The 56818-nt window shown below is 67.9% G+C and carries 49 protein-coding genes, 5 tRNA genes and 4 pseudogenes (2 of these 58 only partly in view); 28 read left to right on the top strand and 30 right to left on the bottom strand.

Annotation, left to right across the window (positions count from 1 at the left end; all coding sequences use genetic code 11):
- A protein-coding gene (locus ABD223_RS24075) for a pyridoxamine 5'-phosphate oxidase family protein (protein WP_344038690.1) crosses the window boundary here: on the bottom strand, positions 1–98 show its 5' end (the start). It extends 418 nt beyond the left edge of the window; 98 of the gene's 516 nt are visible here — the first part of the coding sequence; the start codon lies at positions 96–98; the stop codon falls past the left edge of the window.
- A 1022-nt stretch (positions 99–1120) separates the two neighbouring features.
- Between ABD223_RS24075 and ABD223_RS24070 the strand changes: the two genes are divergently transcribed.
- The 3 genes from ABD223_RS24070 (at position 1121) to ABD223_RS24060 (ending at position 3433) form a co-directional block, all read left to right on the top strand.
- Entirely contained in the window at positions 1121–2053 is a 933-nt protein-coding gene (locus ABD223_RS24070; RefSeq protein ID WP_344038689.1) for an alpha/beta hydrolase, read from the top strand.
- Positions 2054–2067: 14 nt separating this feature from the next.
- Positions 2068–2904 (top strand): alpha/beta hydrolase, encoded by an 837-nt coding sequence (locus tag ABD223_RS24065; RefSeq protein WP_344038688.1) that lies wholly within the window; start codon positions 2068–2070, stop codon positions 2902–2904.
- Positions 2905–2965: 61 nt separating this feature from the next.
- A complete protein-coding gene (locus ABD223_RS24060; protein WP_344038687.1) occupies positions 2966–3433 on the top strand; it encodes a DUF4396 domain-containing protein in 468 nt (155 codons plus the stop codon).
- A 5-nt stretch (positions 3434–3438) separates the two neighbouring features.
- On the opposite strand, the gene ABD223_RS24055 is transcribed toward ABD223_RS24060, so the two are convergent.
- The gene (locus ABD223_RS24055; RefSeq protein ID WP_344038686.1) at positions 3439–4386 is read right to left on the bottom strand and encodes a helix-turn-helix domain-containing protein; all 948 of its coding nucleotides are present in this window, start codon (positions 4384–4386) and stop codon (positions 3439–3441) included.
- A gap of 296 nt (positions 4387–4682) precedes the next feature.
- Here ABD223_RS24055 and ABD223_RS24050 point away from each other — a divergent pair, with 296 nt between their 5' ends.
- Together ABD223_RS24050 and ABD223_RS24045 are read left to right on the top strand one after the other, a co-directional pair.
- Positions 4683–4886 (top strand): hypothetical protein, encoded by a 204-nt coding sequence (locus tag ABD223_RS24050; protein WP_344038685.1) that lies wholly within the window; start codon positions 4683–4685, stop codon positions 4884–4886.
- Between the two features lie 802 nt (positions 4887–5688).
- Entirely contained in the window at positions 5689–6270 is a 582-nt protein-coding gene (locus ABD223_RS24045) for a site-specific integrase (protein WP_344038684.1), read from the top strand.
- Positions 6271–6387: 117 nt separating this feature from the next.
- Here ABD223_RS24045 and ABD223_RS24040 read toward each other — a convergent pair.
- Positions 6388–6470 (bottom strand) — tRNA-Val (locus tag ABD223_RS24040).
- Positions 6471–6728: 258 nt separating this feature from the next.
- On the opposite strand from ABD223_RS24040, the gene ABD223_RS24035 reads away from it, so the two are divergent.
- Complete coding sequence (locus tag ABD223_RS24035; RefSeq protein WP_344038683.1) at positions 6729–7343, top strand: hypothetical protein; 615 nt, start codon at positions 6729–6731, stop codon at positions 7341–7343.
- Positions 7344–8117: 774 nt separating this feature from the next.
- Complete coding sequence (locus ABD223_RS24030; protein ID WP_344038682.1) at positions 8118–10844, top strand: tetratricopeptide repeat protein; 2727 nt, start codon at positions 8118–8120, stop codon at positions 10842–10844.
- Here the strand turns inward: ABD223_RS24030 and ABD223_RS24025 are convergent.
- Positions 10729–11628, bottom strand: a complete 900-nt coding sequence (locus ABD223_RS24025) for a serine/threonine protein kinase (protein WP_344038681.1) — start codon at positions 11626–11628, stop codon at positions 10729–10731. The genes ABD223_RS24030 and ABD223_RS24025 overlap by 116 nt on opposite strands.
- 170 nt (positions 11629–11798) lie before the next feature.
- On the opposite strand from ABD223_RS24025, the gene ABD223_RS24020 reads away from it, so the two are divergent.
- From ABD223_RS24020 to ABD223_RS24005, 4 genes are read left to right on the top strand one after another with little or no spacing between them, the layout of a single operon-like run.
- A complete protein-coding gene (locus ABD223_RS24020; protein WP_344038679.1) occupies positions 11799–13280 on the top strand; it encodes a PD-(D/E)XK nuclease family protein in 1482 nt (493 codons plus the stop codon).
- Entirely contained in the window at positions 13273–14313 is a 1041-nt protein-coding gene (locus ABD223_RS24015) for a pPIWI_RE_Y domain-containing protein (protein ID WP_344038677.1), read from the top strand. The genes ABD223_RS24020 and ABD223_RS24015 overlap by 8 nt, the downstream gene beginning before the upstream one ends.
- A 16-nt stretch (positions 14314–14329) precedes the next feature.
- Positions 14330–17722: a pPIWI_RE_Z domain-containing protein gene (locus ABD223_RS24010; RefSeq protein ID WP_344038676.1), complete on the top strand. Its 3393-nt coding sequence runs from the start codon at positions 14330–14332 to the stop codon at positions 17720–17722.
- Positions 17723–17730: 8 nt separating this feature from the next.
- Entirely contained in the window at positions 17731–20367 is a 2637-nt protein-coding gene (locus ABD223_RS24005; protein WP_344038675.1) for a pPIWI_RE module domain-containing protein, read from the top strand.
- Between the two features lie 464 nt (positions 20368–20831).
- On the opposite strand, the gene ABD223_RS24000 is transcribed toward ABD223_RS24005, so the two are convergent.
- On the bottom strand, positions 20832–20963 hold the full coding sequence (locus tag ABD223_RS24000) for an AAA family ATPase (RefSeq protein ID WP_344038674.1): 132 nt from the start codon (positions 20961–20963) through the stop codon (positions 20832–20834).
- Between the two features lie 274 nt (positions 20964–21237).
- Between ABD223_RS24000 and ABD223_RS23995 the strand changes: the two genes are divergently transcribed.
- Positions 21238–22068 (top strand): hypothetical protein, encoded by an 831-nt coding sequence (locus tag ABD223_RS23995; RefSeq protein WP_344038673.1) that lies wholly within the window; start codon positions 21238–21240, stop codon positions 22066–22068.
- Here the strand turns inward: ABD223_RS23995 and ABD223_RS23990 are convergent.
- The 6 genes from ABD223_RS23990 to ABD223_RS23965 all read right to left on the bottom strand — a co-directional run bounded on the left by ABD223_RS23990 (position 22065) and on the right by ABD223_RS23965 (position 26670).
- A complete protein-coding gene (locus tag ABD223_RS23990; protein ID WP_344038672.1) occupies positions 22065–22490 on the bottom strand; it encodes a DUF488 domain-containing protein in 426 nt (141 codons plus the stop codon). The genes ABD223_RS23995 and ABD223_RS23990 overlap by 4 nt on opposite strands.
- A 221-nt stretch (positions 22491–22711) precedes the next feature.
- Positions 22712–23200 carry an Imm1 family immunity protein gene (locus tag ABD223_RS23985; protein ID WP_344038671.1) on the bottom strand — a complete coding sequence of 163 codons (489 nt, stop codon included), beginning with the start codon at positions 23198–23200 and terminating at the stop codon, positions 22712–22714.
- Positions 23197–23916: a DddA-like double-stranded DNA deaminase toxin gene (locus ABD223_RS23980; protein WP_344038743.1), complete on the bottom strand. Its 720-nt coding sequence runs from the start codon at positions 23914–23916 to the stop codon at positions 23197–23199. Before ABD223_RS23980 ends, ABD223_RS23985 begins: the two co-directional genes overlap by 4 nt.
- A gap of 800 nt (positions 23917–24716) precedes the next feature.
- Positions 24717–25526: a tetratricopeptide repeat protein gene (locus ABD223_RS23975; RefSeq protein WP_344038670.1), complete on the bottom strand. Its 810-nt coding sequence runs from the start codon at positions 25524–25526 to the stop codon at positions 24717–24719.
- Positions 25523–25768: a transcriptional regulator gene (locus tag ABD223_RS23970; protein ID WP_344038669.1), complete on the bottom strand. Its 246-nt coding sequence runs from the start codon at positions 25766–25768 to the stop codon at positions 25523–25525. Before ABD223_RS23970 ends, ABD223_RS23975 begins: the two co-directional genes overlap by 4 nt.
- 20 nt (positions 25769–25788) lie before the next feature.
- Positions 25789–26670, bottom strand: coding sequence for a helix-turn-helix domain-containing protein (locus ABD223_RS23965; RefSeq protein ID WP_344038668.1), 882 nt, complete (start codon positions 26668–26670; stop codon positions 25789–25791).
- 358 nt (positions 26671–27028) lie between these two features.
- Between ABD223_RS23965 and ABD223_RS23960 the strand changes: the two genes are divergently transcribed.
- Both ABD223_RS23960 and ABD223_RS23955 read left to right on the top strand, forming a co-directional pair.
- Complete coding sequence (locus tag ABD223_RS23960; protein WP_344038667.1) at positions 27029–28384, top strand: NsdA family TPR-like regulatory protein; 1356 nt, start codon at positions 27029–27031, stop codon at positions 28382–28384.
- Complete coding sequence (locus ABD223_RS23955; protein WP_344038666.1) at positions 28384–28863, top strand: hypothetical protein; 480 nt, start codon at positions 28384–28386, stop codon at positions 28861–28863. Before ABD223_RS23960 ends, ABD223_RS23955 begins: the two co-directional genes overlap by 1 nt.
- A 28-nt stretch (positions 28864–28891) precedes the next feature.
- Here ABD223_RS23955 and ABD223_RS23950 read toward each other — a convergent pair whose 3' ends face one another.
- The 4 genes and pseudogenes from ABD223_RS23950 to ABD223_RS23935 all read right to left on the bottom strand — a co-directional run bounded on the left by ABD223_RS23950 (position 28892) and on the right by ABD223_RS23935 (position 32354).
- Positions 28892–29779, bottom strand: coding sequence for a phosphotransferase (locus ABD223_RS23950; RefSeq protein ID WP_344038665.1), 888 nt, complete (start codon positions 29777–29779; stop codon positions 28892–28894).
- A 13-nt stretch (positions 29780–29792) separates the two neighbouring features.
- Positions 29793–31025, bottom strand: a complete 1233-nt coding sequence (locus tag ABD223_RS23945; protein WP_344038664.1) for an NsdA family TPR-like regulatory protein — start codon at positions 31023–31025, stop codon at positions 29793–29795.
- Between the two features lie 200 nt (positions 31026–31225).
- Positions 31226–31417 carry a hypothetical protein gene (locus tag ABD223_RS23940; protein ID WP_344038663.1) on the bottom strand — a complete coding sequence of 64 codons (192 nt, stop codon included), beginning with the start codon at positions 31415–31417 and terminating at the stop codon, positions 31226–31228.
- A 320-nt stretch (positions 31418–31737) separates the two neighbouring features.
- Positions 31738–32354, bottom strand: a pseudogene (locus ABD223_RS23935) (nucleoside hydrolase).
- Positions 32355–32428: 74 nt separating this feature from the next.
- Here ABD223_RS23935 and ABD223_RS23930 point away from each other — a divergent pair.
- Positions 32429–33022, top strand: a complete 594-nt coding sequence (locus ABD223_RS23930) for an LOG family protein (protein WP_344038662.1) — start codon at positions 32429–32431, stop codon at positions 33020–33022.
- Positions 33023–33232: 210 nt separating this feature from the next.
- Here ABD223_RS23930 and ABD223_RS43635 read toward each other — a convergent pair.
- Positions 33233–33427, bottom strand: a pseudogene (locus ABD223_RS43635) (tetratricopeptide repeat protein); the annotation flags it as partial.
- Positions 33428–33687: 260 nt separating this feature from the next.
- On the opposite strand from ABD223_RS43635, the gene ABD223_RS23925 reads away from it, so the two are divergent.
- The gene (locus tag ABD223_RS23925; RefSeq protein WP_344038660.1) at positions 33688–34074 is read left to right on the top strand and encodes a tyrosine-type recombinase/integrase; all 387 of its coding nucleotides are present in this window, start codon (positions 33688–33690) and stop codon (positions 34072–34074) included.
- 116 nt (positions 34075–34190) lie between these two features.
- Here ABD223_RS23925 and ABD223_RS23920 read toward each other — a convergent pair.
- From ABD223_RS23920 to ABD223_RS23905, 4 genes are all read right to left on the bottom strand, one after another.
- Positions 34191–34262 (bottom strand) — tRNA-Val (locus tag ABD223_RS23920).
- A gap of 50 nt (positions 34263–34312) precedes the next feature.
- On the bottom strand, positions 34313–34741 hold the full coding sequence (locus ABD223_RS23915; RefSeq protein ID WP_344038659.1) for a TIGR02611 family protein: 429 nt from the start codon (positions 34739–34741) through the stop codon (positions 34313–34315).
- Between the two features lie 25 nt (positions 34742–34766).
- A complete protein-coding gene (locus ABD223_RS23910) occupies positions 34767–35555 on the bottom strand; it encodes an anti-sigma factor (RefSeq protein ID WP_344038658.1) in 789 nt (262 codons plus the stop codon).
- Positions 35552–36223 carry an RNA polymerase sigma factor gene (locus ABD223_RS23905; RefSeq protein ID WP_344038657.1) on the bottom strand — a complete coding sequence of 224 codons (672 nt, stop codon included), beginning with the start codon at positions 36221–36223 and terminating at the stop codon, positions 35552–35554. The genes ABD223_RS23910 and ABD223_RS23905 overlap by 4 nt, the downstream gene beginning before the upstream one ends.
- Positions 36224–36444: 221 nt before the next feature.
- Here ABD223_RS23905 and ABD223_RS23900 point away from each other — a divergent pair, with 221 nt between their 5' ends.
- The 4 genes from ABD223_RS23900 (at position 36445) to ABD223_RS23885 (ending at position 37293) form a co-directional block, all read left to right on the top strand.
- Positions 36445–36870: an SsgA family sporulation/cell division regulator gene (locus ABD223_RS23900; protein ID WP_073893954.1), complete on the top strand. Its 426-nt coding sequence runs from the start codon at positions 36445–36447 to the stop codon at positions 36868–36870.
- A gap of 144 nt (positions 36871–37014) precedes the next feature.
- Positions 37015–37087 (top strand) — tRNA-Gly (locus ABD223_RS23895).
- A gap of 58 nt (positions 37088–37145) precedes the next feature.
- Positions 37146–37217 (top strand) — tRNA-Cys (locus ABD223_RS23890).
- 1 nt (position 37218) lies between these two features.
- Positions 37219–37293: transfer RNA gene (locus ABD223_RS23885), tRNA-Val, on the top strand.
- A 14-nt stretch (positions 37294–37307) separates the two neighbouring features.
- Here ABD223_RS23885 and ABD223_RS23880 read toward each other — a convergent pair.
- The 3 genes and pseudogenes from ABD223_RS23880 to ABD223_RS43630 all read right to left on the bottom strand — a co-directional run bounded on the left by ABD223_RS23880 (position 37308) and on the right by ABD223_RS43630 (position 41559).
- Positions 37308–38531 (bottom strand): tyrosine-type recombinase/integrase, encoded by a 1224-nt coding sequence (locus ABD223_RS23880; protein WP_344038656.1) that lies wholly within the window; start codon positions 38529–38531, stop codon positions 37308–37310.
- Positions 38532–39372: 841 nt separating this feature from the next.
- Complete coding sequence (locus tag ABD223_RS23875; RefSeq protein ID WP_344038654.1) at positions 39373–39564, bottom strand: transposase; 192 nt, start codon at positions 39562–39564, stop codon at positions 39373–39375.
- Positions 39565–40480: 916 nt separating this feature from the next.
- A pseudogene (locus ABD223_RS43630) lies at positions 40481–41559 on the bottom strand (IS630 family transposase).
- Positions 41560–41675: 116 nt separating this feature from the next.
- On the opposite strand from ABD223_RS43630, the gene ABD223_RS23860 reads away from it, so the two are divergent.
- The 3 genes from ABD223_RS23860 to ABD223_RS23850 all read left to right on the top strand — a co-directional run bounded on the left by ABD223_RS23860 (position 41676) and on the right by ABD223_RS23850 (position 44830).
- Complete coding sequence (locus ABD223_RS23860) at positions 41676–42998, top strand: helix-turn-helix domain-containing protein (protein WP_486374873.1); 1323 nt, start codon at positions 41676–41678, stop codon at positions 42996–42998.
- On the top strand, positions 42998–43372 hold the full coding sequence (locus ABD223_RS23855) for a hypothetical protein (RefSeq protein ID WP_344038741.1): 375 nt from the start codon (positions 42998–43000) through the stop codon (positions 43370–43372). Before ABD223_RS23860 ends, ABD223_RS23855 begins: the two co-directional genes overlap by 1 nt.
- A 75-nt stretch (positions 43373–43447) precedes the next feature.
- The gene (locus tag ABD223_RS23850; RefSeq protein WP_344038651.1) at positions 43448–44830 is read left to right on the top strand and encodes a helix-turn-helix domain-containing protein; all 1383 of its coding nucleotides are present in this window, start codon (positions 43448–43450) and stop codon (positions 44828–44830) included.
- A 643-nt stretch (positions 44831–45473) separates the two neighbouring features.
- On the opposite strand, the pseudogene ABD223_RS23845 reads toward ABD223_RS23850, so the two are convergent.
- Positions 45474–46280 (bottom strand): annotated as a pseudogene (locus tag ABD223_RS23845) (IS5 family transposase).
- 144 nt (positions 46281–46424) lie between these two features.
- Here ABD223_RS23845 and ABD223_RS23840 point away from each other — a divergent pair.
- Positions 46425–46898 (top strand): helix-turn-helix domain-containing protein, encoded by a 474-nt coding sequence (locus ABD223_RS23840; RefSeq protein WP_344038650.1) that lies wholly within the window; start codon positions 46425–46427, stop codon positions 46896–46898.
- Entirely contained in the window at positions 46787–47551 is a 765-nt protein-coding gene (locus ABD223_RS23835; RefSeq protein ID WP_344038649.1) for an IS630 family transposase, read from the top strand. The genes ABD223_RS23840 and ABD223_RS23835 overlap by 112 nt, the downstream gene beginning before the upstream one ends.
- A 174-nt stretch (positions 47552–47725) precedes the next feature.
- Here ABD223_RS23835 and ABD223_RS23830 read toward each other — a convergent pair whose 3' ends face one another.
- Positions 47726–47899 (bottom strand): hypothetical protein, encoded by a 174-nt coding sequence (locus tag ABD223_RS23830; protein WP_344038648.1) that lies wholly within the window; start codon positions 47897–47899, stop codon positions 47726–47728.
- A 265-nt stretch (positions 47900–48164) separates the two neighbouring features.
- Between ABD223_RS23830 and ABD223_RS23825 the strand changes: the two genes are divergently transcribed.
- Together ABD223_RS23825 and ABD223_RS23820 are read left to right on the top strand one after the other, a co-directional pair.
- On the top strand, positions 48165–49016 hold the full coding sequence (locus ABD223_RS23825) for a hypothetical protein (RefSeq protein ID WP_344038647.1): 852 nt from the start codon (positions 48165–48167) through the stop codon (positions 49014–49016).
- A 107-nt stretch (positions 49017–49123) separates the two neighbouring features.
- Complete coding sequence (locus tag ABD223_RS23820) at positions 49124–51277, top strand: ATP-binding protein (RefSeq protein WP_344038646.1); 2154 nt, start codon at positions 49124–49126, stop codon at positions 51275–51277.
- A 504-nt stretch (positions 51278–51781) separates the two neighbouring features.
- On the opposite strand, the gene ABD223_RS23815 is transcribed toward ABD223_RS23820, so the two are convergent.
- The 5 genes from ABD223_RS23815 to ABD223_RS23795 all read right to left on the bottom strand — a co-directional run bounded on the left by ABD223_RS23815 (position 51782) and on the right by ABD223_RS23795 (position 55896).
- Positions 51782–51907 (bottom strand): hypothetical protein, encoded by a 126-nt coding sequence (locus ABD223_RS23815; RefSeq protein WP_344038645.1) that lies wholly within the window; start codon positions 51905–51907, stop codon positions 51782–51784.
- A 124-nt stretch (positions 51908–52031) separates the two neighbouring features.
- A complete protein-coding gene (locus tag ABD223_RS23810) occupies positions 52032–52520 on the bottom strand; it encodes an ASCH domain-containing protein (RefSeq protein WP_344038643.1) in 489 nt (162 codons plus the stop codon).
- A 74-nt stretch (positions 52521–52594) separates the two neighbouring features.
- Entirely contained in the window at positions 52595–54682 is a 2088-nt protein-coding gene (locus tag ABD223_RS23805; protein ID WP_344038642.1) for a GNAT family N-acetyltransferase, read from the bottom strand.
- An 89-nt stretch (positions 54683–54771) separates the two neighbouring features.
- Complete coding sequence (locus ABD223_RS23800) at positions 54772–55530, bottom strand: NYN domain-containing protein (protein WP_344038641.1); 759 nt, start codon at positions 55528–55530, stop codon at positions 54772–54774.
- Between the two features lie 144 nt (positions 55531–55674).
- Complete coding sequence (locus ABD223_RS23795) at positions 55675–55896, bottom strand: phosphoribosyltransferase family protein (RefSeq protein WP_344038640.1); 222 nt, start codon at positions 55894–55896, stop codon at positions 55675–55677.
- A gap of 259 nt (positions 55897–56155) precedes the next feature.
- Here ABD223_RS23795 and ABD223_RS23790 point away from each other — a divergent pair, with 259 nt between their 5' ends.
- Positions 56156–56818, top strand: the 5' portion of a protein-coding gene (locus tag ABD223_RS23790; RefSeq protein ID WP_344038639.1) for a hypothetical protein. The gene runs 582 nt beyond the window's last position; the window shows 663 of its 1245 coding nt (coding positions 1–663); the start codon lies at positions 56156–56158; its stop codon lies off the right edge, out of view.

The raw sequence follows: 56818 nt of genomic DNA, 5'->3' as shown, positions 1-56818 counted from the left end.
TGCTCGGTGACGATCGAACGGAGGTGATCGGTGGAGCGGGACAGGGAGGCGTCGAGCAGGGCCTGGAGCTCATCGAGTTCTTCGGGTGTTTCACGCATCAGTCCAAGATAGCCACCGCTGGACCATCCTCAGCTTCGCGCGGCGACCAGACGAAGACGGCGCCGCAGAGTCACACCACCTCACCGAACTCGACACGCCGGCACCTGGCCGTCGTCGACACCTTTCATCATCTAATGTCGCCTCATACAGCGCCAACAGAGTCCGACCGCTGGTCGCAACGCGACACGCTCGCAACAGGACATGGCCACTGCCGCGACAACCGCCGCCAGGCCGACGTTCCGGCCGGCCTCCGGCAGTCGACCCGCCCACCAGAATCCGAGGCGTCGGCGGGGAGTTGCCGCATGAACGGCACATCGCGCCTGCCTCGGTGCCCGCATTCCCCGGACACCACCCCGTCCAGGACCGGCTCTCCGGAATCAGCGCACCGCGCGGCCGTCGGCGACCGGACGAAGCGGCTCCGGCGGGTGGTTGCTCCGGCATGTCCGAGCGTGATTCGACGCCTACGAGGACGTGGGAACTCCGAGGGGCCGGCACCCGTCCTTCACCGTCCTCGCCGTGTTTTCCGCGGCGGCGGGGGAGCGCTTGAGGCCTTCGAGCGCCAGCTGGGAGCACAGGGCGTCCAGGACCAGGTCGGGTCCCGGTGCCCGGTTCGCGTCGTGCGGTCAGCTCGTCGATGAGCGGCAGCAGTTCAGGAGCGGCTTTCATCCGCGGCTCGTCGACTGGGGTGGTGCGCAGGCCGAGCCGGTGGGGGTACCAGGCGTCGACGGCGTGGAATCGGCGGGTGGTCCCCGGTTCGGTGCGGCGGCGCAGGTGGAGCAGCAGTTCGGCGGGGCGGTCGACCAGTTCGCTGGTGATGGCGGCGATGCCGGACAGGTCTTCCAGGCTGACCGCTCGTTGACGTCCTGTTCTGCCCGATTGCCTGCGTGCGCGAACTCGTCTTGACCCGGCCGGGCGAACATCCGCTGCGCTGTGGGTTCAGGAGTATGCGCGTTCGGTTCACTTCTCACCCGTTCGGGCTGACACCGTCTGCGGTGTTCCACAGCCCGAAGGAGTAACGCGCATGACCAAGCCAGTGCTGGAACCCGCAGCGCGGGCGTTCGCCGACGCCACCGCCAACCCGCCCTACCTGTTCGACCTCGGCCCGACCAAGGGGCGCGCCGCCGTGGACGGGGTGCAGAGCCCCGAGGCCGCCGTGCCGGGCACGACGAAGGAGGCACTGGCCGACCCGGCCGTGACGATCTTCCGTCCCGCGGACGCCACCGGGCCGCTGCCGGTGGTGCTCTACGTCCACGGCGCGGGTTGGGTGTTCGGCAACAACCACACCCACGACCGGTTGGCCCGCGAGATCGCGCGGGGCGCCGGGGCGGCGGTGGTGTTCCCCGACTACAGCCTCTCGCCCGAGGCCCGCTACCCGGTCGCGCTCGGCGAGAACCACGCCGCGGCGCGGTGGGTGGTGGAGCACGGTGCCGAGCACGGGTTGGACGCGTCGCGGATCGCGGTGGCCGGCGACTCGGTCGGCGGGAACATGGCGATCGCGCTGACCCTGCTGGCCAAGGAGCGCGGCGACGTCCCGCTCCTGGGGCAGGTGCTGTTCTACCCGGTGACCGACGCGGCCTTCGACACGCCGTCGTACCACGAGTTCGCCGAAGGCTACTTCCTGCGCCGCGACGCCATGCAGTGGTTCTGGGACCAGTACACCACCGACGAAGCGCAGCGCGCCGAGATCACCGCCTCGCCGCTGCGGGCCACCACCGAGGAGCTGCGCGACCTGCCGCCGGCGCTGGTGATCACCGCCGAGGCCGACGTGCTGCGCGACGAGGGCGAGGCCTACGCGAACAAGCTGCGCGAGGCCGGCGTGCCGGTGACCGCGGTCCGCTACCAGGGCGTGATCCACGACTTCGTGATGCTCAACGCCCTGCGCGAGACCCACGCCGCCGAAGCAGCCATCGGCCAGGCCGTCGCGTTCCTGTCCACCGTCCTGAAGTCCCGCTGAAAGGGGGAGCCGCCATGTCCGAAGCGCACGACCGGGCCCGCATCGACGAGGTCAACGCCAGTGGCAGGCCGCCGGTGGTGTTCATCCACGGGCTGTGGCTGCTGCCCAGCAGCTGGGACCGGTGGGCCGCGGTCTTCGAGGCGGCCGGCTACGCGCCGATCGCGCCCGGCTGGCCCGACGACCCGGACACGGTCGCCGAGGCCAACGCCCACCCCGAGGTGTTCGCGGGCAAGAGCGTGGGCCAGGTCGCCGACCACTTCTGCGACCTGATCGGCCGGCTGTACCGCAAGCCCGCGGTGGTCGGCCACTCCTTCGGCGGGCTGATCACCCAGATCATGGCCGGCCGCGGCCTGTCCGCCGCGTCCGTGGCGATCGACCCGGCCCCGTTCCGGGGCGTGCTGCCGCTGCCGATCTCGTCGCTGCGGGCGGCCCGGCCGGTGCTGGGCAACCCGGCCAACTTCCACCGCGCGGTGCCGCTGACCTACGAGCAGTTCCGCTACTCCTTCGCCAACGCCGTCAGCGAGGACGAGGCCCGCCGGCTGTACGACGAGTTCGCCGTCCCCGCGCCGGGCGAGCCGCTGTTCCAGGCCGCCGCGGCCAACCTCAACCCGTGGACCGAGGTCAAGGTCGACACCGGCAACCCGGAGCGCGGTCCGCTGCTGCTGATCTCCGGCGAGAAGGACAACACCGTGCCGTGGGCGATCGTCGACGCCTCCTACCGCAAGCAGCAGGACAACCCCGGCGTCACCGAGATCGTGCAGATCCACGGCCGCGGGCACGCGCTGACCATCGACAGCGGGTGGCGCGAGGTCTGCGACACCGCGCTCGCCTTCGTCAAGCGCTTCCACTGACCGCCACGACCGCCGGCGCCCGCACCGGGCGCCGGCGGCCCATCCCCGGGGAGGAACCCCGATGAGCCGGCACACCGACCACGCGGCGCACGCCGGGTGGGGCACGGCGATCAGCGCCACCCTGCACTGCCTCACCGGCTGCGCCATCGGCGAAGTCCTCGGCATGACCATCGGCACCGCCACCGGCTTGAGCGACGTCGCCACCATCGCCCTGTCCGTCACGCTCGCCTTCGCCTTCGGCTACGCCCTCACCGCACGCCGCATCCGCCGTACCGGCCTGCCACTGCGCCAGGCGATCCGCATCGCCCTCGTCGCCGACACCCTCTCCATCGCCGTCATGGAACTGGTCGACAACCTCGCCCTCGTCTCCATCCCCGGCGCCATGGACGCCGGCATCACCAGTGCGGTGTTCTGGCTCTCACTCGCCGGTGCGCTCGCCATCGCGTTCGTCGTCACCGTGCCGGTGAACCGGTGGCTCATCTCCCGAGGCCGGGGTCACGCCGTCATGCCACGCGCCGCGCACCACTGACCGCCTCACCGGTGCCGCTGCCGCCACTCGCGCGGGGTGGTGCCGTACGCCTCGCGGAAGCGACGGCTGAAGTGCGTCGGTTGGGTGAAGCCCCAGTGGTGGGCGACGGTGGCGATGGTCAGGTGCGCGTTGGCGGGCGAGGTGAGCGCGGCGCGGGCACCTTCGAGTCGTTGGGTGATGATCCACTGTTCGAGGCTGATGCCCGCGCGTTCGAACACCTGGTGGAGACGGCGCACGGACACGTGGTGCACCCGCGCCAGGTGTCCGGGGTTGAGGTCGGGGCTGTCCAGGTGTTCGCGGGCGTAGGCCAGTACACGGGTGAGCAGGGTGTCGGCCAGGACCGGTCGGCTGACCGCGGGATTGCCCGCGGCGGAGACGAACAGGGCGCGGATCAGTTCCAGGGTCGCGTTGGCCAGGGCGGGCGCGCCGGGGTCGAAGGCCAATCGGTCGGCGTCGGTGTGCAGCGTGGCGAGGTGGCGGTGCACGAGGTCGTGCAGCGGGCTGGCCCGCAACCGGAACGTCGCCGCGCGGACCGTGTCGACGGGCAGGCCCAGCTGGTCGTGGGTGAAGATGATGGTCTTCGCCGCGCCGACGCCCGACCAGCTGTAGCCGTGGGGCCTGGTCAGGTCGTTGAGCAGCAGGTCACCGGCTCCGACCGCCTGCTGGTCGTCCCCGACCTCCAGCCGGCCCTCGCCGAGGGTCTGGATCGCCAGGCCGATCAGCGCACGGTCGTCCTGGCGGACGTGGTGACCCGTGCGCACCAGCCGGAACCCGGTGTTGTGCGAGGTGAACACCGCGAGACCACCCACCCGGGTGCCCTCCATGCGGCCGTACAGGCCCTCCGGCGGCTCCTCGTGCACGACGCGGTTCCCGGTGGAACCGCTGACCAGCGCCTCCCGGAACGCCTCCACCCGGTCACGGGCGGGCAGCACCGAGGTGTCCAGCAGCAACATGACCCACCGCCCAGCGTGCGACTCCCCGATGTGCGGCAAAGGCTATATGAATCGATGCCCGAAGCACATGCGCGAACCCTCCGGCACCACAAGACGGCCGCCCGAAAAGCCCGCTATCGAAGATCCGACGCGTCGACGCACCAGACGGAAACGCCCCTGAAACGAAAACGCCCACTGCCAGGTCACCACGATCGCCGCCGGACGACAGCGGCGTGACCGAACCCGGAAGGCCGAGTGCCTGAACCAGGGCGTCAACAGGCGTGCCGACGAGAGGTCCAACGGCGTCGACCCGGACGATGCCGCACTGGCACCGTGCCTCCGATCCCGCCATCCGCCTGCTCATCCACGCGGTACTTCGCGAACCCCACAGGTTCGCCCCGCACGTCGCACGCGCGCTCGACCGGACCGACACCGCCACGGCCCACCGGATCGTCGCCGCCTTCACCGAGCATTTCAGAACCCTGTTCCGCTGGCTGGAGGACAGCCTGAATCCTCCCTGACGCTGTCCGGTCGTCGTGCGGCTCTACAGGCAGAGTCATGACGACATTCGCGCGCGATGTCGCGACATGATCGACAGACTGTCTGATCTCAACGCTTGCAGATTGTTCCAAGCGCTCGTCGGGGAACGCTGGATCTGCCTGCAGTCCTCGAACCCTCTGCGTCAACCTGCGGAGGAGCAGTTCGAAGTTGTTCCACTTCACATCCTGCGTGGGCAACGCGTCGAGCTTGGGAGCCAGGACGACGGAAGTAACCTCCGTTGGGCGGCGCACAAGCAGAGTGTGCAGCCATCCGGCGGATTGCGCCACGATTCGCGATGTCGCTTCCGTCGAGCTGCGGGACGGTCACTCCGATTGCCCGCTTCAGGTTTGAACGCGTCCGACGGCTCTCATTCCACCTGTGGTGATCGACGGCTCGTCACGGCTGCTTCGCCCGACGGTTGCAGGACCAGGTCAGCGGCATCGCAGCACGAGGTCGCGCTCGACGACGATCCGGCCGCAACCCGGTGCAGGCTGCTGCACACTCCCGCCCAGGCCGCCGAGCCGTCGGCGGTGCGGGAGTCGTGGCTGCGGCGGATGGCGGGACGGCGAGAGGTCGCGTGCACGTTCGTGGGCAAGCATCTTCGGTTCTCCGACGCGGACCTGCGGTCGATCGTCCGACGCGGATCCCGTCCCCCTCGCCGGGACGACATGTCCGCACAAGGGACACGCGGTCCGTCTCCGCGACGCCGACAGGGCTGAACGCAGTTCGCTTGCGCTTCAACGGATATGGAGCGTCACTATTGCTCCGCTCCGTCCTCAAAGGATGGACCGGCTGCCCGACGGGTCGCTGTGCACCGAGAACGGGTTCGACACCCGCGAGCAAGCGGACAACCGGGTCCGGGACGTGGAGTCCGATCAACGACGGGGACGCTTCGTCGACCCCCGGCCGGCGCGGACCCGGTTCGGGGACCGGGTCTGCGAGTGGGTGCAGGCCCACGACGTCAGCGCGGTGACCTGGGCCACCCACGACTCGCACCTGCACAACCACATCCTGCCCCGTTTCACCGACACCGAACTGCGCGAGCTGTCGCGGATCCTGGCCGAAGCCGTCGACGAGGGCCTGATCGGTTCCAACCCCTGCCGCAAGCTCCGCCTCGCCACCGGCGACCAACCTGCCCGCCCTGCACGGCGACACCGCCAGCGGATCAACCCCGAGATGCACTTCCATGACCTGCGTCACACCCACAAGACGTGGTTGATCGAGGACGGGGTTCCCGAAGTCCTGCAGCACAAGCGGATCGATCACAAGTTCCGCGGTGTCATGGGCGTCTGCTCCCACGTGACCCAGCCCATGCCCGCCGGACCCCAGGCCCGCTGGGAGCAGGCCGGGAGCACTGCATCATGACCACTTTCGCAAATGCGGAGGTGGTCAAGATCGTCTGCTCCCCATTTGCTCCCCGCAACGATCAACGGCTCGTCGACATTGATCGTCGACGAGCCGTTGACCTGGTAGAACACACTGTGGGCGATACAGGGATCGAACCTGTGACCTCTTCGGCGTGAACGAAGCCTGGTCAAGGCTCCTAGCTGCGGAAACAGAATCGCGACAGGTGAAACGGGGCTGTCGGGAGCCGCTGGGCGCGGTTCGGTTCCGTTGAACACATCTGGCGGCTCCCATTTTGCTCCCATGGTCTGCTCCCGCAGTGATCCATATTGGCACTCTGTCGATTCGTCCAGTCGCAGTAGTGGAAACAGCCACTTACACTATTCGGATTTCACCTCTCACTTGGAATCCAGCTCCTGGTCAAGCTTCATGAAGCGGTTGGCGTACCGTTGCTTCTTCCACTATCGGAGGAGTGGTACATGGTTCGCGTTCGTCCCCATGTTCGTGGCGGTGTCCGGGTCAAGGGTCACACCCGCTCTGTCCCTACCCGCACGGGCGGCATGAGCGGCAGTCCGGACAACTCCATGGAAGCCTTTCCCTTCGTTCTTTTCGCTCTCGCTGTTGCCGCTGTTGTTGCTTCTCTGGGTGTCGGGCTCGGCACCGCCGCCGACTCCGACACCCTGTCTGCGACGAACTTCACTCACACTCGTCTAGATCACTCTCAGGGCGGCTCATGCGTAGAGTTGTCCTACGGTCAGGTCCACGACTACCTCATCGCCCATCCCTGCGCAGGACTTACCCGTTCCCTCTATGAGGTCACCCACGGCACGAGTGCCGCGCGCGTCGCCATGGCCTGGGTAACCATGCCGGACACCGTCCAGGCCATGGAACTCAAAAACCTCGTTGATCAACATCGGACCGGTAACATCACCGAATTGACCAGGGACGGGGTTGCTTTTACCGGACATCACTACGATTCTCACAACGACGGCTCTATCGTCATCATCGCTCAGGCCGAACGGGCTCCAGGCAGCACCCTGCCGGACAACCTCCTCAACGCTGCCGCGACCTGGGCCGTCACGCGCGCCCACTAAACCGAAGGGGACTAGTCTGCCGCTTGAGGGGCTTGATCTTGTTGTCGAGAAAAACCTCACTGTCGCAGTCACAGGTTGAGGCAGCCCAACCGCAGCACGGAGACCCGTTGTCCACGGTGGCCAACGGGCCTCCGGCATGCGTAGAGGCAGTCGCGCCGACCTGGTCAGGAAACGCCAACACTTCGACAGGCCGCGAAGTATCACCACACCCACTGAATCGGACGAATTGGGCACCGGCTGCGTGTCGCTTCCAGATCAGCCGCATCGCACTGCTATAAGCAGTGAGTCCGGCCTACCTCCCGTAGCGGCGCCGCACCGGCCCGCACCGGCGGATCACAATGGTCTTTGCCTGCCTGTCGGGGTTGACCGGAGCAACTTCCGGCCTACGGGACCCCCTCTTCGGCATCCCGCGCGGGGGCCACGACCGCTTGAGCCGCTTGCCGTTGGAGCAGGTCGCCCTGGTGTTCGTCACGGTTCTCCTCCTGGGATTTCTGGACAGTTCGCCGATCGGTACGGGATTGGACCGTGGCTTCCGACCAGCTCAGAGCGAAGCTTGGCATACCTACCGCCATCCGTACCGGCGGCAAGTATGGGTGAAGTATGGGTCGAGACTTCGAGCACCGGCGGCAGAATCTGGTCGTGCCAGTCGCCAGCCTGTTGGAACAGCAGTTCCCACCCGTAGGAGAAGTAGTGCGGATCCACTTGCTCGGGCAGTTCGCAGTGCACCGGGGCGAAGCAATCGTCGCCATCAGGCCTCGGCCCAGGGTCGTGCTCGTGGTCGCCGTGCTCTCGCCCAGTCAGGCAGCGCCGAACGCCCGGATCAGCAACGCTCTGTGGCCGCACGGACCTTCCAAGTCGGTGTCCGACGTGACCCGGGAACTGCGTGAAGTCCTGCCCGAAGTCAACCAGGTACTCCAGGTCCAGGGGAGGTGCATGCTGCAGCTCAACCCCGATGACGTCGACATCCTCCGGGCCAGGCGCAACGTGACCGCAGCCAAGCTCACGTCCGGGCGCGAGCGGCTGGATCTCCTCCGAGCCGCCGTGTCGGAATGGCAGGGACCGCCGCTGACAGGCCCGGAGTGGGACGGCTACGACCTGGACGCCGAACGGAAGCTGCTCGACAACGAGTGGCTGAACACCATCGTCGACTTCCTCTACGCCCTACAGGACTGCAAGGAGGATTCGGAATTCGACCGGGAGCTCCGAAAGGCGCTGGACCAGTGGCCAGGTGCACCCGCGCTGGTCACGCTCAAGGCGATGACCCTGATCAACGCGGGCAGACCGTCCGAGGCGGTGCAGTTCGTCCAGGATTGCATTCGTGATCACGGCGACGACTGCGGTCAACTGGAGGAGTTGATGAACGAGCTGACCCCACCCGGTTCCACCCGGCTCGAACCGGTCGTGCCGAACCAACTCCCCGGGCAGCACGTGGACCTGCACTGCCGTGGACCACTCGAGCAAGAACTGGACGACAGGCTACTCGGCGCAAACGAGCGCAGAGCCGCGGTCGTGGTGCTCCACGGCATGGCTGGGGTGGGCAAGTCGCAGCTCGCCAGGTCGTGGGCAGGTTCGAGGAACGCACACTTCGACGGTGGGACCCTCTACGCCGAGTTACGGGGATTCGGCCCCAAGGAAGCGGCCCGGCCTCAAGAGGTGCTCGAACAGTTCCTGATCGAATTGGGGGTGGCCTCGCCGGTCCGCACGCTGGACGGAATGATCTCCACCTTCCGCACGGCGACCGCAGGCAGAAACCTGCTCGTGGTCCTCGACAACGCCCGCGACGCCGACCAGGTCCGACCGCTGTTGCCTGGGATCGGCTGCACCGCCCTGGTCACCAGCAGGATGCGGCTCGACGGCCTCGTCGTGCACGAGGGAGCTGTCCAGTGCCTGGTCGAGCCGTTCGACGAGAACACTGCGTGTGACGTCCTCGCACGCCTCGCCCGTCTCCGGGCCGACAGCAACCCGCTGGTGGCGGACATCGCCCGCTTCACCGGCGGACTTGCCCTCGCGCTTGCGATCGTCGCCGCTGCGATCAGGACCCGGCCGGAGAACGACGGTGTGCTCCGGGGAATCCGCGACGGCTTGCGGGAGCAGCGGACCCGCCTGGACACGTTGAAGCTGGCCGGGGACGAGAACCTCGACATGCGTGCGGTCCTGTCGTACTCCTACGATCACCTGAGCGCCAACGCCAAGACCTTGCTCTGCCTCATCGCCCATCACCCTGGCCCGACCATCGGCTCGGCCGCAATCTCCGCCATCGCCGAACCCGACGTAAGGACCAGGATCGGCGAACTCTCCGCGCTGCACCTCCTCGAAGAACCCGAGTTCGAACGGTTCGGCGTCCATGACCTGGTCCGAACATTCGCGCTGGAGCAGGTCGACACGCTGGACAGCCAGGCGCGGGAGCAGGCCAGTCAACGACTGCTGAGCCACCTGCTGCAGAACGCATGGACCTGTGACCAGGTGCTAGTACCCGGTCGGAGGCTGCAGGTCGGCGTTTCCACCGACCTGCCCGTCGTCCGAGTCGCCACGATCGACCAGGCGACCCGGTGGTTCGAGCAGGAGCAGGCAACGATCAGCAGAGCCGTCGACCACGCCGTCGAGATCGGCGACGACCACCACACCTGGCTGCTCTCGACTGTCTTTGCCAGCTATCTGTGGCACCGCAACCACTACCACGAGGCGGAACGCATCCTGGAACACGCGGGAAAGGCGGTGGAGCGGCTGCGCGGGGAAGGTGGTGAGAGCGTCGTACCGACAGCCGCGGACGAAGCCTTCGTGTACAGACTTTTGGCTGGCTCCCGTCGGGGGATGCGGTCCCCCAAGGCTCAGGGAGCTCAGGCCAGGGCCCTCCACCTGAGCCGGGACGCGGGTGACCGCTACGGGGTGGCCTACGGGCACATCGGGTTGGCGGTGCTGCGAGCCGAGGAGAACGACTTCGCCGGTGCGGCGTCCGAGTACCGATTGGCTTTGGAAGTCTTCCGCGAGCTCGGCGAGCGGCTGGGCGAGGCGGATGCCCTCTCCGGTCTGGCGATGATGCTCGTCGACCTCGGTCGGCTCACCGAGGCCGACGAGCACGTGACGGCGGCGCTGGCGATCTATCAACAGGTCCTCGACGTCAATGCCCGGGCCAACGCCATGGTGATCCTGGGAAGAGTGCACGCTGCGGAAGGCAACCTCGGTCGCGCCGCAGCTGTGTTCGACACGGCCGTCACCGAGTATCGGAAGCTGGACCGGGCCAACCGCGAGGCTCCGACCCAGGTGCGCCTGGCCGAAGTCCTTCTCGCGGATCACCGGACGATCGAAGGACGGGCCGCTCTCGAACGTGCGCGTGAGCTCTACTCGGCACTGGCGGACGAGAAGGGCCTTGCCGAGGTCGAAGACCTCACGACGACATGGGGGCACGCTCCTGACGCTGGATCCGCTCCCACCACCAACGCACCGGGTCGTGGCTCAGCCGAGGCGGAGCAGGAGAGGACGCGTCCGGCAGAACGACACTGAGCTCATCACGGACCTCAGCCGCCGTGGGCCGATTCACCGGTTCCCATTCGAGCATCGCAACACAGATCCGTCGCACAACAGGATCGACGTTTACGAGCTTGCCGATCGGGAGCCGGCGACGAACCATCGCGTAACCGGTCTTGTTGAGGAATGGGAACTCCATGGTCAACATGCGGAACAGCAAGCACCCTGCGGAAAAGATGTCGAGGCTGGTTTCGGCGACTCCGCAGGAGGTGGATTCCGGGGCGAGGTAACCAAAAGTACCCGCAGGTACCTCGGGAACTTCGCCGGAAGGTGCGGAACTTCCCAGGTCGATCAGCGTGACCACGCCGCCCCGGGAGATCAACGCGTTCTCCAGCTTGATGTCCCGGTGGACGAAGCCGCGTGAGTGAACCTGGTGGAGGACAGTGCACAACTGCACGAGCACCGCGGCCGAGCGAACCGAGGAGACGGGCTGCGCCCGGCGCGCGAATTCGCCGAGGTCGAACCCGTCGATACGATCCATGACGAAGTAAGCGCGCCCAAGATGATTGCCGGACTTGAGGGGGATCACGACACCGCTGATTCCGCCGAGCGAAGTTCCCAGTGCGATCTCCTGGCGGACATCCTTGCGATAGAGAGCATAGGCATTGGTGGACTCCAGGTACCGGGGTTGCTGGATCTTAAGGGCCAGGACGGCACCTGATCGCAGATCCAGAACCTCATACACCTCCCCGCCGGAGCCTTCTCCTAGTTCGGAGCGCACCTGGTAGCGCTTGCCGATTACATGACCTGACGTGAACAAGGTGAATGCTCCGTTTCCGAATAGTGCTCTCAGTGCGCGAACCCTACTCGAAAGGTGTGCACATGACTGGGTGGCAGCCACCTGACGGCGTGTCAGGCGACTACTCCGCTATCAAGGTCTCCGTAGGTATGCTAGGGTCACCGCGCTTTCGTTGCCCCGCCCGTGACGCGATGGCGGCGCGGCAAGGGTTGCGCGCCGAAACGTTGGTGCGCCGGAAGCCCGAGTACCTCGAAGACTTTGCGAACGGCCCCTTCATGCGGGCGGTGGACCTGATCGAGTTCCACCGGAAGCCGGTGGACCGGGCGCTGCGGACGGCCTGTGCGTCGACGGTGCCTGGCCGAGTGGTCCATGCATCCGTCGAACAATGGGCCGCGCACGGGGTCTTCGGGTACCTGCAAGCCTTCGCCGACGACTCCAAGGTGGTACCGGCCACTAAGAACTGGCGCTACTTCCGGGAATGGAGCGTCCCCGACCAGCGGGGTGCCAAGCGGTACGCGATCTCGGTATGGGGACGCTGCTACACCTCAGAGGACTACCGCCTTCGTGAACTCCGACTGCTCACCAACCGGGCGGACGGGCGGACGAGGACGGAGGCGGAAGTCGCCGTCGCGGCCTTGGTCCTCGCTTCGTCGCTGCCCCAGCCACTCCCAGAACGCGTCCGAATCCGGCAGTTCGCATTGCTCGATGGCACGACGACCACCTTGTTCGACGGTTCGAGGCAGGCCGCACTCGACCTCTACGACGTGGCAGGCAAGCCCGCGCTGGCAGGAATCGTAGACGCACCCGGCGGCCTCGACTACCGACCTGGGTCGGCCTGCGCGGACTGCCCGTTCGCGGCGGTGTGTCCTGCCCTGCCGCGCAGCGCGGGCGTGCTCGGTGTGCAGGACGACAGCAGACCACGGCGCACGTGGTCCCCAACTACCAGCCGCTCCTACCGGCGCTGTCCAGCGCAGGAGTTCTCCCGCAGGCAGCGGCTACCGCTGGACCAGTCCATCGAACGAGGGCAATCCGCCGAGCGCGGTCGGGCTGTGCACCGGTATCTGGAAAAGCTTCACAGCGCCGGAACAGCAGTACCTTGCGATTCCCGGATTCCGGACAACTGGGTTCCCGGCGGGTTCGACCTAACTGACGGAGAACGCGAACTGGGCGCGGAGTTGCTCAGGCACCACGCCGAGGTGTGCCCCCTCACGCTCGCATCGTCGCCTGCCGACGTGCGGGTGGAGCCGGACATCGTGTTCCACGACACTGACGCGGACACGGTGGTGTTGGCGAAGCCGGACCTTCTCTATCGCGACCGGGATGGGTGGGTGTGGCGCGAGGTCAAGACCTCGACGTCGACCATGAGGCAGTCCCGGTGGTTCGACTACTACCCGCAACTGGCGCTGGCCGTGGTCCTCGCGGCGCGTGGCGATCTCGGGCCGGGTCGCAACAGGGTCGAGCTCGAAGTGCTACGACCATCCGGAGTGGACCTCGTTATGTTCGACCCGGACACCCCACGGGTCCTGACGGAGGCGGGTTCCTCGCTGCGGAAGCATTTCCGCCCTTGGCACCTGGACGACCGATTCGCGCCGAAACCCGGCGACCACTGCCGTTCCTGTGAGGTCTCGCGCTGGTGCACCGCAGCTTATGGAGGAAGAGCCAGCAATGATTGAGCCCACGACCGACGCCACCGGCTTGCTCACACAGATCGCCCGCGGTGTGGTTGCGTTGTCCGAACACAGTGATCGCGGCGGCTCAACGCCTCCGCCCTACCCACACGAGACGCAGAGCGCCCTTGATCAACTGGTGTTGTGGGCACTGCGGGAGAACCGCATCCCGCCAACCGGTGTTCCGGATCTCGTCTACTGGTGCACCGGATGGACTCTCGCCCGCTGGGCGGCGATGGGCATCGGCGGAATCACCGAACCCACCCAACGTCTCGTACATGGGGTCGCACGGTCACCCTCACGAGCATGCATGGAGATCACTGGTCAGGCGGAGTTCGCTGATCGCCTGTTCGCCACAACCGTCGCCGAACTCGACGCTGCTGGTGTTGCTCGCGCGAGGTCGTTCCTACAGCGCAATGTGGTGATGAGCAATACCGGGCACCGCGATCTCATGAACTTCGACCCGAGGTCGATAGCGGTGGTCAAGGCCGTCCGCCACCTTTACGAGCCCGTGCCAACCCGATTGATCTCGGCAGGCGAGATCGCCCTGTGCCCGACCTGTCGACTCCCGGCCCTGGCCGCCGAACTCCCCGAGCACGGCACCATTTGGTGTGAAGCCGAAGTCTGCCCGCGCGACAAGCCGGTGACGGACAGTCCGAGAGCAACGGATGTCATACTGCTACACCGGGCACTACGGCTGTTCCTAGCACTTCCCGGTCTGGTGGAACAGAGTTGCCTCGAACGGCTGCGAGACACAGGCACGCTCCTGTCGCAGCGCGCCACCGGCACCTACACGGGCCTTCTCGACGGAACCGATGTCGTGTTCCGCTTCTACGACCGCACCTGCGCCACCCTCTTGGCCGGGCAGGTGGTGAGGGACCAGGTCACCGTCGCGGTGCTCCCGGCCAACACACTCGACCACGGGTTCCGTCGGGCCTTCGAGAACTCCCTGCCCGAGGACACGGAGATCAGCTTGCTCTCGGACGAGGAACTCGTCCTCCGGAAGACCACGAAGGAGAAGGCTGATGCGAAGCGGTAGGAGCATCCTCAAGCCCTTGATCGACGAACTGCGGGAAAAGGGCGGGCTCCGGCTCAAGGACGCCGAGCGCCTGTGCGAAGTCGAACTCGGGTTGTACCTGCTCTTGAAGATCGCGCCCACCGAGCCAGCGGTCAGCGCCTGGACGCTGTTCAGCGGTTACCCGTACGCGGCGACGCGCGGCCTGACCGCGTTGCCGGGTGTGGCGGAGGCGGTGCGATCGGGACGGTTCACCCTGTGGACGCTGTCCAGGCGGAGCTCCTGGCTCGAAGCCATCCAGCACTACCGGAACCTGAACACAAGCGTGCGAGCGTTCAGCATTCCCTTCAACGAGGAAGTCGCAACAGTGCGGCCCACGACAGGGATCGGCGACGATCGCTGGGCTGTCTACGGCGCGTTGCTCGATAACGCACCGCCGTTTGAGGGTGAACCGCCCACCTTCGCCACCGAAGGTGTGCATCGCTTCCCTGTCGGCAGGAGCAATCGCAAAGTGGTCCTGCCGGACATGTCGGCGTTCGACCGCCCCAACGGTCACGATCTGCACCGCAAGCAGGTCAATAGAGGGAAGTCGATCGAGATCCTCTGGGAGGATCTCGAAGCAACGGCCGAGACGATGGACGACCTTGAAGAGGTCTGGATCGCCGACGAGGCCAAGCGCGGCAGATGGGTGGAACGCCTCGGCGAGGTGGAGTTGTTCCTGCCCTCGGGGAAGAGCTTCCGCAAGCGGAGGCCGCACCAGAAGTTCACCATTGATCGGATTCAGCACCTGCTCGGCATAGTCGGTGCGGGGAAGAGCACCCTTCGCGATATCCTGACCATCCACCTGATCAACCTGGGCATGCGCGTCACAGTGGTGGTCGGCGATGTCGCCGACGTGTTGAAGCTCGTCCGGCTGTACAAGCTCCACACTGGCGGCTCGGCAGCCCCCGTTCTGGGCGCGAACGGGAAGGACCGCCACGCACGGCGGCTCCACCGCAGGTCAACCGGACGGGGGAAGCAGAACCTACTTGCACACGACGATCAGGGATTCGAATACCTAAGCACTTCGTGTGCGCTCAACGCCTTGCTGGACAACGACGAAGAACCATTGGCGTTTAACCAGGCTCCCTGCACCCAGCTCCAGGCGAGGGGGAAGACTGACGAGGACGCTTCGCGCACCACCTGGCTGCGAGGCAAGCGCGTGTGCCCTTGCTGGGCGAGGTGTCCTCGCCACCGGAGTTCTCACGAGCTCGTGGAGGCCGCCGCGTGGGTGGCCACACCAGCGGGGCTCGTCGATGCCCGGGTTCCATGGCCCCAGAACGGCGAACGAGTGCGCTATTTGGAACTGGCGTGCAGGCGCAGCGACCTGGTCATCGTGGATGAAGCAGACCGGGTGCAGATGAACCTCGACGCGCTCTTCGCGCCGGCCGCGCCGCTGATCGGAGTCGGGGAAAGTCGGTCGCTCTGGGATGACCTGATGAAGCACAAGACCAACCAACTCCAGGAAGGCGAGCGCACACAGCTGTCCAATTCGGACGTCCAGAAATGGACAGCTGCCGTCAACTCGATTACCACCGCCACCGATCGCCTCTACGCGATGCTCGTGGGCAGCGAGGAGTTGAGGGAATGGGTGCGGGTCGGTTACTTCAGCTCGTGGACTCTGCAACTCCGGCTGATCGAGGAGCGCTATCCCGCGATGGCCAGGGCTGAAGGGAACCCGGTCGACCGCCTCACCCGGCTGCTCGACGAACTGAGGGACAACCCGTTCGGCGACCGACGACGCGCCGAGGTGCCGCGGCTCATCGCACTGATCGCCGAGCTGCTGCACACCCAAGACGAGGCCTACACCCGCGAGAAGCTTCGGGACGAGACGGTGCGGATCTTCGACCTCTCCCCCGAGGTGGAGCGCCGGCGAAGACTGGACGCAACGTGTGGTCAGCAGTCGGCGCGGAAGGGTAAGCAGAAGCGGCCGAAGCAACCACCGGACGCTGAAACCTGGATGAAGCTGATGGTGGAGCGGTTCGAGTTCACGTTGCTGCTGTGTGCGCTGGAACCGAAGTTGGCGCTGATGAACGCGATGTGGCCACGGGTGGAGTCGGTGCTCAAGCTTGACTTCAACGAGATGTATCAACGGCCGCGCGACTACGGTCCGATGGTCCCGGAGTCGCCGATGGGCAATCTGCTGGGCTTTCAGTTCATCCCGCACGGGCGCGCCGACGAGAGCGTGCAGAGCGGCGAGCTGCGGTACTTCCGGTGCAGCGGGGTCGGGCGGGAACTGCTCCGACGTATACCGGAGATTCCGGAGGCCGACGGACACCCGCCGACCAACCTCCTGTTGATGTCCGGCAGCAGCTGGGCGGGCACCTCCAGCCGGTACCACATCCAGGTACCGGTGGGATTGATCATCAAACCTCCGGCGGCGAAGGTCAGGGCAGTCGCGCGTGGCACCCACATGCGCGTGGAACTGCTGAAGGACAACAACGGCGTGCCGCTCAAGGTATCGGGAGCTGGCGTGCTGCAACGACCTGACGTCCTCCGCCGGATGGCGGTGAAGCTCGGTGAGGAGGACCACGGCGGTAGCAGACTCCAGCGCGAGCTCCGCTCGCTGCCCGAGAACCGGCGGCGGATCCTGCTACTGGTCGGTTCCTACGAGGAGGCCGCGCTCGTCGCGGACACCCTGCATACCCTGGCCCCTCGCTGGCGGGGACAGGTGGTCCGCCTCGTCTCCGACGACTACGAGACGACCGACGACCCCAAGGGCGACGACAATCGCGCGCCTATCCTGCGTCGTGGCGACGTCGACACCCTATTCGAGACATCGGCCCAGATCCTCGTGGCGCCACTGCTCGCCGTCGAGCGCGGGCACAACATCCTGAACGAGGACCAGGTGGCGGCCATCGGCACGGTCTACTTCCTCGCCCGGCCGAATCCGCGCCCTGACGACCTGATGCTCGCTGTGCACACCGTTAACGACTGGATCCTGCGGTTCGTCGCGGAGCCGACCGGCTTCGCGGAGGTGCTGCGCAACGCGACCAGTCTCGCCGAGGGGGCGGCCGAGGTTCGCGCGCTGGGCAGGAAGGAGTGGTACAGGGCGCTCGCCCGGCCCCTGGCCTGGAGCCGCCTCGGTACGCGGTTGGACCCGGTGACCTGGGACCTGCTCGTCCTCACCTGGCAGGTCATCGGACGCCTGGTGCGCGGTGGGGTGCCCGCCAGGGTGGTGTTCGTCGACGCGGCGTTCGTCCCGATGCACGCCGAGAAGCGAACGGCGGAAGAGACGCGTGAGACGAGTCTCCTGGTCAACATCCACCACGTGCTCGACCAGTACCTCCATCCGGGCAGCACCCACCGCGCCGACGAGCGCTTCATCGTCAAAGCCCTCTACCAGCCGCTGTGGGCCGCGCTGGGCGCGTGCCTCGGCTCCCTCACCGACTAGGAGGCACCATGTACAACCAGATCAGGACCTGCGCGTTCGAGCACGATCCTTCACGTGGCCCGTGGGTTGAACAATTCCACGTGGCGAAGTTCACCGAGCAATGGCAGACCGAGCTAACAGACCTGTACGCCCTCGGCTGGCGCAGCCCGGAAGTTATGGTCGGTCTGCCGGTCAGGCGCCTGAACCAGGTGTTGCGCGCCGTAGCCCCTGGAGTGCTGGCGACCGGTCGCGGCGCGGCGGCCGATTCGTCGGTCCCCTGGATCTACACCGACGGCGAGGTGCCCGCCGAGGTTGTGCGGGCGGCGTTCCTGACCTGGGTGGTGTCACTGCGACCCGAGCCCGAGCACCAAGCCGCGCTTGACAGGGTGCTCAACTCGATCAGCGGTACCGCCATCGAGTTGCTTCCAGTGCAAGTGGACCTCACCTCGGTTGACCTGTCCGCGGGAGGAACCGCGCTACCACCAAGGAGGCTGTACTCCCTGCTGCCCGAACTGGTCGCAACGCGCTTGGCGCAGCGGTCGTTCCGCGCTCGGGAGTCGGACGTGGAAACCCGGTTCCGGGTGGTCAATCGCGATCAGGGAACCGAACTCGTGGCGTGGCCCCCGAGATCCACCCCGTGGGACGGAGGTGGGCACTTCTACTCAGCGGTTGTCAGGGTCACCTGTCACACCGTCCCGTTCACCACCAGTCTGCGGGTGCATGTCTCCACGGGGATCCGACGGTGGATTGCGGGGGATCGGTTGTTCCTGCCCCGCCAACGATCCGCGACCGCACTCGTGGACACCCAGTTGCCCTGGGGAGACGGCGGATCTGCAGCTCGGAGCCGATTGTCGGTCAACAGCATCCGCTACGACGCGCGGCAGGGGCGGGTGGTCTGGGGCCGCAACAGCCCCGTCGGGCTGCTCGGCGACCTCGACGTCATCGGCAGCTACCCAAAGGCCGAGGAGGTGGTCTCCTCCCCGAAAGCATGGCTGACGGGCAGGGAGGGTAAGGCAGTGGGCATCGTGTACAGCACGGCGTTGGAGATGGCCCACGCCGTCGGCACGGGACTGATGCCTGACGAGCGCGCGGAACTCGACGAGTGGGTTGCCGAAGGACTGGAGCCCCTGCTGCGGCGGGTGCCGGATCTGGTCCGGGTTCCTCGTGTGAGGAACAAGCCCGCGCTGCTGCCGACGGCACCGAAGACCAAGCCCGAGCAGCGGGAGAAGTTCGACCGGCAGGTTGAGGCGAATCGGCGGCGTGGATTGCGGGTCGCGTTGGCCGGTGATCCGCTGCATGTGGATGTCGTGACGATCTTTTCCGAGTCGGCAGACCGGATTCTGCGCGAGTTCGCCCGCCAGCTCGGCTGCCCCGAGGAACAGGTCACCACCGAGGTGCGACAGCGGTGGTTCTTCGAAGGGCTGGAAGTACGCCTCACCGTATCGTCCCTCGGTGATCTCGCACGCAAAGTCGATGTTCCGAAGCCCGGAACACCGCAGCGTCCCGCGGCCGCGCTGGAAGCTCACCGGGCGCGACGGCTGGCGGCCGGCGCGGCCTTCCCTCGGCTCGACGCCCCCGCCATCGCCCTGGTCGAACTACCCGGCGGCGACCGCTTCACCGAGGCGGACTCCGATCCGAAGTCGGCGCTACGGCTCGGTTTCGCCGACAGCGGGCGCCTCACGCAGTTCATCCGCCCCCTACCTGGTTCGGGTGATGACGTCGATCAACGAGTGCGGTCGGCATGCCTCGACGCATTCCGGCAGCTCGGTGTCCTCACTTCCGCCGAGCCCCGCACGAGATCACCACTGCCGACAGGCTTGCAGTACGTTGGTCTGTGGGTCGTCCGAGGAGCGCAGGGCAGGCGCCTCGTGGCGGTCCGGGTCCGACCCGGTGAAGAGGTGCAGCAGGTCACTGCATGGGACGACAGAGCCAAGGACTGGGTTCCCTACTGGCGTTTCCTGTCGACCTCGGCGACCGCAGATGCGTCGTTCCGCGCCAAGGGCCGGCGGAATGCGGAGGATGATCGGCTGGACGTGGAGCGGCGGATCAGGTCAATCCTGTACCAGTGCCGGAGCCGTCCAACGTTGCTGTTGGTCAACAGCGGAAACCTCCGCGAGTCCTGGCCGTCGTTGGCCAATGGCTCTCTTATGAGGGACCACCTGGGTTTCACCGGCATCCAGGACCAGCGAGTGGGAGCATACGGCGAGGAACTCCGAGTGGTTCTGGTACGTGACCGGAACAGCCGGGAGGAGGTGCCACAGTGGTACGCACCCACCCCTGAGGGGAAACCCGCAGGCTTTGCCAGCGGACTATGGTGCCCTAGAGACGAGGCAAGTGACAACCGGGTCTTCGCGAGCACCGCAAACCTTCCCCGCAGCTTCCCGAAGACCCCGAGAGGCCTCAGGAAGCTCGGCGACGATGTGTCCTCGCAATATGGCGCGACCATCTCGGCGTGGAACCCGCAGTACCTTGAGATCACTTCGCTGTGTGTTGCATCGGGTGATGCAGGCTCGCCGGACAGTGCGGCTAAGTGGGCATCGGTCACCCATCAACAGCGCTTCCACGATGAGTACGACCCGCTGGCCCAGCCCTTCCCCGTACATCTGGCCAAGAAGGCAGGAGAGTACTGCATCTCTACCGAGTCGACCGAAGACGAGGTGGAGTAGTCGAGCCTGGGGAGAGCGAGCCACCGCGAGGAACCAGCTCGCCCTTGCCAGGCTACTGAAATTTTCAGTTCAGGGTGACGTCATGGCGGTGTGGTGATGAATCCGGTGTACGACGAGGCCGTTGAGCAGGTCGGGCGATATTGCAGACGTATGAGGTGGGTGCGGACCAGGGTGGCCAGGTCGTCGATGTCGCAGGGGACGATGTTGGCCAGGCTGTGTTACAGGTGTGACCACACGACCTCGGCCGGGTTGACGTCCAGGGCGTGGGGGCAGCCTCCGCTCGAACGAGTACCGCCACGCCGCCTGACCTGCACGGACGGCATTCTCGGCAAGCACAGTTTGCCGAGCGCGGCGCAGTTCTGTTCGGTGAAGTGGTCGAACTTGACATCGACGGACAGCTCGCCCTCGACGCCGTGGGTGAGGTCGTCGTCGGCCAGGTCGGAGGCCTTCGGGCCGTTGAAGAATCAGTCCAGAGCGCGCAGGACGGTGGACTTGCCCACCCCATTGGGGCCGATCAACGTCGTGACCTCGTCGAAGCGCACCTCCACGTCTTCCAGGCAGCGGAAGTTCCTGATCCGAACTCTGGCGATCCTCACCGCGGGCGCATCCCAACTCTCGACCGTGCCGTCAGCCGACCATCGTGATCATGTCGGCGCGTTGTGGATCACATCGACGCCGAGGCGATCTTCGCTACGTCACCCGACAACGGTTCACTCGATCGAGTTACACGGATGTATTGCCGGTCGGTCATCGAAGACCTCGGAACGGGCAACATGCTTACTACGTGTACACGACCGGAGGAATGACGTCGGTCGTTTCGCCAGATCACACTCGAGTGTGGTGACCGATCGTCACAACGCTGGAGGTGTCGTGAGCCAAGGACTGCTCTTCGGGCCCGACGACGTCCCCACCGCCAAACCGGTTGGGGACGCATGGCAGCGAATGCGCGTGTTGATCACGGTCAAGGCGGCGCCGAACCCGTCGGAGACCTACGGCGAGACGGTGTGCGTGGCCGGTATCCGCCTTGACCTCGACTCACCCGGCTGGGTCCGCCTCTACCCGATCAACTTCCGCGAGCTCGACAGCCTTCACACCTTCAAGAAGTACGACGTCGTGTCGCTGCGAGCCAAACCCGCGCGAGGTGATTTCCGCACTGAGAGCTGGCGCCCGGACATCACCAGCGTGCGCACCGAGGACCACCTCAGATCGTGGAAACGGCGTCGCGCCCACGTCGAGCCCTACGTCCGCGACTCCATGTGCGCGATCAGGGAAGCGGTTCACACGGATCCGTGCGCAGCCTCTCTCGCCGCCATCCGACCTCACCGCGTCCTCGGCATCGACGTCAAACCTCACCCCGGCTGGAGCCCGGAAGACCAGCGCAAGATCGACCGCCACGTCAGCCAACCCGACCTGACCGGCGGCGACCGAATCGCCCTGCAGGCACCGCGGTTCCAAGGGTGGTACCGCTACCGCTGCACACCCGACTGCGGCGGTCACCGCCAGGGCATCCTCGACTGGGAGTTCGTCGCCCTGCAACGCACCCTGGGAAACCGGAACGACGACGACCTCGTGCGTGAACTGCGATCCGCCTACCTCGACCGGATGTGCGCCCCGCACCGCGACACCGTCTTCTACGTCGGCAACCAGGCCAAGAGCCCGCGCACCTTCAGCGTCCTGGGCGTCTACTGGCCCGAACGCTAGACCGACACCAAATCCAGCCGAGCGCGAACGGCCTGCAGCACCACATGCCGGTGACAGCGCTCCTCGTCGGCCTCGAAGCACATCACCGCCACCCGACGCTGCCTCGCCAACACGGTCAACCGATCCAAAGCCCCGTCCGCAGCCTCGACGTCGAGCAGTTCCGCATACCGCCCACGAGCCTGTGACAACGCCGCACTGTCACCCGCGAAGCCCGGCCGGTTGTCCTTGGGGTTGCCCAACTCGCGCAAGTGCAGGTACTCCACCCCGGCCGACGACAGCGCCTCGGCCAACGCACGCTTGCTGAACCCCTTCTTGCGCGAAATCGGCGTCAGCCGGACGTCGGCCAGGACCTGCACCCCGAGGTCGGACAGCCGCGACACGAAGCCCTCCACATCCAGGCCCTCATACCCGACACCCACCACACCCGACGTCCTTCGCACAACCCGACTCTGTCACAGCCTTCTGAACTGCAGAACACCGACCGGTCTTCACAAGCGCCTGCACAGGCCACCGATGTGCAGGACGGCGGCCCACCAGCGGCCAACCACGGCGTCGGCGCCCGGTTCGTCGGACAGACGATCACGCTGCTCAACAGTTCGAGGACACCATCGCCCCGTCGTGGTGGAAGCTCACAGGAAGCGGTTCAGAAGAGGTCGGTGTCCTGCCATTGCACGCAGGTCGGGCGTGTGCCCGTGTGCAGCAGTTCGTGCAGGGCCTTGCGCCACGTTTCCAGCGGTACCACGGCGTTGTGCGGGAAGGCGGTTGTGGTCGCTTTGTCCATGTACAGGGCAGGTGCGTCTTCTGGCAGGGTGGTCTGGGCGAGGGTGATCCAGGCGCCGCCGTGTTCGTCGGGTGTGGTGGCCTCGGGGGCGAAGTCGGGGGGCCCGCTGCACAGGATGGCGCCGATCCCGGCGTGGCGGTCGGCGTCGATCTTGATCTCGTGGTCGGGGTAGCGGCCGTTCATCAGGCGGGGCCGGTCGCGCACGGTGATCACCGGCGGGTGTGGCTGGGGGTGGTCCAGGATGTGGTCCAGGACCTGGTCCAGCCCCTCTGGTGTGGTGACGAGCCGTGGCTGGTCTGCGGTGCCGTGGTCGTCGTCGCGGTAGTACCAGATGTTCAGTGCCGCGTTCACCGCGGGCTCCTTCCCTTGAACACCAGCGGCCGGTCCTCGGTGGGGTCGTGGACCACCAGGGTCTGCCCTTCGCACAGGATGTCCTCGACCAGCTTGCGGCAGGACAGGTCACCCTGGCAGACCTTGTTGTTGATCACCAGTTCGACCGTGGCCCGGCCGCTGGTGCGCATCCTCCAGGCCACCTTCGGCTCCACGTGCATCGCCACGAACGGCATCCCCGGCCTGCGCAGGATGCCCGCCTCGAACAGGTGACGGGCGATCTGCGGCGACTCGGGCCCCTTGCCGCTCTGCACCAGCACCGGCTGACCGGTCTCGTCCTCGTAGCGCCCCGAGGTGATGTAGTCCGGCAGTTCCCGGCGCTGTCGGGCGACCCGTTGTGTCTCCGTGCCCGACAGGTCGGGCACGGGCATCGCCTGTCGGGAAGGGCTCGCCGTCGAGCTGTGGGCGTCGCGGTCTCCGAGCAGCCGGTTCAGCAGCTCCTGAAGTCGGGCGTCGAGGTCTGCCAGCCGCCGGGCGAGTCGACCTGCGCCCTCGACCACCGCTGCCCACTGCCGGACCACCTGCGCTGCCCGGTCCTCCAAGGCCACGGCACCCCGGCAGGCGCCGCCGAGCAACTCCAGGGCGTCGCGTGCCAGTTCCCCGGCCTGTCGCACCGCTGCGGCACACTCGCCGGTCTTGTCCCTGGCCCGTTGGACCTGCTGGGCGACCTCCCGCACGCCGGCCAACGTTGCCCTCCTCGATGAGCATCGTGGCAGTCGAGCCGCCGGGACCGGTACGCGACACGAGAATGTCGATGCAGTAGGACCCGACCGGGTGCACGCGCTGTTCCGTACTGGTGTGGGTGGTCAGGCGGTTCGGGCTGTGGAGTCGGTGCTGGTTTCTGCGTGTGTGTCGGGGAAGTCGGATGCAAGCGTGGGCCGGGATTGCGGTAGGTCCTGTGGTGGTGTGTCGGACAGGCGTTGGGTGATGTCCTGCACCGTGGGCCATGACCGCAGTTGCCGCCGGACCCGAGGCCGTGGCGTTGTCGGGGAGATGTCATCGGTGGGTGGGTCGTCCGGGCCGGCTACGCGGTCGAAAACGAGCAGGGCTTCGCGGAGGGCTGCCCGGAGCCGTCCGACCTCCAGCGGGGCGAGCATGACCGGTTCGCCGCCGGGGCGGCCGAGCGAGATCCCCGTGGCGGCCAGGCGAACATCCAGCCGTGCTCTGTGGCCCGAGTGATCGCGGCAGGTCACAGACCAGGTGGTGGGATCGCGCTGCCAACCCAGCCGCGACAGCAGGCGAAGCAGGGGACTTCCTCGCCGATGACGGGCCACGTGATCTCACCCGACCCGTGGCGCTGGTATGCCGATGTCAAACTGGTCTTGCCGCTCTATGGGCACTGGTGGGATGCAGGTCTTTTCTCCACGGTCAAGCATTTATTGACTCCTCGATAGAATATCGCTCAACCGACCATGTCATATTCGTGTCGAAAGAGTAATGGCGCTGTCGGGTGGATTCGTTGGAGTGATCATTTTTACTATTCCTTCGGCGTGGTGGGCGGTGGAAGTTGGCATGTGCCGTCGGCGAGTTCGTGTACGTACCGGACGGTGCGTTCGTCGGTGCCCAGGGCGGTGGCCAGGGCTCGGTTGAGGTGTCGATCTGCGGTGTGGTGGTTGCCGGACAGGCGGCATGCTCGGCTCAGCAGGGCCTGGCATTCGGCGAGCCGACGAGGATCGGATGACGGGTTGGTGTCGGTGGCGCGAGTCAGGTGTTTGATGGCCGCGTCGGGACGTCGGGCCTCGATCATCAGGGTTCCGAGGTATGACAGGGTGCGGGTGAAGCCGTTGTTGTGGTGGTGGCGGCCGTAGGTCTCCAGCATCTGGTCGGCGCAGTCGACGACTCTGTGCAGTCGGCCTTGGGCGCGGTAGGTGCGGGAGAGGTCGAGCAGTGCCGAGGCGGTGGCGTCGGGGTTGTCGTCACGTCGGCGGTGCACGGCCAGCTCGTGCCTGCCATGTAGGACGGCCAGCGGCAGGTGGTCGTGGTCGCGCAGCACTCCGGTTCCTCGGCGCAACGTCCGGGCCGCTTCCAGCGAGGTGGGCAGGTGCGTGGCCATGGCGACGCCGCACTCGTGCAGCAGCCGCAGGACGCCCTCATCGACATGCCGGGGGACCGCCGACCACAGTTCGGTCAAGGGGCCGAGGACGGCTTCTGCGTGCCCGGCGGCGATCGCCGCGTTCAAAACCGTGGCGGCGTGGTGGAGGTCGACCTTCGGGGGTGGTGTGCTCTCCGTCCCGATACTGCGCGGCGGTTCGGCGACGCGGTCGGGTGTGCGATCGGTGCCGGTCATCGTCGTTGGGGTTTCGGGTTGGTGCGGGTGACGTCGAACAGGTCGGTGAAGGTCATGGGTGCCAGGGCGGTGAGCGCGCCGCCGATGAACGCGGGGCCGGGCTGGAGTTGGCCGGTGAGGACGCGGGTGACGGTGGAGCGGTTGAGGTCCATGGCCCTGGCGAGGGCGTAGTCGGAGTGGAAGCCGGCCAGTCTCATGGCCTTGGTGAAGGGTTCGGTGCGCAGCCGGATGGTGTGGGGCATTGCCGTCTCCTGATAACGGGTCAGGCGGCTTTGCGGTCATAGAGGCCGGTCCACCAGGACAGCTTCCGTCGGGTCTGCTCCGCGTCCAGGGCCGCGGTGTCGAGATGGCGCATCTTCTGCCGGTAGGCGGCTACCGCGTCGGGGTTGTCGTGGAACGCGGTGGCGACGTCGGTCTCCGTGTAGACCAAAGGCTTGTTCGGGGCCTCGAAGGTCAGCAGGGTGTAGGGGTGCCGCAGGTACGCGTGGAGCCCGACGGCTAGGGGGACGACGCGCAGGGTGGTGTGGGGCCATTCGCACATCAGCAGCAGGTGCAGCAGTTGATCACGCATCACCTTCGGATCGCCGACGGCCAGGCGCAACGCCATCTCGTGGACGTAGAACACCACGCGCGGGCCGGACTGGTGTTGCAGGAGCCGTTGGCGGTTCCTGCGGGCGGTGACCAGGTCGGGGTCGCCGGTCAGGGCCAGGGCGTAGTCCTCGGTCTGGGCCAGGTCGGGGACGGTGACGGGGTCATAGGCGGTGATCGTCTCCGCGATCTCCTCGTGCACCGACAGAGCCGTCAAGGTGTCGGGCCGCTGGTGGTGCGTGCGCAGGAAGCTGCCGGTGTCGGGCTCGGCGGTGATGCTCAGGACGTGGTCGCGAGCCGTCTTGTCGGCCCGGCAAAAGCCCAGCAGGGCGGCGATGTCGACCGCGCTGGTGCCCCGAGTCCCCTTCTCCAGCTTGGACAACTTGCCCAACGACCAACCCAAGGCCTCGGTGACCTTCGGAGCGGGCATCTCGACTGCCCGGCGGATCCTGCGGATCACCTCACCCAGTTCCCGGCTGTGCGCATTGCTCAGGCGCACAGCCGGCGACTTTCCCTCGGTCTCCATGATTTCCTTCCTCGGGATCTCTCCGGTCACTGTTGCGGTGTGGCAACGAGTGGCGGCACGACACTTCGCATGATTGCCCGGCTGCTCATGATCAGTGCTGTGCAGCCAATCAAGGACCGCAGGTCCCGGGAAGGTCAGATTCCAGGGAACGTCGGGGCAGGCCAGGGCAGATGGGCCAATGGTCACGCCGAGCCCATACATTGCCACCGGGGATGAGAAAACTCTTCTATGGTCTGTAGAAGGCGGTGAACAGATCGGAACCTATGTAGAAGACCTGTCAGGGCGGGGCAGATTTCAGGGCAGATCGATGCGGACCAGCGAGAACCTGTTACTTCTCGTGTCAGTCCGGCTACGATCCGTTCCGTATCGGAAGGGGGTGCGGTGAGTCGTGCCGGAACCGAATGACCTGCTGCGTGCCGCGCGTGAACGCACCGCATCGGCAGCGTTGCCCGCGGAGTCGATGTCGCGTCGGGAGTTGGCCGAGGCGGTCAACAACTGGCTGTGGAAGACCACGGGCAAGCGCTACAGCCTGGACGCCCACACCATCGCACGCTACGAACGCGGTGCGGTGCGCTGGCCGGGTGCCCACTACCGAGCGGGACTGCGTCACGTACTCGGCGCGGCCACCGACGCCGAGCTCGGTTTCCGGGCCTCCAGCACCCTTCCAGTTGTCTCGCCCAGTGCGGTCGACCGCGGTGTGGAGGAAGTGCCCCTGCCTGGCAAGGGGGCGGGCTCTGGCTCGATCCAGTCCGTGCGGGGCGCGCCTAGCCTGGAGAGCGTGGACCGCAAAACTTTCCTGACCGGTGCGGTCGGTGCGGGGATCGGGATCTGGGCGACGCGTCAGCGCCCGGTGGCCGTTGTCGACACCGACGACCTGGCCACGGCGATCTCGGGACCGACCGCTCACTACCGGCGCATGGAGTCGGCGATCTCCTCCGATCAACTCGTCGGTGCGGTGGAGGCGCACCTTCGCCTGGCGAAGGCAGTGGTGGCCGACAAACTGCGCACCCAGAGCGGCTTTCGCGTGTTGTCGGAGACCGCCGGGCTGGCCGCGTGGCTGGCCTTCGACCGCGACGACCACGCCACCGCGCGCACGCGCTATGCCGACGCCGTCGGCTACGCCCAGCGTGCCGGCCACTCCCTGCTGGCCGCCTACATGACCGCCAGCCTCGGCCACTTCGCCGTAGAGGAAGGACATGCCCGGCCGGGGGTGATGCTGCTCGATCGCGCCAACACCCAGCTCGACGCCACCGCTCCGGACAGCGCGCGGGCCTGGCTGGCGTCGCTGCACGCCGTCGGACACGCGGCGTTGGGGGACCGCACCGCGACCTATCGGGCGTTGCGCGCAGCCGAACGCCTGACCGGCCGGGGACGAGGTGAACCCCAGTGGCCGTGGGTGTTCGGCTTTGACCGCGCCAAGGCTGCCCGGTACCGCGCCGCGGCACTGGCACGTCTGGGCGACACCCGCACCGCCCGTGACGCCTACACCGAAGCCGAACCTTCGTTGACCGCGCCGAAGCCCCGTGCTCTGGCCCAGGTGGAACACGCGCACCTGCTCGCCGCGGACGGCCTGATCGAGCAGGGCTGCGACCTGGCGGTGAAAGCGTTGGCGGTCGGCCGGACCTACGGCTCGGAGCGCATCACCGCCCGCGTCCGCCGGTTCCGGGAAAGCCTGCCCGCCCACACCCGCGAAGCCTCCGCCCTCGACGACGCCCTGGCCGCCCTCTACGAGCGGGAGACGTGATGGCGCGACTGGCCGTCACCGGACACCGCGGTCTCTCCAGTCACACGGAACAGCTGGTCGACGCCGCCCTGCGCGACTTCGTCAACGCACGAGCCGAAGACGACCTCGTCGGCCTGTCCTGCCTTGCCGACGGAGCCGACACGCTGTTCGCCCGCGCCGTCCTGGACGCCGACGGCTCACTGGTGGTCATCGTGCCCGCCCGCAAGTACCGCGAGCAGCTCCCCGAGACCCACCACGCCGCCTATGACCACCTGATGTCCTCCGCCACCGACGTGATCGAACTCGACCACGTCGAATCGGACTCCTCCGCGCACATGGACGCCAGCCTCCGGATGCTCCACGAGGCCGACGAACTGGTGGCGGTCTGGGACGGACAACCCGCCCGCGGCTACGGCGGCACAGCCGACGTCGTCAACGCCGCCCGCCGCACAGGAATCCCGGTCACCGTCATCTGGCCGGACGACGCGACCCGAGACTGAAGTGCACCGGGAACAACCGTTCAGGGGCTCAGAAAGCGGCCCACGTCCAAGGCTTGGGGACGCCGCCTCGTAGGCACGCCAGGCGATGGGCGAGTTCGCGCTGGACGGTGATGTCGGTCGGTGCCTTGCGGAGCAGGAAGCAGACCCAGCGCAATTCGTGCAGGGCGGCCAGGGTGGGATAGCTCGGCCAGGTGGTGACGTCGTGACCGCCGTAGGCGTTGACGAAGGCGGCGTATTCGGCGGTGGTGATCCTGGTGAAGTCGGTGTGGTCGACCGCGAGCGGGACGAGGTCCCACTCGGGAGGGCCGAGGCTGATGGTGTCCAGGTCCAGCAGAACCGGGTGCCCTGGGACGGGAACGGCGAGGTTGCCTTGCCAGGCGTCGCCGTGGACCACGGTGACGGGCATGCCGGGTGGCAGGCCGGCGTAGTGGTCGCGCAGCCGGGCGAGGTGGTCGGCGAGCCATGTCCTGTCCGACGCGGACAGGACATGGGTGGTCGAGATGCTGTCGTGCAGGCCTTCGAAGGGATCGAGCACGGGCAGCGGGGGACGAGCGGGCGGGCGCAGGGCGTGCAGGGTGCGCAGGGCCGCGCCGAGTTCAGCCGGCGTGGCATGGCGGTGTTCGGGCAGCGTCCACCACCAGGTGACCGGTCGGCGTTCGACCACAACGGGTTGGTCGACCTCGGCGACGGGGCGGATCGCGGGAACGTGCTGTTCGGCCAGCCAGCGGGCCACCGCGATCTGGTGACGCGCCGTGGTCTCGGTGCCCGGTGGTCCGATGCGGGCTGTCACTCCGCCAGGCAGGCGGTAGAGGGTGTTGGAGCCTTCGCGGACCAGTTCGGCCCCCGTCGTGTGAACACCGGCCAGGTGCCCCGCGAAGGCCAGAACGGTGGGCGTGCGCGGGTCGGCTGCGGTCACGCAGCCGATTGTCTCAGCGTTCCCCCAAGATCGCGGTGAGTCCGTCGCGCAGGCCTGCGACATCGGCGACGTCGGCTCGACGACGTGCCGCGTCGTCGAGCGCGCGCAGTTCGCCGACCACCCTGCGGGACCGGAGGGACGTGGCGTCGTCGAGCGCCTCACCCCCGATCACGGCCGCTTCGACCGGGTCGCCCACCGACATGGTCAACGACGCGAGCCTGATGCGGGAGAAGGCACGGGAACGGGGGTAGTCCGAGCCGTGCAGCCGGACGGCGGTGGCGAGTCGCTCGGCGGCGTGTCCGGGGTCCCGTTCGGCGATGGCGACAGGGATCAAGGCCCGTCCGGTGGTCCCCTGGTGCTCGGCGTCGTCGTAGTAGGTGAGCCACGGCGGATCGTCTTCGGGCCGACGCGCGGCGAAGTGGGCATCTGCCCGATCCACTTCGGCCACCGCCTCGCTCACCCGGCGCAGCTGGGCCAGTAGGCGGGCGCGCAGGCTGGACAGCATCGCCTGAGCGGTGCCTGAGAGGCGGTCGGCGCGCACTTGGGCGAGTTCGACCAGGGACAACGCGTCGTCCACGTTGCCCAGGTAGGCGGCCTGCCGCGCCATGTCGGCCAAGGTCGCGGCTCGCAGCGCCCACGACCGACCTCGGCCCGCGCACCACAGCGCGAACCTGAAGCAGTCGTCGGCGGCGGAGTGGTCGCCGCTGTCGAACGCGGAGAACGCCACGACCCCGGCCAGGTTGCCCACGGCCTCGAACAACGCCTCCTTGACCACCTGCTCGGCACGCGCGTCGACCAGCCCCGCGCTCCACCTCAGGTGCCCCGCCGCCGCCTGACCGGCCAGAGCACCCCCGAACAGGTTCTCCACCGCGGCCAAGGCGGTCGTGATCGCCCGAACCTGTTCCACGTCGACCCAGCCGACGCCCGCCGGCGAAGGAGTGTCGACCACGATCCGGTCGACGAACTCTCTGGCACCGACGCCCAACTCGACCTCGGCGCCGAAACGCGACAGGTCCGGCGTCGGGCGGGAAGGAACTCCCGAGACGGTGCTCGTCACACGGAAACCGAGCTCGGCGTCGGTGTCGACCCCGAGCACGTGGCGCAGTCCCGCCCGGTAGTGCTCACCCGGCCATCGAACGGCGCCGCGTTCATACCGCGCCAGGGTGTGCGCGTCGAGGCTGTACCGCTTCCCCGTCGCCCTCCACAACCACGTGTTGACAGCTTCAGCGAGCTCTCTGCGCGACATCGGCTCGGTGGGAATGACTCCGGAAGGAGTGCGCAGCCGCGCGTTCTGCAACAATTCGTTCTGCTGGACCATCGGGCCGCTCCTCCCCTTCATTCCCACGACCAGGGTAGTGAACCCGACGCCGGGCGCAGCCCGTTCGCGCCGGGTTCACCGATATGCCCCGGAATCTGCCCCGACCCGGTCACCGCGATGTCCGGGGCTCAGGCCGTCGGCTGGGACAGGGCGCAGATCCGGTTGCCGTCCGAGGAGGTCAGCAGCCGGGGTGGGGTCTGCACGTAGTAGGCGTTGGTGATGTGTTCGCGCAGGTAGAACCGCACCGTGCCCCACGGCTCGAGTTCGACGATGTTGTCGGTTCGCAGGCCGTGGTGGTGGGTGGTCGCTGATGCCGCCACCCAGCTTCACCGCGCCTCGGCCTCGACCACGATGTGGTCTTCTGCGATGTGGTGCACGGTGTTGAGGCTGCGCAGGTCGAGCACGATCCCGCCAGCCGCTTGAACTTGACCGGCGGTGAAGTGCCTCTCGGCCCGGGGGGATCACCGGAATGCCATGTTCACCGGCGAAATGCGGCACGTCGCTGATGTCGTCGATCGAGCCGGCGCGGACCATGTCGAATGGACAGGGCAGGGCGGTACGGATGATTCGTATTCCTCGGGTCGAGGAGCACGCGTAACGGTGATGGCGGGCCGTGCGGGTGGGGCGATTCTGTTGTTGATCAGCTGAGTGCTGTGAGCAGCCTGGTGAGGAAGGTGTCGGCGTCGGCGGTGAGTTCGACGCCGACGGCGAGGTGGCGGTAGGTGACCAGGTCGGGGTCGAGGGTGATGGCGGCGGCGAGGGGTTCGTGCCAGGCGTTGGCGTCGGCCGAGGGAGTGATGTTGCCGGGGGCGGTGAGGGAGCCGCCCATGACGACCACCGAGTGCAGCAGCCGGGGAGTTCGGGTTCGAGGAGCAGGGCCAGGGCGATGTTGGTCAGGGGGCCGAGGGCGAGCAGGGTGAGTTCGCCGGGGTGTTGTCGGGCGAGGCGGACGAGTTGTTCGGCTGCGGATTCCGGGATCGGTCGGCCTCTGGGGGCGGGGCCCGCGTGGGCGCCGAGGCCGTCGTGGCCGTGGACGAATTCGGCGGTGTGCAGCGGCTGGGCCAGCGGACGGCGTGCGCCGACCGCGACGGGCACGCCGGTCAGGCCGACCAGCTCTAGGACTCTCAGGGCGTTGTCGGCGGCTTGGGGAGCGGGGACGTTGCCCACGGCGACAATCTCGGCCCGGGGTTGGGCGGCGAGGTGGAGGATGGCCAGTGCGTCGTCGATGCCGGGGTCGGTGTCCGGGACGATGCGCACGTGCCTCCCCCAATCGGCTTCGTCGGGAGTGTCGCCATCACTTGTTCGAGGGGTGTGGGCCTAGGTTCGGGGTCATGCGGGTGTGCGTTTACTGCGGGTCCTCCAGCGCCTCCAGCACCTACCTGTCGGCGGCCCGGCGGGTGGGTGCGACGTTGGCGGGGCGGGGGATCGAGGTGGTCTACGGCGGCGGCCGGGTCGGCACGATGGGCGCGCTGGCAGACGGGGCGCTGGAGGCCGGTGGTCGGGTGATCGGGGTGATCCCGGAGGCGTTGGTGGGGTGGGAGGTCGCCCACGAGGACCTGACCGAGTTGCACGTCGTGGCGGGGTTGCACGAGCGCAAGGCGATGATGGCCGCGTTGTCGGACGCGGTGGTGGCGCTGCCGGGTGGGGCGGGCACGTTGGACGAGTTGTTCGAGTCGTGGACGTGGGCGCAGTTGGGGGTGCACGCGAAGCCGGTGGGGGTGCTCAACGTGGCCGGGTTCTTCGACCCGTTGCTGGCGATGGTCGAGCACATGCAGGTCGAGGGTTTCCTCAAGCCCGCGTACCGGGAGATGCTGCTGGTCGACGACGACCTGGACCGGCTGCTGGACCGCTTCGCCGACTACCGCCCGCCGGACTACACGTGGTCGGACGACCCGGTGGACGCCGACGAGGCGTCGAGCTCGTGACCGTGAGGCTCCGGCACGTCGCTGCCCGCCGGATCCAGGTGACCACGTACGTCGTTCGCGCGCGGGTCGTCGAGTTCGTCGAGGACGGCCGGCACCCTGCGCCATGCGACCCGGGCGTCCTGTCGGTGGCCGAGCGCGGCCTGGGTGTGGGGCCGCGGTTGACCAGGGTTTCGGCTTCGCCCAGCGGTCGCCCACCTGCCGACAGGTCTTCAGCGCGAGGTCGAACTGGCCGAGGGCTTTCTGGTGGCGTCCCAGGTCGTGAAGGGTGGTGCCGAGCTCGGCCAGGGCGAAGCTCTCGCTGTCGCGGTTCTCGACGCCGCGGAACAACCTGACCGCCTCGCTGAACAGCTCCACCGCCTCATCTCGCCGCCCCAGCTCGGCCGCCAGGTAGCCGCTGCCGGTCAGCGTTCCCGCCCGCCTCGGCGGCCGGCCCGATGGTGTGGGAGGTGACCCAGGCGGTCCACTGCTTGTGCAGGAACAGGTAGCTCTACAACCCCGCCGGCAGCTGCCATGCTTGCCGGTGCAAGCCGCTCTGGTGAGCCAGCCGGGGTCACCGCGACGAGGGTGGGCAGCTCCGCTTCACACCACACAAGCGCCTGCTCGTAGATGAAGCCTCCCGGTGAAGACGGCACTTCGCCGGGCGGGGGCTCCAGCTCGGGATCGCGATGCTGGGGAACCAGGGCGGGCGGCCCGGTAGGCGGTGTACAGGTGCCAGTCGACCAGCCTGGTCACAGCCACGGCACGGTGACCCTAGGGCCCTCCGGCACGGACCAGTTCGACGCTGTAGGCCTCCTGGGTCCCGGTGTTGGCGGGGAACGAGAAGCTCGGCCGGGCACCGAATCAAGCCAGGCATGCACTTCCATGACCTGCGTCACACGCACAAGACGTGGTTGATCGAGGATGGCGTCCCCGAGGTGTTGCAGCACAAGAGCATCGGCCACAAGTTCCGCGGTGTCATGGGCGTCTACTCCCACGTCACGCAGCCGATGATCGACACCATGCTCGATCGACTCCGGGAGCGGTGGGAGCGGAATGGCCACGAGATCTGGTGACCTCTTCGGGATCGCGAGTGAGGTCAAGATCTTTTGCTCCCATAGCGCTCCCACGAACGGAAAACGGCCCGTCGACGATGATCGTCGACAGGCTGTTGACCTGGTAAAACACACTGTGGGCGATACAGGGATCGAACCTGTGACCTCTTCGGTGTGAACGAAGCGCTCTCCCGCTGAGCTAATCGCCCGTATTCGGTTTTCATCCCCCGCTCTCGCGGTGTGGTCATACCTTACAACATCATCCTCGGGAACCAAAAATCGGGCTCTCCAGCCACGCCCAGTCGAGCCCGAACCAGCCGCCGACCAGCGCGAACGCCCCGAGCAGCCAGCAGGTCACCGCGACGACCAGTCCGGTGGCCGCCAGCACGAGCGCCTTCACCGCGACGTTCTGCCGCTTGAGCCACTCGACCCACGCGTCGTAGTAGCGCTTGGCGAACCGCAGCACCCGTCCGGCCCACGCGAACTCGGTCGCCAGGATCGCCAGGCCCGCGAAGACGACCAGCCACCCCGGACCGGGGTAGGGGATCATCAGCACGCCGCCGATCAGCACCAGGCCGCCGACCACGCCGACACCGATGCGATAGGCCATGTTCAGCGCGGGGTTTCGGCGGAACCAGGCGCGGTACCCCATCCCCTCCGCGGTTTCTTCGCGCAGCTTCGTGGTCATGAGCACATCATGGCGCATGGTCGGCTCAGGCGGAGGCGACTTGACCGGCTGCGACCACCCGAGTTGGTTCCGCGGGCATCGCGCGCCCCGGTTCCAGCGAGATGGCGAAGCCGGTGTGCCGGTGGGCGTCGGGCGACCACCCGGCCAACCCCACCACCGAACCGCCCGAAGTGATGTCGAACACAGCCAGCGGTGTCGCCGGCTTCGTGCTCGTGCCCCACATGACGTAGGTGTGCTCCCCGTCGTTGGGGGAGAGGTGCGTCGGCACCACCGCGGCGCCGTCGTCGGCGGACAGCAGCAGCGCCACCTCCTCCCCGGAGTCCGTCCGCAGCACCGCCCGGCTGGCCGTCGGGTCCGCCGCCAGCCGCAGCGCGCTCTCCAACCGGTCCGCCCGCTCGTCCTGCGCCACGACCTCGTCGCCGAGCCGGTCGAGCCGCACCCCGACCACACCCGCCGCGGCCAGCACCACGACCCCGGCCGCGGCGGCCAGCACCCGCTGCCACGCGCCACCCCGACGTCGCCGGGGCTCCAGCGGGACCGGCTCGGCCACCGGCTGTCGCACGCCCTCCTGCGGCGTCCGCTCGACCTCCGCCATCAGCCGGGCCCGCAGCCGCGGCGGCGGCTCGTGTTGGGGGACCGACGCGCCCAGGGCCGCGGTCACCTCCTCGGTCGTGCGGACCGCCTCACGGCACCGCGCGCAACCGGGCAGGTGGTCGCGCAGCCGCGCTTCCTCGTCCGGTTCGAGCGCGTGCATCGCGAACCCGACCGCGAGCTCCTCCTGGGGGCACCGGTCGTCCCTCCGCTCCCCGGTCACCGGTGTGCTCCCGTCGTCCAGTCCGGCGCGTCCCCGCCGGTCTCCCCGGCCCAAGCCGACCGCAGCGTCGTGCGCAGCCTGCGTATCGCGGTGAACGTGCGCGACTTGACCGTGCCCAAGGGGATGCCGGTCAGCTTCGCGACCTCCGCCTGCGTGTAGCCGCCCAGGTAGGCCAGGGCGATGACCTGGCGCTGGTCCTCGGGCAGCCCGCGCAGCGCCGCCCGCACCTCGGCGCCGACCACACCGGTCAACGCCTCGCCGTCCGCGCCCTCCGCGAAGGGCGCGTTGTGCTCGGAGACCTCGTCGGTGAGCGGCACGTTCCGCTTGCGCTGCGTGTTCTCCCGCCGCACCGCGTCGACGGCCCGGTGGTGCACGACGGTCATCAGCCAGGTGCTGAAGCCGCCACGCGACCGGTCGTAGCCGGAGGGGTTGCGCCACAGCGCGAGGAAGGCCTCCTGGACCACGTCCTCGGCCAGGCCCGGATCGACGCAAACACGCCGGGCCAGTGAGTAAGCCGGTCTCGCGTACCGGTCGTAGAGTGCACCGAACGCGGCCCGGTCACCCGTCGAGACCCGGCCGACGAGCTCGGCATCGGATGGTCGGCCGGGATCGCCGGGCGGCGCCGGTGCGGGTGAGCCAGCCACCAGAGAGGTCCTCACGTCCAACATTCGCGCAACAGCCGGTACCGGGTTCAGGTTAAACCCAGCAAGATGGAGCGGAGCCGCACGGACCGGACACGGAGCGTATCCAGTTGCTAGCCCATGGGAGCGGAGTAGCCCCGATCGGGTGATAAACCGGCTAGAGTCGAGCGTTCCTCGCCACATAGCCGTCACAACGGGAGAGCTCGGTCGTTCTATGGGGACTGGGAAGGGAGAAGAGGTTAACGACGATGCGCAATGACCACGTGACACTCCGCTCAACAGCGGTCTTCGACCTGCTGGCGCCGCGGACCCCGGCCGTCCCGGTGCAGGTGGAGCTCCGCTACGACACGAAAGACCCCTACGCGGTGGTCGCCGCGTTCCGAACCGGCCGCGCCGGCTGGGTCGAATGGGTGTTCGCCCGAGACCTCCTCGCCGACGGCCTGATCGCCGACGCGGGCGACGGCGACGTCCGCATCCGCCCCGCGGCGGACGACCCCGAGGTCGTGGTGATCGAACTCAGCTCGCCCTCCGGCCACGCCATGTTCGAGGCGTCCGCGCAGGAGCTGGCCGACTTCCTCGACCGCACCTACGACGTGGTCGTGCCCGGCAACGAGCACCTGTGGGTCGACGTCGACGAGGCCCTGACCCACCTGATCTCCAACGACCTGACGTAAAAGCGCAGGTGGCGGGCCTGCGCGGGACCTGGGGGACCCCCGATTTGATTCCGCCGCGGGGCATGTAATAAAGTTCCTCTCGCACCGGGGAAGACCGGAACGACAGCCCCAAAAGGGAAAGTTCCGCGAAATCCTACGGAGCATGCGGATGTAGCGCAGTTGGTAGCGCATCACCTTGCCAAGGTGAGGGTCGCGAGTTCGAGTCTCGTCATCCGCTCGGCAGAGGGCCCTTGGGCTCAGGCCAAACTCCTGAGTGCTAGCCTTCAGGTGATCTTGGCGGAGTGGCCGAGTGGCTTAGGCAAGGGCCTGCAAAGCCCTGTACACGGGTTCGATTCCCGTCTCCGCCTCGGACGATTAGCTCAGCGGGAGAGCACTACCTTGACACGGTAGGGGTCACTGGTTCAATCCCAGTATCGTCCACCAGTTATATATGCAGGTCAGACAGCCGGTCGGTGATCTTCACTGATCGGCTTTTTGGCTGTCGTGGGAGCAGATTGGGAGCAAACGATCTTGGTGTGATCGACGCCACCGTATGTGGTCACCCCCTGCTCCAGGGTAGAGGTCACTACGGATCGCTCCCATCGGCGTTGCAGTCCGTCCAGCATGGCGTCGACCATGACGTGCGTCACATGGGAGTAGGTGCCCCGGATGCCCGGCATCCGGTGACCTAGCCGCCTGTGCTGGAGAACCTCGGGGACGCCGTCCTCGATAAGCCAGGTCTTGTGGGTGTGACGCAGGTCATGGAAGTGCAGGCCGGGCAGGATGGGTGCCCATCCGTGTCGGGTGTCGCCGCCGATGATGGGTAGCCAGGTGCGGCGTCGGAAGTTGGTGCGGCGCAGCAGTCCGCCGTCGAGGCCGGTGAAGACGTGCTCCTGGTGCCGCTCGTTCTGCTCGGCCCGATGGGCCGTGAGTTGGTCGACGAGGAACGGGGGTAGGTGGACGGTGCGGGCGCTGGCCTTGGTCTTGGGTGGGCCGAGTTGGAGTCGGCCGCCGATCTCGTGCAGTGCGCCGTCGGTCGGGTCGATGGTGATGGTGCTGCGGGTCAGGTCGACGTGGTGCCAGCGCAGGCCGGCCAGTTCGCCCCAGCGCAGCCCGGTGTAGGCGGCTGTGACGACCAGCACGGCCATGGCGGGGCAGCACCGCTGGGCGATGGTGCGCACCTGCCAGGGCGATGCGTGAGGTCGCTCGTCGTGGTCGCCGGTGTCGATCCGCAGCCGTCGACACGGGTTGGCGCCGATCAGCCCTTCGTCCACGGCGTCGCCGAGCAGCATGGACAACAGCGTGACCACGTCTTCGACGGTGCGTTCGGCGAGCGAGCGGCGCAGGGTTTTGATCCAGCCTTTGACGGTCATGCGGCTGATCTCTTTGAGCGGTGTGTCGCCGAACTTCGGCAGGACGTGGTTGCGCAGGTGCGAGTCGTACTTGGCGCGTGTGGTGGGGCTGACGTCATGGGCCTCGTTCCAGGTCTCGACCCATTCCCGTAGTGGAAGGCCGCCCAGGGTGGGGTCGATGAAGGTGCCGCGGCGCAGGTCGGACTCGATGTCGCGGGCCCGGTCGCGGGCGGTGTCCCGGTCGGTGAACCCGGTCTCGGAGGCCAGGGCTCCGTCGGGGGTGCGGTAGCGGACGCGCCAGCCGGGGCCGTGTTTCTCCACCCATGCCATGCCGAACTCCCTCGCTGATCGTCGCTGGTGTGCCTCTACCTGGGGCAGCGGATATGGACGCTCCATAGAGGACAGATGTCAAGCCGTATGTGGTCACCCCGGCCGAGATGCGCCCGCCGACGAACTCCACCTCGGTGCTCGCCCGGTCGAGGAGTCCACGAAGTCGGTCGGCCGGTCATCGGGTTCGGCGGGCGTGCTGAGGGCGTGCACCGGGGGCGCCTTGGGCTGTGATGGTCTTCAGGTCGGTTGCGGAGAACCGCAGGTGCTTGCCCGGGAATGTGCACGGCACCTGCCGCCTGCCGGCCCTGCGGCGAAGCCACGACTCCCGCACCGCCAACTACTCCGCCGCCTGTGCGGGGGTATGCAGCCGCAACGCCGACTCCTGCCGGCCGGTGGGCGTGCCGTCCGGCGATGTGTCCACCGCATCGGTACCCGATGACAAGCCGGATACCGGTCCGTGTCGCCGTGAGGACCGCGGGTTACCGGCCTCGACAAAGTCGGTGACGGCGCGGACGACGTCGTCGTCGACGGCGGGTGGCCGCCTGGCTTGCGGCGGGCGGGAACTCCGGGGATGGAGTGATGGTTGACCGGACCGGATCATGAGGTGACCTCCATGGCGACGAGGACGCATCCGCCGTCGGCACAGCGCCGATGACACCTCAGAACTCCGAATTCCAGCCCTGGCGGGGACAGCTCACCCCGCCGGCTCGCCCGACTGGGTGAATGGCGATGATGCTCGCCTCTCCGCCCAATGCGCTCAGCCGTGGCCTTCTGTCTCCGCAGAGCTTTCGTGTGCCAGGGAAGAAGCTATAGGTAGCAGTCCCTGTTGTTTCAGTGTAGATTAAAATACTTCGAAGTTGTCGGTGTTGGTCGTCCCGGGCATCTGTCCGGTGTCGATGAGTTCCCGGCGGCGCCAGGCGTAGATGGTCTGGTCGCTGATGTCGAGGTTCGTCGCGACTCGGGCGACACGGCGGCCGGACGCGACCAGGTCGAGCACCTTGCGCCGGAACTCGGGTGGATGCCGCTTGGGCATCGTGGGCTGTCCTCCGGACTACTGGGATGAGGACATGTCTGGCGTGGCTGCCCGGCTTTCACGCCATTAAGGTGAACGCTGGTCATCCACCGGGACCGGACGGTTCGAGGTGTCGGCAGGTTGGCGTCAGCGCACTACAAAATTTGCGGTGTGGTTCGGAACCCTAAGCGTGTCATGACATGCCGGTAGGTTCCTCACTGGGCAAGGGCGTGGCATCCCAGATGCTGAGACTTCGGATATTCGGTAGCCGTCCTGATCAAGGTTTACGCTGATGGCGCAGGGCAGCGCTGGCCCCCCAGGGCCAGCGAGGATCGCAACTTGCTACCGCAAAGCGAGCGGTCGAGCGGCCCGTCGCAGCGCTGGCCCCCAGGGCCAGCGAGGATCGCAACTCCGACACCAACAACAAGCCGTTGGTCGGTCCCAGCAGCGCTGGCCCCCCAGGGCCAGCGAGGATCGCAACCGGTCGGTGTAGGACAGCCCGCCCCACACGCCCCAGCAGCGCTGGCCCCCCAGGGCCAGCGAGGATCGCAACACCGTGCCCACGGCCGACGGGCTCGTCGAGCACGAGCAGCGCTGGCCCCCAGGGCCAGCGAGGATCGCAACTTGACGCCCTCTCGGGCTCCCTCCTCTCCGACCCCCGCAGCGCTGGCCCCCAGGGCCAGCGAGGATCGCAACTCCGTCGACGACGACGGCGGCCTGCACCGCTCCGACGCAGCGCTGGCCCCCAGGGCCAGCGAGGATCGCAACTTGTGGGCTGCTGCGGACGACCGGTTCGACTCCAGCGGCAGCGCTGGCTCTCCAGGACCAGCGAGGATTGCACCTCGGACCCGCTCCAAGACGCGGACACCCGTTGTGGCGCGCAGCGCTGGTTCTGCGGTCAATACGGAGATTAAAAGAGCGATGGCGGTTGGTGCGGTCATGGTGTCGTCGTGAGGGTCATTCCGGTCTGGGCGAGGCAGCCGTCGGGCACGTCGGGCTGGTACTGGATCTTCTTGAGTTTCCGTTTGACCACCCGCACCAGGTGGTCGAGGTCGGCCGCGGCGAAGTCGGCCAGCGACCGCTTGAGCAGTGACCACACCTCTTCGGTCGGGTTCAGGTCGGGCGTGTAGGACGGCAGGTGCACCACACGCGGCCAGTCCCGGTTCGCGTCGATGAACTCGACCAACCCGTGTGCCTCGTGGACATTCGGATTGTCCCGAATCCACACCATCGGAGCGTGCAGTTGGTTGTGGGTTGCCACGATCAGGTCGCGGTACTCGGCCCAGGTGAAGCCGCGCCGCTCGCCCTTGCGGCCGTGCCACAGGCGCAGCCGGTAGAGCAGACGTGATCGGTCGCCGGGTGTGAAGCACAGCACGCCCGCGATCGACACCCGGCTCGCACGTCGGCCGCGCACCCGGAACACCGGGGTCTGCCCGTGCGGCGCCCAGCTGCGACCTCTCGGCGGCGTGGAGCCCCTGACCCGCCTCGTCCTCGAAGCAGATCCAGGCGCCCAGGCCCGCCACGAGCCTTTTGCCCAGGGCCACACCTCCCCGTGCACACCCCGACCACACCGTCGTCACGCCCGATCGCCCGATCGCCCGATGGACTGGGACCTGCAACGACCAGCCGTGCCGGCGCAGCAACCGCCACACCCCCTGCACGGTGCAGCCGACCCGGAACAACCGCCCGATCACGATCTCGACCTGGGCCAGGGTCCAGCCCCCGCCCTCGTCCCAGCCGTGCGCCAACGGACCCCGGCCAACTCGCACACCAACCGCTCCACCGCGCCGGGAAGAGCCGCTCCACCGACATCGGCCCCGCCGACCGCAACGCCTCCAGACCGCCCTCACACCACGCCCAGCGCCACTTCTCCATCTGCCGCACACCCACCCGCAGCTCCGCAGCGACCACCGCGGTCCTCTCACCCCGGGCGAGCCGAACACCGGCCTCCAACCCGATCCGCTCCCGCGCCCGCTGCTCGCGAGGCGTCAACCCACCACCCTGCGCATACCTCATCCACCCGACATACCGCGACGATCAAGAACCGTCACGGGGCCAGTCCCACTGCCAACGCCAATTCAACCTCTGTAACCCCTGTAAGGCTTTGGTGAAGTGTCACTCGACGGAGTGGCCTGCTTCATGCCTTCGCGGCGCGGCGCGAACTGCTGGGCTACACCCAGGAAAGCCTCGCGGCGGCCGTCGGGGTGGAGTTCTCCACCGTGAGCCGCTGGGAACGCGGTGATCTGACCCCGCAGCCGTACCGCAGGCCACGTATCGCGAAGGCGCTGGGGATCAGCCTCGAAGAGCTGGGCGCGTTGCTCACATCGACACCCTGTCGGCGGACGGCTGCTCCGCTCCCGTCACGAGCGGGTGGCAGGCTGGTCGGAGGGGAGGCCGTCCCCGCTCAGCCCGACCTCGCGGAGGCAGACGACATGAACCGTCGTGACCTGCTGCGCCTGTTCACCATGAACGGCGCCATGCTGGCGTTGCCGGCCGTCGAACCGGTCCTCGACGACGTGGACAGGCTTGCCGCAGTGGCTCGGACCGGCGCGGTCGGTTCGGCGGCGGTAGCCGAATTCGCCCAGCTCAACAGCCACCTGTGGCGGGTCTACGCACTCGCGTCGACCAAGAGCCAGGCACTTCCCCTCGTGCGCGCACAGCTCGACATCCTGTCCGCGGGCCTGCGTCGACCGCAGACCTCGGCCATCCGGCAGCGACTCTGCGAGTTGTCCGCCGACCTCTTCCAGTTGGCGGGCGAGATCTTCTTCGACGGTGACCGCTACACCGACGCCGCCCACTGCTACACCCTGGCCGCGACGGCGGGCAAGGAAGCCGACGCCCCGGATCTCTGGTCGTGCGCGCTGACCAGGCACGCCTTCATCGCCGTGTACGAGCGTCGGTGCATCGAGGCCGCACCGCTGCTCGAACTGGCCGCCGACCTGTCCCGTCGAGGCGACCCCACCCTCTCGACCCGGCACTGGATCGCCGCGGTGCAGGCGGAGACCTTCGCCGGCCTGGGCGACCTGGACGCCTGCCAACGCGCGCTCGACACGGCCTCCGAGGTCCGACACCTGCGGAGCCCGGTCCACAACGGTGGCTGGCTCCGGTTCGACGGTTCCCGTTTGGCCGAGGAACGCGGCACCTGCTACGTCAACCTGGGCCGCTGCGACCTCGCCGAAGCCGCCTTGACCGACGCGCTGGCCGGCGACCTGACCACCCGCCGCAAAGCCGGTGTCCTCACCGACCTGGCGATGATCGGAGTGCATCGGCGCGACGCCGACCAGGTCGCGACCCATGCCGACGCCGCCCTGGCCGCCGCCCGCCGGACCGGCTCCGGAGTCATCGCGCGCAAGCTGCGCGGCCTCCAGCCGCACCTGACCCCGTTGCTCACAGACCAGCAGATCCAGCGACTCGACGTCGAGATCACCGAACTCGTCGGCAACCGCGCCGCATGATGGAGGACGACAGGATGCAGGACAACCATGGCCGCGTGTTCCGCGAGGCGTGGATCGCCGGAGTGACCAAGCACTACCCCGGCGAACCCAAGCCCGGCTACATCACTCCCTGGGACGAGACCCCGGACTGGGAACGCGATGCCGCGACTGCGGTGTACGACCAGGTCCTCGCCTTCGTCAAGGCCACCGGCGGCGCCACCGCCAAGCTCACCCCGGAACAGAAAGGCCGCTTCGTCGCGCTGTGCTGGATCGGCCAGATCCACAAGCACTTCCCCGACCCGAAGCCGTCCTACGTCGCGGACTGGCACGAACTGCCCGACTGGCAGAAGGCCACGGACATCGACATCTTCGAGCGCGTCGAACAGGACGTCTGACCATGTGGCGGCACGACTGGACCGTCCCTCGCCCGGCGAGGCTGGGGCCTGGTCGAGGCGTGGCGAGGTAGCGACATGAGCAAGAGGCGCAAGGCGTTCGCGGCTCGGCGTGAGGCCATGGGGTTCACCCAGGAAACGCTCGCGGCGGCCGTAGGGGTGGAGTTCTCCACCGTGGGCCGGTGGGAATGCGGTGACCTGACCCCGCAGCCGTACCGTCATGCCAGCATCGCGAGAGCCCTCGGCCTCAGCCTGGAAGAACTGAACGCGTTGCTCTTGTCGACGTCGCCCGATCCGGTCAACGTTGTCGGGGCGGTCGGTTCCGATGCCGCCGAGGACGTGCGACGGAGTCAGCTGGAGTGGCTTCGTGTGCGCGGAGCTTCAGGCGTGCGGGGGCGCGAGCTGGCGGAGTTGGCCGCTTGGCTGTACCCCAGGGACCAGCGGGGTCCCGGCGGCCATGTGCTGACCGGCCCCGGGTGGCTCTTGGACGAGCCCGTGGAGTTGGACTCGGTGCGGTTGGTGCTCTCCGACGCCGGGCACCCGACTCCTGCGGTCGGTCCGATGGACCACGTGTTGCCCTTGACCGCTCGTGGTGAACGCTACAGCAGCTACAGCCGGGCGGTGCGGGACCTGGTGCGGCCTCGGCTGCTGGAGAACCGACTCAGCTACCGGCTGCTGGAGGTGTCCCGGCACGATGGGCTGGCGCTCACGTTCGGAACCACCACGTTCTTCGAGGTGTTCGACGTCAAGGAAGCTTTTGCCCACGAGTTCAAGGCGGCTTGGCTGGCGTCGGGCGGCTCGGTCCCCGGTTGGGACGCGCTGCCGTTGCGCTCGGCGATCGGCGACCCGTTCGACCCGGCGCGGCGGTCGATGTCTCCTGGTATCGCCACCCTGACCATCCGCAGGGGCCGGAGCGGTGAGCACCGGTTCGTGATGCACCAACGTGACGGTCAGGCCGTGGCCGACGGGGGAGGGATGTGCACCGTGATGCCCTCCGGCGAGTTCCAGCCCTCGTCGCTCGCCGGGGTCGATGTGCGCAACGACTTCTCCTTGTGGCGCAATATCATGCGGGAGTACTCGGAAGAGTTCCTCGGTAACCCTGAGCATGACGGTCCCGGGGCGCGCTCGATCGACTACGCCGGAGAAGAGCCGTTCCGTTCGTTCGAGCGGGCTCGCGCTGAAGGGCGGTTCCGGCTGTGGCACTACGGCTTGGTGATGGACCCCCTCACACTCGGGGCAAGTCAGCGGACGGTCGCGGTGGTGGATGACGAGGTGTTCGACCGCTTGTTCACCAACATGGTGACGACCAACGACGAGGGACGTGTTGTAGGAGAAGGTGGCCGAACCGACATGCCGTTCACCGCCGAGGCGATCGACCGCCTGGAACCTCGTATCTCGGCCAGTTCACTGACGCTGCTCCGCCTGACCTGGCGAGACCGCCACCACCTGCTGGCGGCGTGACGGAGAACCCGCGGTCAAAGGAAGGATGCGGCGGGCAGTCGCCCGGAGCGCGGCTGCCTCACCGGCGGGCGCCACCACCACGACCTCCGAGCCGCGCACGTGCACCATCAGGCTCCGAGGGCGGCCGGCGACATCGCGGCACGTCACCGCCCAAGGTCCGCGGTCGTTCATCGTGCGTCACCGCCTTGAGCGGTGGTCCCACTCCGTACCCACACCGGCTGCACGAGGAAACGCGGCACAGCGAGCTTAGTCTGTGGGCATCGCGAAACCGGAGGTTCCGCGAATCGCTGGGAGAGCGTCATCATCTACTCCGTAACTCGGCGAGTCCCGATTTACTATTTACTTTTGTCCTGAGCTTCTGCTACTCCTGTGGCGTCAAGCGTTCGATTGCCACCGGTCGAACCGGAGAACCGGGTAACGGCGCTGGTAGAACCGCCGTGAACCGGCCATCGCAGCTAAACGTCCGGCGGGCGGCACGAATCAGAGCGGGAACGCAGCAGTGATGGGGCGTTCACGGGGAGGCAGGCATCTTGACCTGCGAGTTTTCCAATCGGGCATGGTTATGCCGAACGGGTGAAACGCGCAATACTTCAGGTACCGGCTGGACGAGGGCGAGACACGACAGGGTGACTTAGAGCGCCTATCAGAATGAGTTGAGGCGTCGGTAGCAGATCAGGGCGCAGGCGAGGGTGAGGAAGGCTTCGTGGATGTCGGCGCGGCGTTCCCAGCGGGTGCACAGGCGCCGGAACTGGTGCAGCCAGGAATTGCTGCGCTCGACGACCCAGCGCACGGTGCCCAGGCCGGAGCCGTGTGGTGTGCCGCGGCGGGCGATGAACGGTGTGATTCCTCGCTGTCGCAGCGCTTCGCGGTGTGGGTCGCTGTCGTAGGCGCGGTCGGCGAAGAGGGTGTCGGGTCGGCGGCGTGGTCGTCCGCGTTTGCCGCGCACCGGCGGGACGGCGTCGAGCAGCGGCAGCAGCTGGGTGACGTCGTGGACGTTGCCGCCGGTGAGAATCACGGCGAGTGGGATGCCCGCTCCGTCGGTGATCAGGTGGTGCTTGGAGCCCGGTCGACCGCGGTCAACCGGGCTCGGTCCGGTCTGCGGCCCCCTTTTAGCGCCCGGACGTGGGAGGAGTCGACCACCGCGCGGGACCAGTCGATCCTGTTGGCCGCCCGCAACTCGGCCAGGAGCAAGCGGTGCAGCCGCTGCCACACGCCTGCCTCGTTCCAGTCCCGCAACCGACGCCAGCACGTCATCCCCGACCCGAAGCCGAGCTCCTTGGGGCAGGTGTTCCCAGCCGATGCCGGTGTGCAGCACGTAGAGGATGCCCTGCAGGCACAGCCGGTCCGGTAATCGACGACGGCCGGGGTTGCGGTACCGGCGCGGCGGCACCGGCAGCAACGGCTCGACCAGCTCCCACAACCCGTCATCGACCAGCCACGGCTTCGACACACCGACCCATCGGCCCGACGATCACCCCGCTCAACGCCACCGACGCGACATCACCCCATTGTGTTAGGCGCTCTTAGTTGTGGCGCTTGAGGCTGGGAGGCTGTTGTCCGGCAGGTCCCTTTCCGCTGCCGGACAAGGACTGGTGTGGTGGTATCGCATTTGAAGCGGCCGGTCAGGCTGTCGGCACGGGATCGTGAGGAGTTGATCCGGTGGACCACGACGGGTGTGCATCCGGCGTCGTCGATCATGCGGGCCCGGGTGCTGCTCGCGCTGGACACCTCGGCAGGTGAGCCGGATCCGAAGGAAGCGGTCGCGGCGCGGCTGGGGGTCTCGGGCGAGACGCTGCGGCTGGTCGCCAAGCGGTTCGCCGAGACCGGCGGCGATGTCCTGGTCACGATCTCGCGCAAGAAGCGTGACCTTCCGCCAGTGCCGTCCCCGGTGACAGGGGAGGTGGAGGCCCGGCTGATCGCCCTGGCGTGCTCGGCGCCGCCGAAGGGGTATGCCCGGTGGTCGTTGCGGCTGCTGGAGAAACACGTCGAGCTCACCGAGGGCATCCCGAACCTGGACCACTCGACCATCGGCCGGGTTTTGAAAAAACGGAACTGCGTCCTCATCTGAGGAAGTCCTGGAACATCCCGCCGCGGGCGAACGCGGAGTTCGCCGCCCGCATGGAGGACGTGCTCGCCGTCTACGCCCGACCGTACGACCCCTCCCGTCCGGTGGTGTGCATGGACGAGAAACCCTTCCAGCTACTGGGTCAGGTCCGCGACCCGCTCCCGGCCCGGCCGGGCAAGGACGCCTGCGAGGACAGCGAATACGCCCGGTGCGGCACCTGCTCGATCTTTGTGTTCACCGAGCCCTTACGCGGATGGCGCCGCGTGCACGCCCTGGCCCGGCGCACCAAGATCGACTGGGCCGGGCAGGTCAAACACCTGCTGACCGTGGACCATCCCGACGCCGAGACCGTGGTGCTGGTCATGGACAACCTCAACACCCACGGCATCGCCTCGCTCTACGAGGCCTTCGCCCTGGCCCAGCGCCTGGAGATCCACCACACCCCCAAACACGGGTCCTGGCTCAACATCGCCGAGATCGAACTGTCCACACTGTCCCGGCAATGCCTCGACCGCCGCATCGGCGACCTCGACACCCTCAACATCGAACTCGCCGCCTGGCAACACGCCACCAACGCCAACCAGCGGGGAGTCGACTGGCGTTTCACCACCGACGACGCACGCGTCAAACTCCGCCACCTATACCCCAAAGGTTAGATGCGACTGTCTACTAGTCGATACACTGTCAGCTTTGGACCATCGAAAACTACAGTGAGTGAATATTCCACCGCTAAGGAATTGCTAAACGGCCCCGACGTGCCGAAGGCTCGCGCTCCACAGATTCGAGCGGAACGGACACTTCCTCCCCCACGGCTCCCGGACCAGCGGCTTCTATGCGATGGGGAACGTGCCGCCCTCGGCTCGGACGACCTCGCCGGCGATCTGCAGGAACGCCCGACGGGCGCGCTCGATCACGCCAGGGCTGTTGTCGCCCAGCAACGCGGCGGCCAGGCTCTGGGCGGTCCAGGTGACCATGACGCCGTGATGGGCCAGGTAGAGCCCCACCGACCGGATGTGCTGCAGGTTCAGGGTGTCAAGCCAGGCGTAGGCCAGGATCTGCCGACTTCTCGGAACTAACGCCGTCCTCGCGTTTCGGTCGAAGGTTGCTCTTGAAGGCGTTCTCGTCGGGTGGCGACATGTCGCCCGGTCGGGTGGTCTCGTACGGCCGAACGGGCGGCGAGTGCGTCGAATGACGCTGAACCCGCCTGAGCCGATCGGTAGAACCGTGGTTCATCGGCGCACCATGTAGTTCTGCCCTCAGGGGGTCGGTATGGCGGGTACGGGTCGGCACGCGGTTCACCGCACGGTGGTCCTGGTCGACGTGGAGCGCTTCAGCGCTCCCGGCCGGACGCTGCGCCACCAACTGGGCACGCGCGCGGGCCTGTATGAGGTGGTCGGTCAGGCGTTGGCGGCGGCCGGGGTTCCGTGGGATGCCTGCCATCACGAGGACCGGGGCGACGGTCTGTTCGTGCTGGTCCCGCCGGAGTATCCGAAGGCGCCGTTGGTGGAGGTGCTGCCCGAGGCGTTGGCGCGTGCGGTGCGCGGGCACAACGCCACCAGTCCCGGCGTGGCGGGGGTGCGGCTGCGGTTGGCGGTGCACGCGGTCGAGGTCGCCTTCGACGAGCACGGGGTCACCTCCAGCTCGCTGACGGCCGCGTTCCGCCTGGTCGACGCGCCGCCGTTGAAGAAGGCCCTGGCCGACTCGCCCGGCGTGTTGGCGATGATCGTGTCCCGGGTGGTGTTTGATGAGGTCGTCCGGCATTGCGCCACCCTGGACCCGGCGACGTTCCGGCCGGTCCAGGCGGCCGCGAAGGAGTTCCGGGAGCCGGCCTGGATCGCGCTGCCCGACCATCCCTTCCCACCCGATCCCGCCGTCCTGGACCGGCAATCGGTGGATTCCGCGACGCCCGACCCCGCCTCGGGCGGCCAAGCGGTCCCTTCCGCGTCCGCCACCGGCGACGCGGGGGTGACGGGCGTTTCCGGGTCTCGTGCCGTGACCATCACCGGTGGCGTGCGCGGCAGTGGAGCGGGCATCACCATCGGCGCCGCCACCGGTGACCATTTCACCCTGGGCGCACCACCGCCACCGCCTGTTCCCGAGCAGCCACACAACCCCCGCTAGCCGACGCGGACCACGGGCACACCGCGTCGGCGCCCGACCCCGCCCAACCCGGCACCGGCAGCACCCCCACCAGCCAGCCTCCCGAAACGGGCACAGCCAGCCAGCAGGTGCACGGCGGCGTCACCGCGTACCCCGGCGGCACCGCCGCCGGCAACGTCACCGGTGGCCTCCACGTCCACCCGCCGCCGCCCCGGCCGCCCACGCCCATCCCGCGGCAGCTCGGCCCGCGGCCGGCGGGGTTCGTCGGCCGCGTCGACCAGCTCGCCGCACTCGACCGCGCCCTCACCGGTTCGCCGGTCGCCCGCGACGACGCCGCGGGAGTCGGTGGCACGGCGGTGATCTCCGCGATCGGCGGGACCGGCGGCATCGGCAAGACCTGGCTGGCCCAGACCTGGGCCCACCGCAACCTGCACCGCTTCCCCGACGGCCACCTCGCGGTGGACCTGCGCGGCTTCAGCCCCGGCGACCCCCGCCACCCCGTCGACGTGCTGGGCGACTTCCTCGACGCCCTCGGCGTCGACCGCGACCGCCAGCTCGCCGAGCTGGACGCCCGGGTCGGGCTCTACCGCACCCACACCACCGGCCGGCGCCTGCTCGTCCTGCTCGACAACGTCGCCACCGTCGAGCAGGTCCTGCCCCTGCTGCCCGGCGGCGACACATGCACCGTGCTGATCACCAGCCGCGACCGACTCCGCAGTCTCATCGCCCGCCACGGCGCCCGCCCCGTCCACCTCGACGTGCTCACCGACACCGAGGCCCGCACCCTGCTCACCACCGCCCTCGGCGACACCCCCGCCACCACCGACACACAGGCGGCGGTCACCGAACTGGTCGGCTTGTGCGGAGGATTCCCCCTCGCCCTCGGCCTGATCGCCGCCCGCATCCGCACCCACCCCCACCTGCTCAACGACCACGTCACCGAACTACGCGACCTCGGCCTGGACGCCCTGGACTCCGACGACCCCGAAGCCAGCCTGCCCACCGTCCTGTCCTGGTCCCTGCGCCACCTCACCGAACACCAACGCACCCTGTTCGCCCTGCTCGGCATCGCCCCCGGCCCCGACACCACCCCGCCCGCCGTCGCCGCGCTCACCCAACTAGCCGAGACGGCCGCACGCCGGGCGCTGACGGCGCTGGAGGAAGCGTCGCTGCTGGAACGGCGGCCCGGCGGCCGGTACGCCATGCACGACCTGATCCGCGCCTACGCCACCGACACCGCCCACACCACCCTGCCCGAGCACGTGCGGGACGCGGCCCTGACCCGGGTGGGGGACTTCCACCTGCACACCGCCCACACCGCCGCCCGCCTCCTGCACCCTCACCGCACGCTCCTGTCGCCCGAGCCGCCCGCGCCCGGCATGCACCCGCACCCGCTGCCCGACACCGCCGCGGCGCTGGCCTGGCTGCAGGCCGAGCACGCCACCCTGCTGGCCACTCAGCGCACCGCCGCCACCCTGGGCCACCACCACACCGTCTGGCACCTGGCCTGGAACCTGCACACCTTCCACCTCCGACGGGGACACCGGCACGACGCGGTCACCACGTGGCAGGCCGCACTGGACGCCGCCGACCACCTGCCCGACTCCGCCACTCACAGCCGCACCCACCGGCTCCTCGGCCACGCCTGCTCCCGGCTGGGCCTGCACGACCAGGCCACCACCCACCTGGAGCAGGCCCTCAACCTGGCCGTGCGCCACCACGACCCCGCCGAACAGGCCATCAACCACCTGACACTCGCGGACGCCTGGGGACGACGAGGGGAGGACCGGCAGGCCTTGGAGCACTCCCACCACGCCCTCGACCTCTACCGCGCCCTCGACCAACCGGCGCGGGAAGCCGAAGCGCTCAACTCGGTCGGCTGGTACGCCGCGCGCCTGGGCCGGTTCGACACCGCCCGCGAGCACTGCCAAGCCGCCCTCACCCTGACCCGACACCACCACAACCCCGACTGCGAGGCGGCCACCCTTGACAGCCTGGGCTACATCGCCCACCACACCGGGCACCACCACCAGGCCCTCGACCACTATCACCACGCCCTCACCCTGAACCGCGGCCTTAGCCACGCCTACACGGTCGCGGACAACCTCGACGGCGTGGGCCATCCCCACGCAGCCCTTGGCCAGCACGAACAGGCCCGCACCGTGTGGCGGGAGGCACTGAAGCTGTACCGGGACCAAGGCCGCGACGCCGACGCCGAACGCGTCCAACGGCAGCTCGACGACCTTGACCACACCGGACACGCCGGTGCTGACAGGCAGTGACACCTACCCGCTGACACCTGGTGACGGATTCTCAGGTCAGCGAACTGACGCCTCACAATGGTCGCACCCGTCACTGCGAACCGGAGTCGAGCGCTGGGACCGGCGTCGAGATGATCGCCGAGCGGCCTGTGGCCAGGTCGGGGACGTACTTGTAGAGGGTGGCGCGGCTGACCGATGGTCGGTGTGGCGCGCGTTGCTGTCCCCGCACCAGCTTGACCTCACACCGTTCAGGTCCCTGCAAGAGCAGGGGACGCGCCGCAGATCAGCACTCGGCCTGCCCTTGGCCGTGCTGGCCCACGTGCAGCTGTACACGACGAACTACCGCCCCGAGTACTACGGCAAGGGACACTCGCCCTACTGCAGTCACGCCCGCCGGCAGGACAGCCTCGACATGGGCTACGACCTGCTCTCGGTCGCGGAGCTGCTCGTGCTCGAGCAACCGGACTGGTGCGGGAAGTGCGGCGGTTATGCCGTGCGTAGGCTCGATGACGTCCAACTGCGCTACTACCGATCGGCGCACCGACTGCTGGAGATCAGCGAGCAGCTCGATCGACGCCGGAAGGCGACGACGTCGAGGACCTGCGCGCCGAACTGGACGAGGTCGCGAACCTGCGACTCGGCCGCGGTCATGACTACGGCGTGGACATGCTGGAGTGGCGGGAAGCGGTGCGGACCCTGTGACAGAGGTTGAGCAGCAGACCGACGGCGCGGTAGGTGCGGTCGTCGGGTCGGGTGAACTCGGACGGGATTCCGGTCAGACGGATTCGGGGCGAGAAGCGGGAAGGTTGAACAGCGACCGCAGTGCAGCCGGATCTTCGTCCGACAGGTAGCGGTAGCTCTGTGGGGGCTGGAACCGGGCTTCGGTGCGCAGCGCGGCGAGGTGGTGCGGTTCGGGCAGTCGGCGCGGCGCGGCCAGGGTGATGGCGGTGGCGTGGTCTGCGCCCGCGAGGTAGAGGTCGTATTCGGACCTGCTCAGGCCAAGGCTGTGGCGGTAGCGCCGCCAGATCCGGTTGGGGGTGTCGGTGTCGCGTTCGACCAGGACCGCGGTGCCCAGGACAGCCATGACCGGTGTGCTGGCGTAGAGGATCAGGCCGGTGCCGTCCGGGGCGGACAGACGGGTTCGGCGCAGCTCGACGGTCTTGGTGCCGTCGAGGATGGCTTCGCAGAAACGAGGCCGCAGCGACAGCACCAGTGGGCGCAGATGGGGGGCCCACAGGCTCGGTTCGGCCGCGATCGTGGTCACGAGCGGTGACCTTAGCGGTACCCGGTGCTGGGCCGGGGGAGCCCCGGAGCGCGTGTTGATCACGTTTGTGCCGCTCAGGAGGTGTTCGATCGGACGCCCCTGGCGTAGATCGCGTTGAACGTGTCGAGAGGCATTCCGACCGGTCCCTGGATCTTCTGTGGTCCACCTGTGGCTTCGCGTAGTCGTACGTACTCGTTCCAGGGCACGTGGTGGGCGAACATCTCGGTATACGAAAGGCGGAGCGCCTGGGCGCCATGCTGCGGGCTGGCCACCTTGCGGACGTCTTTGAGGGCGAAGACGCCGTAGTGGGCGAGCTTGGCGTAGAGCTCGTCGGGGGCCCCGGTCTCAATGGCATCGAGCAGGGAAGTGCCGATGAACCTGCCCTCCCCGATCATCGGGTCCTGGGTCATGTACCAGAGGATCCGGCCGGGTGCCTTGAGGGTGCTGGGGCGCCCGGTGCGGTAGTACACGTGCTCGCGACCCAGTGCCAGGGTGGTCGCCCGCGGTGTCAGGATCGGTGGCTCGCCGAACAGTTCCGCGCTCCAACGCGGTTGGATGGCGACGGCGAAGTGGGGCAGGGAGCTGTCGGTGATCTTGGCGGGCCACCAGGTCCGCTCGTACTCGGCCGCGGCGTCGGCCGGCAGATTCGGGGCGATCAGCGAGGCGGCACCGAGACCGACTGGTTCCCGTGCTGCTGTGGCGGCCGCGCTGATCTCCATGCCGGAAGCCGCGACGTCGATCACCCAGGCGTACCAGGCGTCGTGGACGCGCTGGTAGGACTCATGACTGGCGGCGCGTGCGACCAGTGCGGAGAGGTAGGGGTCGTCGACCCGGACCACTGTCGCGCCCTTCGTGCGGGCGGTCAGGCGCAGTGTCCACAGAAGGTGACGGGCGATGGTGTCGGCGTCGGGGTGGTCCGCGATCCGCAGCAGTGGGGTCCGAACCGTGTGGCCGTCCACGATGGAGGCGTAACACCCGACCGGTGCCCCGGTCGCGTCGCGGATGATCGAGTGCGACCGGGGGAGTTGAGCCAGGCGTTGCAGGCGCCTCTTGAGCTCCTGCCTGGTCTCATCCCCGGACCGGTCGAGGAAGGCGAGCAGGACGGACTCGGAGTCGGCGTCGGCCAGTTCGGTGTTGAACCGGCTGCCGGCCAGGGCGCGGGGGCGGTAGGCGGCGGCGTGGGCCAACTCGTCGAGGTGGACGACCAAGTGGTCCGGGTCGATCACGCGGAGCGCGGCAAGATCCGGGTGGTCGCCGAGTTCGAGCAGCAGCGGACCGACGGTCGTGCGCAGGCGCTCGTCCCAGGTCAGAAACACCTTCACCTTCGCGGCCGCAGTCTCGGCAACTTGCCACAGGTCGCCCTCGTCCTGTCGGGTGGGCGTGTAGTTCGGGATTCTCCTGTGCAGCGCGTCGAGCAGGACTTCGTGGAACCGCTCGGCCTCGGCCGGGGAGCCGTGAGGACGTCGGTAGTGCCGCGTGGCGTCGACCAACCGCTGACGCAGTTCGGCGGGGTGCCCGGCGAGGTCTCTTTCCAGGCCGTGGGAGACCACCTTTTCGATGCGGTCCGCCACGTCCGGCGCGAGCAACACCTGGGAACGCTCCGCCCTGGGGTGCTCCCTGCGGGTGTGCAGGTCCATGAGGATGTTGGTGTCGATGGCCACGGTCAACACCGTCGGCTCGTCCACTGGGGTGAACAGGTCCGGGTGGCCGTGGTCGCGCCACCACACCGTCATCGGTGCGTGGTCCCCGCCGCGCCCGCGAGCACGGCCCAGTTGAACGAAACCCAGTCCGCGCCAGACCCGCTGGATGTCGGGGTAGTCGTCCCGGCACTTGGCTCGGAGTCCCAACCGCCACGGGTAACGCCTGCTCAGTTCTTCCACCAGCAGGCGGGCGACACCGGAACGACGGTACTCGCGAGCAACACACAGGTGGGTCACGGCGACCTCGTTGCGCGGTAGCCGGAACAGTACGTAACCGATCAACTCCCCGCCGCTGCGCGCCGAGAGCAGACAGCCCTCTTCAGCAGCTTCGAAGTAAGCGGCACGGGGAAGCAGACCGAGGGTCTTCCTGGATCGGTTGCCCAATTCGACCAAACGTTCGACCGTGGGGTGGTCGACACCTGACACGGTTTCGATGACGACGTTGGCGAACGCGAGAGCCATTGTAGGAGTCTGACCCGAAATGTCCGGTCGGCAGGGTGGGCGGGGTGATGTTCACCTGACTGGACCATGGCATGTCGAGGAACTGCGGGTCATCTCGTCGACGGTCGAGTTCGACGGATGTAGACGACCGCGGACTTGTCCTCGGCGGCTCGGCGGCGGTCGACGTCGAAGTGGGTGGTGGCCTCGACGAGGTTGGCCAGTTTGGCGTGACCGTACGTTCGCGGATCGAAGTCCGGGTGCTGGGTGGTGATGATGTGGCCGACACGGGCCAGCGGTGCCCACCCCTCCTCGTCGGAGACGGCATCGACGGCCTGGTCGAGCAACGTGCGCAGAGCGGCGTCGTGCCGCGGTGACGGCTGGGTTAGCGGTACTTCGGGAGCGGTCACGTCGCCAGTCCGGCCAGATGTGATTTCAGGAATTAGATTGTCGAGGTGGATGAACTTGTCGCAGGCGGCGACGAAGGGTGCGGGTGTGCGGCGTTCGCCGAAGCCGTAGACGGTCAGGCCTGATTCGCGCAGGCGGGCGGCGAGTCGGGTGAAGTCGCTGTCGCTGGAGACGATGCAGAAGCCGTCGAGGCGGTCGGTGTAGAGCAGGTCCATGGCGTCGATGATCATGGCGGCGTCGGTGGCGTTCTTGCCGGTGGTATAGGCGAACTGCTGCACCGGCTGGATCGACCGCGCCAGCAGCTGCTCCTTCCAGCCTTTGAGATTAGGGCCGGTCCAGTCGCCGTAGGCGCGCTTGACGTGCGCGGTGCCGTACTTGGCGACCTCGGCCAGGAGCGCCTGCGCCACACCGGGGCGGGTGTTGTCGGCGTCGATCAACACCGCGAGTTTCATGTCACCGGCCATCCCAACCCCTACTGCGCGCAACACGCACGGTGTCCACGAGCTGGACATCCATCGGACCTCTTGATGACAAGCACTGCGAGCTCATGGCACGACCTTGCCACGGTAGCTGGCGATGTCGGGCCGAGCTGGAAGCGGGAGAAGTGATCATCTCCAGGGTTGACGGGTCAACGTGATGCCTCGGACCGTTGCCGCTCCGGTCTCCCGCAGACGACGCGCAACCGCGTTGAAAGTGTCGCCTGTGGTGGACACATCATCGATGACCACCACGGTGGCACCGATGACGGTGCGCGAATCGAGCACCTGCAACACGTCGTAGATGTCGCTGGAGACGGCGAGGCGTTCCCGGCAGTCGGTGGTGCCGACCATGCAAGCGGTCATACGCGTCTGGACGATCACAGGCGGGTTGGAACGAGCATCGGTACGCGATGTCCGGCGAATTCCACCTGCATCTGCGCGGCTACGGCGACCGGACAGGGCCCGCATCCGCCACGTTGATCGGCGTCGGTCCCGCCGCACGAGCAGCGGTCAGCGCCTGCGCGGCCACGCTCGGTCAACATTGACGACACAGACGCTATCAGCGCCTACGCTGCTCCGACTGGTGCACAGCGGTGTCGGGAGAGTGGCCATGGCGGAGTTGACACTGGTGCTGGAGACGGCCGACGGCACCTTCGTCCGTCGCATCCCGGATGCCTCACCGCTGCCCGCGGTCGAGGAGCAGGGGTACGAAGCCGAGGAGGCCACCCGCAGCGCGGCCTCGACGTTCGGCATGCCGGACTTCATGTTCCTGCCCAAGCAGCAGCGCAACGGCTCGGGCATGCGAGAACTGGGCGACGGGACCGTGGTGGTCGGACCCCGTGCTGCGGTTTTGCAGGTCAAGAGCAGGGTGGCCCCCAGCGGCAATGCGGCCAAGGAGTCCACCTGGCTCACCACGAACATCGACAAGGCGTACAGGCAAGCGAGCGGGACCATCCGGCGCCTGACCAACACCCCTGCGGTTCTGACCAACGCCAGGGGCCGGTCGATCCGAGTCGACGGTGCGGCGCACGAGTGGCTGTCGATCGTGATCGTCGACCACCCCGACGTGCCGGAGGGGTACCAACCGCCACCGGGACCGGGGAACACGCCTGCGGTCGTGCTCATGCGGCGCGACTGGGAGTTCCTGTTCAACCACCTCTACTCGACCCGGGCGGTGCTGGCCTACCTGCACCGCGTCGCCGGTGAACCGCTGGAACTCGGCGGCGAGCCGCGGCGCTACCACGAGTACGCGCTGGCCGACCTGGCGGCGGCA

Source organism: Saccharothrix xinjiangensis, assembly GCF_039527585.1.
In the GTDB taxonomy this organism is placed as follows: domain Bacteria; phylum Actinomycetota; class Actinomycetes; order Mycobacteriales; family Pseudonocardiaceae; genus Actinosynnema; species Actinosynnema xinjiangensis.
Note: the sequence above shows the minus strand (reverse complement) of the source record. Positions and strands in the feature narration are given on the sequence as shown.

What these genes read in the sequence shown, in the direction of transcription:
- ABD223_RS24065 (WP_344038688.1), top strand. Translation starts at nt 2,068, where the DNA reads ATGTCCGAAGCGCACGACCGGGCCCGCATCGACGAGGTCAACGCCAGT.
- ABD223_RS23900 (WP_073893954.1), top strand. Translation starts at nt 36,445, where the DNA reads ATGCGCAATGACCACGTGACACTCCGCTCAACAGCGGTCTTCGACCTG.
- ABD223_RS24015 (WP_344038677.1), top strand. Translation starts at nt 13,273, where the DNA reads ATGATTGAGCCCACGACCGACGCCACCGGCTTGCTCACACAGATCGCC.
- ABD223_RS23945 (WP_344038664.1), bottom strand. Translation starts at nt 31,025, where the DNA reads ATGTCGCGCAGAGAGCTCGCTGAAGCTGTCAACACGTGGTTGTGGAGG.
- ABD223_RS24005 (WP_344038675.1), top strand. Translation starts at nt 17,731, where the DNA reads ATGTACAACCAGATCAGGACCTGCGCGTTCGAGCACGATCCTTCACGT.
- ABD223_RS23955 (WP_344038666.1), top strand. Translation starts at nt 28,384, where the DNA reads ATGGCGCGACTGGCCGTCACCGGACACCGCGGTCTCTCCAGTCACACG.
- ABD223_RS24050 (WP_344038685.1), top strand. Translation starts at nt 4,683, where the DNA reads ATGCCGCACTGGCACCGTGCCTCCGATCCCGCCATCCGCCTGCTCATC.
- ABD223_RS23905 (WP_344038657.1), bottom strand. Translation starts at nt 36,223, where the DNA reads ATGTTGGACGTGAGGACCTCTCTGGTGGCTGGCTCACCCGCACCGGCG.
- ABD223_RS23795 (WP_344038640.1), bottom strand. Translation starts at nt 55,896, where the DNA reads ATGGTCGGCACCACCGACTGCCGGGAACGCCTCGCCGTCTCCAGCGAC.
- ABD223_RS23850 (WP_344038651.1), top strand. Translation starts at nt 43,448, where the DNA reads ATGAGCAAGAGGCGCAAGGCGTTCGCGGCTCGGCGTGAGGCCATGGGG.
- ABD223_RS23805 (WP_344038642.1), bottom strand. Translation starts at nt 54,682, where the DNA reads ATGGCTCTCGCGTTCGCCAACGTCGTCATCGAAACCGTGTCAGGTGTC.
- ABD223_RS24035 (WP_344038683.1), top strand. Translation starts at nt 6,729, where the DNA reads ATGGTTCGCGTTCGTCCCCATGTTCGTGGCGGTGTCCGGGTCAAGGGT.
- ABD223_RS23800 (WP_344038641.1), bottom strand. Translation starts at nt 55,530, where the DNA reads ATGGCCGGTGACATGAAACTCGCGGTGTTGATCGACGCCGACAACACC.
- ABD223_RS23815 (WP_344038645.1), bottom strand. Translation starts at nt 51,907, where the DNA reads ATGACCGCGGCCGAGTCGCAGGTTCGCGACCTCGTCCAGTTCGGCGCG.
- ABD223_RS23925 (WP_344038660.1), top strand. Translation starts at nt 33,688, where the DNA reads ATGCTGGGGAACCAGGGCGGGCGGCCCGGTAGGCGGTGTACAGGTGCC.
- ABD223_RS23930 (WP_344038662.1), top strand. Translation starts at nt 32,429, where the DNA reads ATGCGGGTGTGCGTTTACTGCGGGTCCTCCAGCGCCTCCAGCACCTAC.
- ABD223_RS24045 (WP_344038684.1), top strand. Translation starts at nt 5,689, where the DNA reads ATGGACCGGCTGCCCGACGGGTCGCTGTGCACCGAGAACGGGTTCGAC.
- ABD223_RS23855 (WP_344038741.1), top strand. Translation starts at nt 42,998, where the DNA reads ATGGAGGACGACAGGATGCAGGACAACCATGGCCGCGTGTTCCGCGAG.
- ABD223_RS24060 (WP_344038687.1), top strand. Translation starts at nt 2,966, where the DNA reads ATGAGCCGGCACACCGACCACGCGGCGCACGCCGGGTGGGGCACGGCG.
- ABD223_RS23875 (WP_344038654.1), bottom strand. Translation starts at nt 39,564, where the DNA reads ATGCCCAAGCGGCATCCACCCGAGTTCCGGCGCAAGGTGCTCGACCTG.
- ABD223_RS23880 (WP_344038656.1), bottom strand. Translation starts at nt 38,531, where the DNA reads ATGGCATGGGTGGAGAAACACGGCCCCGGCTGGCGCGTCCGCTACCGC.
- ABD223_RS24055 (WP_344038686.1), bottom strand. Translation starts at nt 4,386, where the DNA reads ATGTTGCTGCTGGACACCTCGGTGCTGCCCGCCCGTGACCGGGTGGAG.
- ABD223_RS23975 (WP_344038670.1), bottom strand. Translation starts at nt 25,526, where the DNA reads ATGACCGGCACCGATCGCACACCCGACCGCGTCGCCGAACCGCCGCGC.
- ABD223_RS23915 (WP_344038659.1), bottom strand. Translation starts at nt 34,741, where the DNA reads ATGACCACGAAGCTGCGCGAAGAAACCGCGGAGGGGATGGGGTACCGC.
- ABD223_RS24070 (WP_344038689.1), top strand. Translation starts at nt 1,121, where the DNA reads ATGACCAAGCCAGTGCTGGAACCCGCAGCGCGGGCGTTCGCCGACGCC.
- ABD223_RS24020 (WP_344038679.1), top strand. Translation starts at nt 11,799, where the DNA reads ATGGCGGCGCGGCAAGGGTTGCGCGCCGAAACGTTGGTGCGCCGGAAG.
- ABD223_RS23970 (WP_344038669.1), bottom strand. Translation starts at nt 25,768, where the DNA reads ATGCCCCACACCATCCGGCTGCGCACCGAACCCTTCACCAAGGCCATG.
- ABD223_RS23825 (WP_344038647.1), top strand. Translation starts at nt 48,165, where the DNA reads ATGGCGGGTACGGGTCGGCACGCGGTTCACCGCACGGTGGTCCTGGTC.